A 57,671-nucleotide genomic window follows, 5' to 3' on the forward strand; every position below is an offset into this window, starting at 1 on the left:
GCACGCAGGGTCTCGATGGTCTGGCCCGTGTGCCGCGACAGTATGCGCTCGATGTCCGCCCGCACACGTACGACCTCGTCGGCCTGCAGGATGAGATCGGGGATCGTTCCGCGCCCCTGAGCTGCCGGTTGATGCAAGATCACCCGTGCGTGCGGGAGGGCGGCACGTTTTCCTTCGGCGCCCGCAGCGAGAAGGACGGCGCCCACCGCGATGGCCTGCCCAATGCATGTCGTCTCGACCCGCGGGCGGATATAGCGCATGGTGTCGTATATCGCGAGCATCGCGCTCGGATCCCCGCCCTCACAGTTGATATAGAACTGTATGGGGGCGTCAGGGTTGTCCGACTCCAGGAAAATGAGCTGCGCGATGAGCGCGTTCGCGACACCCGCGTCGATCGCGGTTCCCAGATAGACGATTCGCTCGGTGAGCAGGTGCGAGTAGACATCCATGATCCGCTCGCCGCGAGAATCCCGGGCGATGACGTTGGGGATCGTGTACGTGGTCACCGGGCGGCTCCTTCGGTGACGCCGAATCCGAGCCGCGGGCGATCGTGCGGCGCGATTTCCTCGAAGCTCTGGACGATCGTGTCTATGAAGCCGTAGTCCAGCGCTTCTTGCGCCGTGTACCAGCGATCATGCAGTGAGTCCTCGAATACGCGCTCCACAGGCTGGCCCGTGTCCTCGGCGATGAGACCGAGCACCGTGTCGCGGGTGTGCCGCAGGTCGCCTGCCTGCAGCTCGATGTCGACCGCGGTGCCGCCGATCCCGGCCGAACCCTGGTGCATCAGGACACGTGAGTGCGGCAGGGCGCGGCGTTTCCCTCGGGCGCCCGAGGACAGCAGGAACTGCCCGGCGCTGTAGGCGATGCCCAGCACGAGGGTCGACACGTCACAGGGGATGAGCCGGATGACGTCACGGATCGCGAGCATCGACGGAACCGAACCGCCCGGGGAGTGGATCCACAGTGCGATATCGGTCGACGCGTCCTGCGTGGCGAGTGCTATCAACTGCGTGGCGAGCAACGTGCCGTTGTCGTCGTCGAGAGGCCCATCGAGAACGAGAACACGCCGCTCGTAAAGCTGGCCTCTCACCCGCGCGTCGAACAGCGGGGGTTTCGATTGTTCACTCATGCGCCCATCATGTGGCGCCGCCAGGATCGGCGTCGACACGATCTGCCCGGAGCAGATCCGCTCTGAGCAGCGCGGACCCGCTTCCCCGACCGGCCGAGAGCACCACCACAGGAACAAGATCTTCAGCAGCCCTCCAAACGTTGTGCGGTGTCGTGATCGATCAGGACACGCGGCCTCGACCCCGGCCATGATGGTGAGGCCCGACCGGTATGCCGGACTCTCACGGGCTCTGGTGAAAGGACACCACGTGGCGCCTTCCTGTAACCGGGTCACCCCCATGGGGGACATCGTGGCGATCTCGCTGCGCGGCGCCTGGACGGGTAACCGCGGCATCGTCCATTCGGGCGAGCGCATCGTCCGCTTCCACGCGGGTGACCTGTGGATCACCTGTGCGCTCAGCTTCAAAGGGCGGCGGCAGGAGCAGTGGCGCCCCGATCACTACACCTTTCTGTATTTCCATGACGAGGCCGTCTCGTTGGCGGCCGGGCATCGCCCGTGCGCGGAATGCCGCAGGGACAGCTACAACGCCTACCGCTTCGCCTGGGCCGAGGGTGCGGGGGTCGACGTGCCGTCCGGCCGGGCGATGAATCGGCGGTTGCACGACGAGCGGCTCGTCCGGGGCACGCGCCAGAGGCGTGTCCACGAGGTGCCCTGGGCCTACCTGCCCGACGGCACCTTCGTCCGGTTCGGCACCACCCCCGCCGTTGTCGTCGGCCCCCGGTTGGTCGAATGGACGTTCGAGGGCTACCGGACCCGCCACCCACGGCCCGTACGGGGACCGGCCGACGTCATCACCCCGCCCTCGACCGTCGCCGCGTTGAACGCCGGATACCCGGTGCAGATCGACGACTCCGCACGTGAGTGACATCGCCCTCGTCTCACTGCGCCTGGGTGGAGACAACCGGCGTGGACCACCTGTTCGCGACGAGGGCGAACACGACCGAGATGTCTAAAACCGACGATCATCGTTGACACCTGGGTCTTCGATCAGGAACCGGATCTCGCTCAGCGTGACCACGTCACGATCTTTATGCCAGAGCCTCAAGGTGCCCGCAGTGGTCACCCGGTGATGACAGGCCCCGCAAGGCCGGTGACGGTCAGCCGGTGGCGACCGGCCGGGAGGGGTCGGTCACCCAGTCCGACCACGACCCGACGTAGAGCGCGGCCGGGACGCCGGCCACCTCCAGGGCCAGCACCTCGTGCGCCGCCGTCACGCCGGACCCGCAGTAGGCGCCGACCGCGACCCCGGGGACCGCGCCCAGGGTGTTGAAGCGTTCGCGCAGGAATTCCGGCAGGTGGAAGCGGCCGGAGGCGTCGACGTTCTCACCGGTGGGGGCGCTGACCGCGCCCGGGATGTGCCCGGCGACCGGGTCGATCGGCTCGACCTCGCCCCGGTAGCGCTCGGCGGCACGGGCGTCGAGCAGCACCCCGTCGGCGGCGAGTGCGCCGGCCTCCGTGGCGTCGAGCAGCGGCATCCCGCCCGGCCGCGCCTCGAAGTCGCCGGTTTCGGGACCGCTCTCCTCGGTGGAGACCGGCAGGCCCTCGGAGATCCAGGCGCGCAGGCCGCCGTCGAGGACCCGCACGTCGGGGTGGCCGAAGTAGCGCAGGAGCCACCAGGCGCGGGCGGCGGCCGCGGTGGAGTCGGCTCCGTCGTAGACGACGACGGTCCGGGAGCCGGACACGCCGAGCCGGCGCATCGCCTCCTGGAAGGCCTCGGCGGAGGGCAGCGGATGACGGCCTCCACGACCCTCCTGCCCGGGATGGGCCGTCAGGTCGGTCTCCAGGTCGCAGAAGACGGCGCCGGGGATGTGCCCCTCGCGGTAGGAGTCGATCCCGGCCGGCCCGGTGGGCGAGACGGCGAGCTTCCAGCGCACGTCGAGGACGCTCACCTCGGCCAGGTCCGCCAGCTCGGCGGTGGTGATCAACGGATTCATCGAAAATGCCTCCAGCGTGCGGACCCCGAATTCAGCCGCGGGGCGGATTCAGCGGGTGCTCGTCTCCAGAAGGGGAACGTACTGCTCGGCGGGGGTCAGCGAGCCGTGACAGCCGAGGAATTTCGCCTCGTGCGGCTCCGCGACCGAGGCGACGATGGCGCAGTCGGTGTAGGGAACAGCGAGGACGTCACCGATCCTGGGCAGCCATTCGCGGCGGACGTCGGGCCCGAACCAGCCGGACTCGACCGCCTCCTGCCGGGAGGCCACCCATGCCTTTCCCGCGAGGACCTCGCGCCAGGTGTCGAGGACCGCCGCCGAGGCGCCGGGGTCGGTGTAGAGATGACGGGCCCTGCTCTCCCCGCCGAGCATGGCGACGCCCTCGCGCAGCGCGGGAAGGGTGTCGACGTCGACGCGATCGGCGACGTTGATCATGCCGTGGTCGGCGGTGACGTACATCGCCGAGCCCGGTGGGAGCGTTTCCGCCAGCCGCTCGGCCATCCGGTCGACCCGGGCGAGCTGGTCGAGCCAGGCCGGGGAGCCCCAGCCGGCGACGTGGCCGGTGGAGTCGAGATCGCCGTAGTAGACCGAGACGTGGGCCCGGGGCTCGGCCAGCGCGTGGCGGACCCCGGCGATCCGGTCGTCGACCTCGTCGGCCCCGACGAAGCGTACGCCCCGATAGATGGCCCTGTTGAAACCGGTGGTCTCGAACCTGGCAGGCCCGACATAGCTGACCCGGACGCCGGCCGCCGCCGCGCGCTCGTAGACGGTGGGGGTCGGCTGCCATGCGCCGGGCTCGACCAGAGGGCCGGGGGCGGTCCAGCGCAGGCAGTTGAGCAGGTAACCGGCGCCGGGGACGGCGAGCTGGTAGCCGAGCATGCCGTGCCCGCCCGGCGGCAGGCCGGTGCCGAGGGTGCTCAGGCTGGTCACGGTGGTGGCGGGGAAGCCCGCGGTGAGCACCCCGCCGGACATGGACGACAGGAACGGCGCGACGCCGGGATGGGCGCGGAGCAGCTCGGCGCCCATCCCGTCGACGAGGAACAGCAGGACCCGCTCGGCGGGGGCGAGGTCCAGCGGGTTGTCGCCGCCCACCCCGACCGCGGCGAGCAGCGAGGCGGACAGGTCCGCGAGCGAGGCCGTCCCGTACGCGGGGACCAGGGGGTTCACGAGGCGGTGCGAGCGGTGGCCTCCGACAGTGCCTTGGCGAAGGCCAGCACGTGGGAGACGGCCTCCGGCCCGTCCGCCGCCTCGCTCACCCGCAGGGAGAGATCGTCGGCCGTGATGGCGCCGGTGTATCCGTGGTCGGACTCGCAGTTCTCGTCGCCGCAGGTGGCCGGCTCCAGATCGACGTGGGAGATGGCTCCCCAGCCGATGGTGAGCGTGACCTCCGTGGGCGGCACCCCCGGCACGTAGGAGGCGGGGTCGGGGACGACCCGGGTGACCGCGACCGACTGGATTCGGCTGAGGCGCACGGCCTCGGTGGTCGTGGAGGCGTGGGAGGCCGAGACCCCCTCCACCGCGGGATGCTCGTCGGTGTGGCAGACGAGCAGCCGGGTGGGCGAGAGCACCAGCACGGTGACGTGCCTGCGCACCTCCATGGCCGGGTCGAAGGTGGCCTCGTGGTGCACGACGTAGGCGCCCACCTGCTCCTTGCCGAGCGCGGACTCGACCGCGTCGGCGACCAGGTCGGGATAGTAGCCACTGCGGTCGATGGCGTCGCGCAGGCCGGCGGACGAGAGTCGGGTTTCCCTCATGGGTCCATCCTGCCCTGTCCGGGGCGGCGCTTTCACCGGGAGTACGTGAGCTTCGGCCCGCGGTGCAAATCGTGATGCGATTCGCCCTCACCTTTTTCCGGCCGTGAAAGCGTCATCGGGGGGTGATCCCGGAGCCGCCGGGTCTCCGTTGCCGGCCGCGACTTTCCCCTCCGCCCGGTTTGACGCGACCCTTTCCGGGTTACCGGGAGCGGTAGCGGGCGGGGGTGCGCGGCGTCCTGAGCAGCAACAATGGGCGATTCTGCACATTTCCCACTTTGTTCATATATCTGGAATTTTTTCATCACTCCGGAATGGGAAACGGTGAATCCCTACCGGAACAGGGGGCGAGAGAACATGGCCGGAGAAGGTCAGGACTCAGCAGGACGGTCCGTCCCGGCGCCGCCCGACCCGCCGAGCCGGACCCGGCCGTGCCGGCCGACCTCGCGGGGTCTGACCCGACCGGCATGGCGTAGCGGCCTCTCGCGCCTCGTCGCGGCCGTCCCGGTGACCGTCGTGACGGCCGTCATGACGACCGCGGCGGCGACCACCGTCGGCCCGTCCCTCTCCGGGGCGGACTTCCCCGGCGACCTGATCCTCACCACGGTCCACGACGGCCCGTTCGAGGCGGGTGACAGCGGCACCTTCTCCATCGACGTCACCGCGAGACCCGACTCCGCCGGGATCACCCGGCCGACCAGGGTCACCTACTACTTCCCCACGGGCCTGACCCCGGTGCGCGCCTCGGGTGCGGGCTGGAGATGCCGGATCACGGCGGGAATCGTCGACTGCGACACGCGCGACCTGGTGGCACCCGGATTCCAGCTCCCCCGGATCACGGTCGGCGTGGCCGTGTCGCGGAACGCCTCGGGAACGCTCACCGCGTCCGGCAGAGCCGCCCATGCCGCCAATGCCGCCCAGGACGGCATGGACATGGTCGATCCCGGCACGGGCAACCTCATGGAGACCGGTCCCGCGCCCGCCACCGTCGCCAGCACGGTCCAGATCATCCCCGCGACCCGGCGGACGGGTTAGCCCCGCGTTCCGTACGTGCCCCGGCCCTCGCGCCGGATCGGATGTGACCGCCGAGCGGCGACGAAGCGGCAGGTGCGCTAGCCGAGGCGCCGGGGACCGCCGTCCGGGCGCGGGCCCTCGTGACTGCGGAGCACGGCACGGGCACCCAGCACGATCACCTCCGACTCTCCCACCAGCACCGGGTCCAGGGTGAGCCGCGCCACCTCGGGAAGATCGTCCGCCAGCCGCCCGAGCCGGACCAGCAGGCCCTCCAGTGCCTCGACGGCGACCGGCGGGTAGCCGTACTCGCCCAGAAGAAGGGGCGCGGCGCGCGGCGACCTCACCAGCGCCGCGGCGTCCTCCCTGGTCAGCGGGGCCAGACGGTAGGCCTCGTCGCGCAGCAGCCGCGCGGTGATCTCGCCGAGCCCGAAGGAGACCACCGCGCCGAAGGCGGGGTCGTCCATCACGCCGGCCACGGTCGGCACCGCGGGCTGCGGGGCCATACGCTGCACCGCGAGCACGGCACCGGGTTCGAGCTGGCGCTTCAGGTCGGCGTAGGCGTCACGCACCCCGTCGGGACCGGACAGCCCGAGGCGTACGGTCCCGGCACGCTTGGCCGCCTCGGGACCCGCGGCCTTCAGCACGACCGGCCAGCCGAGCTTCGACGCCACCTTGACCGCCTCCCGCGGCGACCTCACTGTCTGCGACGGCCAGACCTCCACCCCGTAGCAGGCGAGCAGTTCCGACGCGTCGATCTCGGCACGGGCGTCCGCGAGCGTCGCGAGCACGAGGTCCCGCGCGGCGCCGGAGTCGATGCCCTCGATCTCCTCGGGCAGTCCCGCGGGCTGCTCCAGCCAGCGCGCGTGCCGCACGACGTGGGCGAGCGCTCGGACCGCCTCCTCCGGTGCGGCGTACGAGGGGATGGAGCCCCTGCCGGGTGCGGTGCCGACCCGCAGCTCGTCGAGCATGCCGATCCTGCCCTCGAAGGTGGCGAGCACCGGTTTGCCGCAGTCGCGGGAGGCGCGCAGCAACTCGGCGGCGACCTCCGCCCCGTCGCCGGGGATGGGCGGCATGTAGATCGCGACCACGGCGTCCACGTCCGGGATCACCGAGGTGAGCGCCGTGCCGAACTCCTCCGCGCAGGCCCGCGCGCCGAGGTTGACCGGCGGGCGGGGCTCCAGGCCCACCCGCACGCAGGCGTCGGCCGCGAGGAGCGCCATCGCGTCGGAGTTGCTGACCAGTCCCACCCTGGGCCCGGCGGGCAGCGGCTGGTAGGCGAGCAGCTGCGCCACGTCGAACTGCTGGATCAGGTCGTCGACCCTGATCACCCCCGCCTGCTCGAACAGCGCGCTGAGGGCGGTGTCCGGCAGGCCGAGCACGGGTGCCGCGTGGCCGGTGGGCACGTTCTGGGTGGTACCACCGCTTTTGACGACCACGATCGGCTTGCGGCGCGAGATGCGCCGCGCGAGGCGGGCGAACTTGCGAGGATTTCCCAGCGACTCCAGGTAGAGCAGGATCACGTCGGTCCGCGGGTCCTCCTCCCAGTACTGCAGCAGGTCGTTGCCCGACACGTCGGCGCGGTTGCCCGCCGAGACGAACGAGGAGATGCCCATGCCGCGCTGGGCCACCCGCTGCAGCAGCGCGGTGCCCAGGGCGCCCGACTGGCTGAAGAACCCGACCCGCCCGAGGCCGGGGAGGGTGGCGGCGAGCGTGGCGTTCAGCCGTATCGCGGGGTCGGTGTTGGCGATGCCGAGGCAGTTGGGACCGACGACCCGCAGGCCGTACGCGCGGGCGATGCGCGCCAGCTCGTCCTGCCTCGCCCGGCCTTCCCGACCGGTCTCCCCGAATCCGGAGGAGACCACGATCAGCCCGCGTACGCCCTTCTCCGCGCACTCCTTGACCACGTCGATCACCCCGTCGGCGGGCACCGCGAGCACGGCGAGGTCCACCTCGCCGTCGATGGCCGTCACGCTCGGATAGGCCCGCACCCCCGCGACGGCCCGCGCCTCGCGGTGCACGGGGTAGACCGGGCCGGTGAAGTCGGCGCCGAGCAGGTTGCGCAGCACGGTCTGGCCGACGCCGCCCGGTTCCCGGCCCGCTCCCACGACCGCCACCGAACCGGGTGAGAGCAACCGCTCGATGGAACGGGACTCGGCACGGTGCTCGCGGGAGGCGGTCACCTCCTGGGCGGTCTCGGTCGGGGTGAGGTCGAGGGTCATCCTCACCACGCCGTCTGCGAAGCGGCTCTGCGCGGTGTAGCCGACCTGCTTGAGCACGGCCATCATCTTCTGGTTGGCGGGCAGCACGTCGGCGACGAAGCGGGCGATCCCCTTCTCCCTCGCGGTGGCGGCCAGGTGTTCCAGGAGCACGGAGGCGACTCCTCGGCCCTGGTGGGCGTCCTCGACGAGGAAGGCGACCTCCGCCTCACCGGGCTCGATCCGGTCGTAGCGGATGACCGCCACCATCTCGGTGCCGATCGTGGCGATCAACGCCACCCGGCTGTCGTAGTCGACGTTGGTGAACCAGGTGATCTCCCGCTCCGACAGCCGCGGCCGGGGGCCGAAGAAGCGGAAGTAGATCGACTCGTCGGACAACCGACCGTAGAAGGAACGCAACCGGTCGGCGTCGGCGGGCCGAATCGGGCGTACGTGGGCGGTTCCACCGTCCGACAGAACGACGTCCGCCTCCCAGTGAGCGGGATACTGAGCAGCCTCCACAGTCCCGAGAGTAGACGTGAATCTCACATAACAGACCACTCGGGCGAATTCGCGCAACGCTTGTGCATCGACTGTGGTGCGGTGTCCGGTCAAGGCCCCATACGCTGGCCGGAAGCTGTTAAGTTTTTCGCGGTTACAGGCACAGCCAGAGGTATGGCTTGAAGCATGTCTAGAGGCAGGTCGGCATCGAAGGCAGCAAGGTGGTGACATCATGACGCGGGTGGTCGTGGTGGGCGATCTCATGACCGACGCGGTCGCGCGGGCTCGCTACCCGCTGGCCCGGGCCAGTGACACACCGGCGATCGTCACCATGCACGGCGGTGGTTCGGGTGCCAACATCGCCTCCTGGCTCGCCGTCGAGGGCACCGAGGTCGCCTTCATCGGGCGGCGCGGCGCCGACATCACGGGCCGTAACCGCGACATGGAGCTGATGGGGTACGGCGTCGACGCCCGTCTCGTCATGGATCCCGAGCGCCCGACCGGCACCTGCGTGGTGCTCGTCACCCACAAGGGCGAGCGCACCATGCTGTCCGACCCCGGCGCGAACGCGGCGCTGTCGCCCGAGGACCTGCCCCGCGACCTGTTCTCCCAGGGCGGGCACCTGCACCTGTCCGGATACACCCTGATCAACGAGGGCTCCCGCGACGCGGGCAGGGCCGCCCTGGAGATGGCCCGCCGTGCGGGGATGTCCGTCTCGGTCGACTGCTCCTCCTCCGCTCCCCTGGAGCGCACCGGCGCCGAGCCCTTCCTGGAGTGGACGCAGAGCGCCAAGCTGCTGTTCGCCAACGCCGACCAGGCGAAGGTCCTGACCGGCCGCGACGACCCCTCCGCGGCCGCCAAGGTCCTCACCGCCTGGTTCCCGCAGGTCGTCGTCAAGCTCCGCGACGAGGGCGCGCTCTGGTACGCCAACAACCGCCCCGAACCGATCCAGGTCCCAGCCGAGGCCATCGAGCGCGTGGTCGACGGCACCGGTGCCGGTGACGCCTTCACCGCGGGCTTCCTCCCGGCATGGCTGGGCGGCAAGCCCCCGGCCGAGGCCCTCGCCTCCGGCTGCCACCTCGCCTCCCGGGCCATCTCGCACCTCGGCGCCCGCCCTCGCCTCTGACCCGTCCCGCGCGGGTTCACCGATCTCGGACGTGCGGCGGCCCCGGTCCCGCGTTCCGCACGTGCCCCGGCCCACCCCGAGGCGCCCGTCCCACCCCGAGGCGACCGTCAGCCGCACCGATCGGACAGCGCCGCCGAAGCGCGACGACGCGGCAGGCGCTCACCATCACGGATCGGAACGTCGGATTCGAAGGATCCTTGACCGGGCTCACGACCACCCGCCGTTATTGGCTGTTCCATTGTTCTCCGAGGTCGGAGTGGCGACTGGCGCACGGGGCATGCCGTCTCGATGAGCGAGCCTTCGGAGTCCGGTCATCGCCATGACGACGGGCTGACGCAGCCTCCGGTGGAGCCGGAGCCCGAGCTTGAGGACGCCTTCGACCGTCTGGTCAACGAGGGTTCCGCGCGGCTGGCCCGGCCGTGGCCGACACTGGTGGTGACCGGCCTGCTGGGCGGGATCGACGTCGGTACCGGGGTGCTGGCATACCTGCTGGTCAAGGAGGCGACCGGGTCGGCGATTCTGGCCGGGCTGGCGTTCAGCATCGGTTTCGTCGCGCTGTTGCTGGCCCGTAGCGAGTTGTTCACCGAAAACTTCCTGGTACCGGTGGCCGCGGTCGCGGCCCGCCACGGATCTGTGGGGGCACTGGCCAGGTTGTGGGCGGTGTCACTGGTGGCCAACCTGGCCGGCGGGTGGGGAATCGCCTGGTTGATCATGCAGGCCTTTCCCGGGCTGCATCCGACCGCCGTGGAGGCCGGCGCCCACTTCGCGGATCTGGGGACGAACCTGCGTTCGTTCTCTCTCGCGGTGCTGGCCGGCATGGTGATCACGTTGATGACCCGGATGCAGCACGCCACCGACGATCTCGGGGTCCGGTTGGTGCCCGCCGTGTTGTTCGGCGCTCTGCTGGCCGGCGGTCAGCTGTTCCACAGCGTGCTGGACTCGATCCTGATGTTCACCGCCCTGATCACCGGCCAGGCTCCGTTCGGTTACCTGGACTGGCTGGCGGCGTTGGGCTGGGCCGTCATGGGCAACCTCGTCGGCGGTGTCGGGCTGGTGACCTTCCTGCGGCTGGCGCGGGTGCCGCACCGCCTCGCCGAGGAACGCGGTCACCACGGCTGACAGCGCGACACGGCCGTCCACCGGACCGGACTCACTCGTCTAGCTGGTGACCGCGAGGGCGAGGGGCAGCACGGCGGGGGCTCCGGCGTGACGGAGCATCGCGGCTCCCAGCGTCATCGTCCATCCGGTGTCGACCAGGTCGTCGACGAGCAGGATCGGGCCTCCGGCCCCGGCGACGGCCGCTCCCAGGGCGGCGGGCATGGCGAGGGTGCCCCGGATCGCCTGGACGCGCTGCGCGCTGTTGAACTGCCGTCCAGGCGAGCCCGACCGATAACCGAGGTCGCCCAGGTAGGACAGGCGCCCCACCTGGGCGAGCCGCTCGGCCAGGCTGCGGACGAGCTGGGGACGGCTTCCCGAGGGCACCGCGACGACGCCGACCGGTCGCTGTGCCCACTCCCAGGACGAGAGCACCTTGATCACGGCGGCGAAGACGTCGTCGGGGATCGGCCCGTCGGGGGCGCCGTCGGCGAGGAGACCGCGCAGGCGGTTGCCCCAGCCGATGTCGGTGAGCCTGCCCAGCCCCCTGCCCGGCTCGGCACCCAGCTCCGGCTTGATCCTGCCCTTGAGGTCGGCCAGCCCGGTCGGCCACTGCCTGCGGGCCTCGATGTCCACTCCGGGCCGCTGGAGCCGGTCGGCGGCCGACCGTACGGCCCGCTCGTCCACCTCTGGCGAGCGGTGGCCGCCGGTGCAGTTGTCGCAGCGTCCGCAGGCTGAGGCGGTGTCGTCGTCGAGACGGCGGCGCAGGAACTCCTCACGGCAGCCGGTGGTGTCGAGGTAGTCGAGCATGGCCCGCTGCTCGGCCTCCCGCTCGGCGGCGACCCTGGCGTAGCGGGGGGCGTCGTACGCCCAGGGCTCTCCGGTGGACTCCCAGCCGCCCTTGACCCGGCGCACCGCGCCGTCGACGTCGAGGACCTTCAGCATCGTCTCCAGGCGGCTCCTGCTGAGGTCCACCCGGTTCTCCAGGGCGGCCGTGGACATCACGCCGCCCTCCTCGAGCGCGGCCAGCACGGCGCGCACCACGGGCTCGGGAGGGAAGGCCAGCGAGGCGAAATACGCCCAGATGTCGCGGTCCTCCGCGCCGGGCAGCAGGATCACCTCGGCGCGCTCGACCCCTCGGCCCGCACGGCCGACCTGCTGGTAGTAGGCCACCGGGGACTGCGGTGCGCCGACGTGCACGACGAAGCCGAGGTCGGGCTTGTCGTAGCCCATGCCGAGCGCGGAGGTCGCGACCAGCGCCTTGATCTTGTTGTCCAGCAGCGCCTGCTCGGCGGCGAGCCGCTCGGCCTGCTCGGTCTGCCCCGAATAGGCGATCACCTCATGGCCCTGCTCACGCAGGTAGGCGGCGATCTCCTGGGCGGCGGCCACGGTGAGCGTGTAGACGATGCCGGAGCCCGGGAGCTCGTGCAGCGTCTGGGCGAGCCAGGCCAGACGCTGCTCGGCGCCGCGCAGGCGCACGACCCCCAGGTGGAGGCTGTCGCGCTCCAGCGCGCCGCGCAGCACGAGCGTCTCCTCGCCCATCTGCTCCGCGACGTCGCGGGTGACCCTGGCGTTGGCCGTGGCGGTGGTCGCGAGGATCGGCACGCCCTCGGTGAGCTCCTCGAACAGCGTGCGCAACCGCCGGTAGTCGGGACGGAAGTCGTGACCCCAGTCGGAGATGCAGTGGGCCTCGTCGACCACGATCAGGCCCGCGCTCTCGGCCAGCTCAGGCAGCACGTGGTCGCGGAAGTCGGGGTTGTTGAGCCGCTCGGGGCTGACGAGCAGCACGTCGACCGCCCCCTCGGCGACCTGGTTGTAGACCTGCTCCCACTCCTCGGGGTTGGCGGAGTTGACCGTGACCGCGGTGATCCCGGCACGCTCGGCGGCGGCGATCTGGTTGCGCATCAGGGCCAGCAGCGGTGAGACGATGACGGTCGGCCCCTCGCCCAGCTCGCGCAGGAGCGCGGTGGCGATGAAGTAGACCGCCGACTTGCCCCAGCCGGTGCGCTGCACCACGAGCACCCGGCGCCGGTCCATCACCAGCGCCTTGATCGCCGCCCACTGGTCCTCGCGCAGCCGGGCGTGCTCCCCGGCGAGCGCCCGCAGCCGCTCCTCGGCCTCTTCGCGCAGCATCAGCTCTTCGCTCACCCGGTCATTCGTACCAGGTCTCGCCGACTGTTTTCCCCCGGTACGGCACACGCGTGCCGTCGCGCGAGGTCGGGAGCTGGGGACCTGAGGGGCTCCGCGCCGTGATTTGATGCATCCACTATGGACGTCACCACCTGGTATCTCGAACAGACCTCCCGCTCGGACCTGCTGCCCGCCAAACCTCCGTCGGTCGAGGTCGACATCGTCCGCGCCGAGCTGCCCTCGCCCGAGTTCAGCCGGTTCCTCACCACGGCCGTCGGCGGAGACTGGCACTGGACCAACAAGCTTCCGTGGACCTGGGACGAGTGGGCCGACTGGCTCGCCGGGGGCGTGGAGACCTGGGTGGCCTACCATCGCGGCACCCCCGCGGGCTTCGTCGAACTCGCCCCCCAGGACGACGCGGCGGTCGAGATCACCTCCTTCGGCCTCCTGGCGTGGGCGATCGGCCAGGGCATCGGCGGTCACCTGCTGGAGGTCGGCACGGCCAGGGCCTGGGACCTGGCCGACCGGCAGCCGGAGCGGGAGCCGACCCGGCGGGTGTGGCTGCACACCTGCTCACTTGACAGCCCGGTGGCTCTCGCGAACTATCGGGCGCGCGGTTTCAGGGTCTACGACACCAGGGTGAACGTGCCCGGCGACGAACACGAGGGCGAGACCCCCGGTCCCTGGCCGGGAGCCGGTCCTCGGACCCGCGCTCTTCCCGCCGCCCTCGGCAACCCGCCGGGACGGCCCCAGCACCTACGGGCGGACCGGCCGGAACAACTCTGACACCCGCGGGCAGGCCGCAAGGCCCGGAAGTGTCGGATGGGCTGGGTATCGTATCGAGTCCCGGTACGATACCCGGTCGCCCCCGTCACCGGTCTCCCGCCGGACATCCCGGTCAAGGCTCCCCGGGGAGCCGGCGCCAACGGTTGGACCACGAAGACAGAAGGAGGATGCGCCTCCCCCCGCCTGACGGCCGGGGCGCGCGCGCAGGAAATCAGATGGCTCGACGGACGACCACACCCCCGACAGACGAGGGCTTCGAGGAGCGGATCGTCGACATCGACGTTTCCACCGAGATGCGCACCAGCTTCCTCGAATACGCATACTCGGTCATCTACCAGCGTGCGCTGCCGGACGCCAGAGACGGCCTCAAGCCGGTCCAGCGCCGCATCCTCTACTCGATGAGCGAGATGGGCCTGCGGCCCGACCGGGGCCACGTCAAGTCCTCGCGCGTCGTCGGCGACGTGATGGGCAAGCTGCACCCGCACGGCGACACCGCCATCTACGACGCGCTGGTCCGCATGGCCCAGCCGTTCTCGATGCGCCTGCCCCTCATCGACGGGCACGGCAACTTCGGCTCCCCCGACGACCTGCCCGCCGCGATGCGCTACACCGAGGCCCGGCTCGCCTCGGCGGCGATGGCCGTGGTCCAGTCGATCGACGAGGACACGGTCGATTTCAAGCCCAACTACGACGGCCAGGAGACCGAGCCCACGGTCATGCCGTCGGCCTTCCCCAACCTGCTGGTCAACGGTGCCACCGGCATCGCGGTCGGCATGGCCACCAACATGGCTCCGCACAACCTCGTGGAGGTCGTCGCCGCCGCCCGCCACCTGATCAAGAAGCCGGACGCGACGCTCGACGACCTGATGCGGTTCGTCCCCGGCCCCGACCTGCCCACCGGCGGCACGATCATCGGTCTCGACGGCATCCGCGACGCGTACGCCAAGGGCAGGGGCACCTTCCGGATGCGCGCCAAGTGCGCCATCGAGCAGGTCAGCCCCCGCCGCAAGGGCATCGTCGTCACCGAGTTGCCCTTCAACGTCGGTCCCGAGCGGGTGGTCACCAAGATCAGGGAGCTGGTCACCGCCAAGAAGCTCCAGGGCATCTCCGACCTCAAGGACCTCAGCGACCGGCACAAGGGCCTCAGCCTGGTCATCGAGATCAAGAACGGCTTCATTCCCGAGGCCGTGCTGGAGGAGCTCTACCGGCTCACGCCGATGGAGGAGACCTTCGGCATCAACAACGTCGCCCTCGTCGACGGCGAGCCGCGCACGCTGGGCCTGCGCGAGCTGCTCCAGGTCTACGTCGACCACCGCATCGACGTGGTCCGCCGGCGCTCGCTGCACCGCCGGCGCAAGCGCGAGGAGCGCCTGCACCTCGTCGAGGGCCTCATCGTCGCCCTGCTCAACATCGACGAGGTCATCCAGGTCATCCGCTCCTCCGACAACTCCGCCCAGGCCCGCGAGCGCCTGATGGAGATCTTCGAGCTGTCGGAGATCCAGGCCAACTACATCCTCGACACCCCGCTGCGCCGCCTGACCCGCTACGACAAGCTGGAGCTCGACCGCGAGAGCCAGACCCTGCGCGACGAGATCGCCGAGCTGACCGCGATCCTGTCCTCCGACGACAGGCTCCGCAAGGTCGTCTCCGACGAGCTCGCCCAGGTCTCCAAGACCTTCGGCACCCCGCGCCGCACGGTGCTGCTGGAGTCCTCGGGGATCGCGAGAAACGTCTCGGCCCCCCTGGAGGTGGCCGACGACCCCTGCCTGGTGCTGTTCTCCTCCACCGGCCTGCTGGCCCGCACGTCCGACGCCTCGCCGCTGGCCGGTGACGGCGACCGCTCGGCCCACGACGTGCTGGTCTCCGTCGTGCGGAGCACGGTCAGAGGCGAGGTGGGCGTGGTCACCAACCAGGGGCGGATGATCCGGGTCCAGGTGGTCGACCTGCCCACGCTGCCCCGTTCGAACAACCCGCCGTCGCTGTCGGGCGGCCACCCGGTCGCGGAGTACGTCACCTTCAATCCGGGCGAGACGGTCGTCGGCATCGGCTCGCTCGATCCCGAGGGGCCCGGCCTGGCGCTGGGCACGGCGCAGGGGGTGGTCAAGCGGGTCGTCCCCGACTACCCGGCCAACCGCGACGACTTCGAGGTGATCACCCTCAAGGAGGGTGACACCGTGGTGGGCGCGGTGGAGCTGGAGAGCGAGAACCACGATCTCGTCTTCATCACCTCCGAGGCCCAGCTGTTGCGCTACTCCGCCTCCGTCGTCCGCCCGCAGGGCCGCCCCGCGGGCGGCATGGCCGGTGTACGGCTGGACGGCGACGCCGTGGTGATCTGGTTCGGCGCGGTCGATCCCGCCCGCGAGTCACAGGTCGTGACGATCGCCGGTTCCTCCACGGCGCTTCCGGGCACCCAGATCGGCGGCGCCAAGATCTCCGACTTCGCCGAATACCCGCCGAAGGGCAGGGGCACCGGCGGGGTCCGCGTCCAGCGTTTCCTCAAGGGCGAAGACATCCTGCTGCTCGCCTGGGCCGGTCCCGGCCCGGCCCGCGCGGTCTCGGCCGTCGGCAAGCCCGTGCCGCTCCCCGAGGAGCTGGGCCGCCGTGACGGCTCCGGCGTACGGCTCACCCACACCGTGTCGGCCGTGGGCGGCGCTCTCGGCTCCGAAGGCGGCGAGGAGGGCTCCGGGGCGACTCCCCCGCAGGAGTGACCCCCGCCCGCGAAAAGGCCCCGGAGCCCCCGCCTGGCGGAGGGCTCCGGGGATTCCGCGTGATCCCACGAGGCGGCCGACGAGGTCTCCCCCGCGAAAAGCCCCCGCGTCACGCGAGAGCAGTGGCGCGGGGGCCTTCCGCAGGAGACACGATCGGCGCGGAGGCTCTGAGATCGCTCAGGACGGTCAGTCGACGCACAGGCAGAACGGGTGCCCGGCGGGGTCGAGAAAGACCCGGAAACCCTCGTCCTCGCCCGGCTGGTAGGGGTGTTTGGACGCGCCGAGCGCCAGCACCCCCTTTTCCGCCTCGTCGAAGTCCTCGACCGTCACATCGATGTGAAACTGCTGGGGCCGTTCGGCGGTGGGCCACTCCGGTGGCCGATAGTCGGGGACCCGCTGGAAGCAGAGCCGTCCCGGCCCGTCCCCGGTGACCACCACCCAGTCGTCCTCGACTCCGGTGACCTTCCAGCCCAGAAGGGCACTGTAGAAGTCGGCCAGCCGCCTGGGATCTGGACAGTCGAGAACGATCGACCTCAGCTGCGCGATTCCCATGATTCCTCCCGATCTTGACACCGGTGAAGACCTTATGGCGGTCTCATCGGAGGCTTCAAGTGCGTTTCGTGCCGACCTGGCCCGAGGTGCGGGACACCGGCCCGGTGTCCCGCACCTCGGGCCCGCTCCGTCTTTCCTCCACAGGCGGACCGAAACCCGGCACCTCAGATGAGCGCTCCCTGGAGCGCGAACCGGATCGCCATCAGCAACTGCCAGGGTTCACCCGATTCCCAGAAGCGGACGACCTTGGCCACCCGATCCGTCGGCTCGAACTCACCGGTCCCCTCCGGGCCGAAACACCCCGCCTCCACGAGGACGGCCACGAACGGGTCGTCGTCCTTCAGTGATCGGGTGTAAACCGCCGCGTCGAGCAGGGACAACGCCGAGCGCGCGTTGCGCCCCCCGTCCCTCACCTCGACCCGGTCCAGCTTTCGCCTGCCCTGGTCACGAAGATAGTCGGCCAGGGATTCGATCCTGCTCATTCGCCCTCCCCACACATCCGGACTTCGGGTGACGACATCATGACCGAGTGTGAGCGACAGTGGTGGGATCTTGGTGAAGTCCTCACCCGGTGCGGCCCCGGCAACGCTCAGGAAACGGGCATGAAGCATCATTAGTCCGTTGACTGCGCCAACCGAGGGGTGCGTACGTGAGTGCTTTTGACGACCTGCTGACCGCCAACGAGGAGTTCTCCGCCGCCTTCACCGACACCGAGCTGACCGGTAGGGCCGCCCGCGGTCTCGCCGTGGTCACCTGCATGGACTCGCGGATCGATCCGCTGGGGCTCTTCGGCCTGAAGCCGGGGGACGCCAAGATCCTCCGCAACGCCGGGGCGAGAGTGACCGACGACGTCCTGCGCACGCTCGTCCTGGCGGTCAACCTGCTGGGGGTGGAGCGGGTGCTGGTCATGCCGCACACCGACTGCGGCATGACCAAGGTCACCGACGACGAGGTGCATGCGATCGCCGCCCGGCGCGGCGTCGACACCCGCAGCCTGGACTTCCACACCGTCCCCGACCAGGACGCGGCGCTCCGCCATGATCTCGTACGGATCAGGACGAGCCCGTTCCTGCCCGTGGGGATGCCGGTCGGCGGAGCCGTCTACGACGTGCGCACCGGCAAGCTGATGCCGGTCGACATCTGAGGGCCGGGGTCAGGCCCTCCTGATCCGGCCCCGGCGCGGGAAGCCGTCGCCGGCCCGGATCGACACGTCGACATCAGGCCCCGGCCGGTTCCCGTGCCGGGGCCTGATGCCGGTTTCGCGATTCCGCCCCGTCCGCGGCCGCTCGAAGACCCGGGGCACGATCGGCCTACCGCCGGCGCGTCCTGCCGACGGGGGGACCGATCACCCGACCGGTGTGGATCCGGGCCCCCGCCCGGACGTTCACCCCGGGAATCACCCCTCGGCGATGATCACGCGTCGATGTGGTCGCGGTCGATCTCGGCCGCGCTGCTCACGATGAACTCCCGGCGCGGTGCCACGTCGCTGCCCATCAGGAGGGCGAAGATGCGCTCGGCCTCCTCGATGTCCTCGATGCGGACCCGGCGCAGGGTGCGGTGGCGGGGCTCCATCGTCGTCTCGGCCAGCTGGTCGGCGTCCATCTCGCCCAGGCCCTTGTAGCGCTGGACCGGGTCCTTCCAGCGCTTGCCCCGGCGCTCCAGGTCGCGCAGCACCCGGTGCAACTCGGCGTCGGAGTAGCAGTAGACGTACTTGCCGTGACCGCGTGTGGGGTTGATGACCTCGATGCGATGCAACGGCGGCACGGCGGCGAAGACGCGCCCGGCCTCGACCATCGGCTTCATGTAGCGGTGGAACAGCGTCAGCAGGAGGCAGCGGATGTGCGCCCCGTCGACGTCGGCGTCGGCCATCAGGATGACCTTGCCGTAGCGGGCGGCCTCGATGTCGAAGGATCGGCCGGAACCCGCGCCGATGACCTGGATGATCGCTGCGCACTCGGCGTTCTTGAGCATGTCGGCGACGGACGCCTTCTGCACGTTCAAGATCTTGCCCCGGATCGGCAGCAGCGCCTGGAACTCCGAGTTTCTGGCCGCGCGGGCGGTACCCAGCGCCGAGTCGCCCTCGACGATGAACAGCTCGCTGCGGTCGACCTCGTCACTGCGGCAGTCGACCAGCTTGGCGGGGAGCGCCGAGTTCTCCAGGGCGGTCTTGCGGCGCTGGTTGTCGCGGTGCTCCCGAGCGGCGATGCGGGCCTTGGCCGCCGCGACGATCTTCTCCAGGACCGCGCGGAGCTGCGCCTTGGCGTTGCGCGGCGGGTTGGCGAGCAGCTCCTTGAGCTCTCGTGAGACGACGTGGGCGACGATCCTGGAGGCCGCCGAGGTGCCCAGGACCTCCTTGGTCTGCCCCTCGAACTGCGGCTCGGGCACCCGGACGGTCACCACGGCGGTGAGCCCCTCCATGATGTCCTCGCGGGTCACGGGGGCGTCGCCGTTCTTGAGCAGGCGGGTCTCGCGCAGCTGCTCGTTCAGGGTGCGGACGAGAGCGCGCTCGAAGCCGTTGACGTGGGTGCCGCCCTTGGGGGTGGCGATCACGTTGACGAAGGAACGGACGGTGCTGTCGTAGCCCTTGCCCCAGCGCACCGCCACGTCGACGGTGAGCTCCCGCTGGACCTCGGTCGGGGTCATGTGCCCCAGGTCGTCGAGGACCGGGACGGTCTCGCGGAAGTGACCGGCGCCCTGCAGGCGCAGCACGTCGCAGACGGCCTCGTCGCGGGCGAGGAACTCGGTGAACTCCGAGATGCCGCCGTCGAAGTGGAACTCCTCCTCGGCGACCTCCTCTCCGCGGCTGTCGCGCACGGCCAGGGTCAGGCCGGGGACCAGGAACGCGGTCTGGCGGAGGCGGACGTGGATCTCGTCGAGGGAGACCTCGGCCTCGGGGAGGAAGATCTGGTGGTCGACCCAGAAGCGCACGCGGGTGCCGGTGACCTTCTTCGCCACGCTGCCGCCGTCGCGCAGCCCGGACTTCTTCTTGAACTTGGCCTTGGGGCCGTCGCCGTCGAAGACACCGGGGACGCCCCTGCGGAAGCTGATCTCGTGGATCCGGCCCTCACGGTCGACCTCCACGTCCAGCCGCGAGGACAGGGCGTTGACGACGGAGGCGCCGACGCCGTGCAGACCGCCCGAGGCGCCGTAGGAGCCGCCGCCGAACTTCCCGCCCGCGTGGAGCTTGGTGTAGACGAGCTCCACGCCCGCCAGGCCGCTCTTGGGCTCGACGTCGACCGGGATGCCCCGGCCGTTGTCGCGGACCTCGATGGAGCCGTCGGGGTGAAGCTCGACCTCGATGCGATCGCAGTAACCGGCCAGGGCCTCGTCGACCCCGTTGTCCACGATCTCCCAGAGGCAGTGCATGAGACCGCGGCTGTCGGTCGACCCGATATACATGCCTGGACGCTTGCGGACGGCTTCGAGACCCTCCAGCACCGACAGGTGGCGGGCCGTATAGCCCGTCTCCGCGCTAACTGCGGTCACGCCCACTCCCACTCTGTCGAACACGTGTGCGCAGCTTACCGTTCTTCCCACCGCGACGGGTACAAGCTTGCCATCCGGTGGGTTCGTACGTTACATCCGGTGTGATCATCGTTACTTTCGGACACTTTCCGCTCTGGGCGTAGCAGGGGGTCGGTTGGGAACGTTCGTATCGGGTTAGATGTTCTCTCAAGTGACTGACGCCAGATCCTCCACCTCAGGGGATGACCTGAAAGGCGATACGTGACTGGAACCCTCGCCCCCGCCAAGCAGCTCACAGCTGCTGACCGCTGTGACCGGTGCGGCGCCCAGGCTTACATCCGCGCGACCCTGCCCGTGGGCGGGGAGCTGCTGTTCTGCGCCCACCACGGGCGGCAGCACGTGGCCGTGCTGAGAGACAAGGGCGCCATCATCCAGGACGAGTCCGCTCGTCTCAGCGACACCCCGGCAACGGCAGGCAACGACGAACGATAACCAGACGAATGGAGCCATTATCGGACCCGATAGTGATATCGGGCCGCCACCGTGAAGCCCTGCCGCTCGTAGAGCGTCCTGGCAGCGGTGTTCGACTCCACGACGACTAAATATGCCCGCTGTGTGCCCTGCGCCCGCGCATGCGAGAGCAGGGCACGCAACACCTTCCGTCCATGGCCCCTGCGCCGCGCGTGCGGCATCACAGCCATGGAGTAGATCCCGAACCACTCCCCCTGGACCACACCCCGCCCGACGGCATCTCCGCCGAGCGAGGCGTATACCGCGGGCACGCCGGTGAGGATTCGCGCGGCCGTCGGCAGACCGTCGCCACCGAACCTCCCGTCCACGCTCCACCAGGCGTCCAACCACGCCTGTGAGGGCATCTCAGCGAGCTCGACCCCCTCTTCGGACCCTCCCCCGGGCCCGAGGCGCGCCGTCATGACCAGTGTGGGATCCACCACCCCGTAGCCGCGCGCCTCCAGCGACGCGTCCAGACCCGGCGTGGCCCCGCCTCCCACGGAGAAGACGCAGGGCAGCCCTCGGTCGGCATAGAACTTCTCGGCCCCCTCGATGGCCGCCTCCAGGTCCTCGGGCTCGCCCAGCGGCAGCACGGAGTTGGCCCGCTTGGTCACCCCGTTCGCGGCGCGCAGCGTCCAGCACCCGGCCTCCACCCGTTGGAGCGCCGGCCATGCCTGGTCGACCAGCCGGTCAAAGGCCTCATCGATCATGCTGAAGGATCCTAACTCCCCGATCGCCCCACTACGCTCGGCGACTGTGCTGATTCTGCTGCCTCCATCCGAGGGAAAGGCCGCGCGGGGCGACGGCCCCGCCCTCGACCTGTCCCGGTTGAGTTTTCCCGCCCTCGGCCCGCCCAGGGAACTCGTCCTGGAAGCGCTCATCGCGCTGTGCCGGGGACCGGCCGCGCGGGATGTGCTCGGCCTGTCGCCGGGACAGGCCGGTGAGGTCGGCGGAAACCTGCTTCTGCGGACCGCGCCGGCACTGGCCGCGGCCGACCTGTACACCGGCGTGCTCTACGACAACCTCGGCCTGGCCTCGCTCTCCCCTCAGGCGGCGGCGCGGGCCTCGGAGAGCCTGCTGATCTTCTCCGGCCTCTGGGGCCTGCTGCGGGTCGGCGACCGCGTACCGCCCTACCGGCTGTCGATGGGGGTGCGGCTGCCGCCGCTCGGCGGCCTGGGCGCCTTCTGGCGCCGATCGGTCGCCCCCCTGCTCGACGCCGAACCCGGCCTCGTCGTGGACCTGCGCTCCAGCACGTACGCGGCCGCGTGGCGGCCAGGCGGCCGGGCGGTGGCGGTACGGGTGCTCAGGGACGGGAAGGTGGTCAGCCACATGGCCAAGGCCACCCGCGGCCTGATCGCCCGCTCCCTGCTGGAAAGCGGAGCCGATCCGGAGAGCCCCGAGGAGCTCGTCAAGGTTCTGGATCACCTCGGCCACTCCGTCGTCCTCCACGCCCCGCCCACGGGGAACCGTTCGTGGACACTCGACATCGTGACATGACGCGCCGTGGGCTCCTTTCCCCGGGCCGTGACGAGGACGTGGCGGGCGGGAGCCCCGCGCGGGAGGGCACCGGGACGACCAGCCGGTGATCGAGCCGGTGGACGGGCGGGAGCCCCGCGCGGGGAGGGGCCCCGGGTTCACGCCGCGACGAGGTGCAGCCGCCCGCAGGCCCGCTGAAACTGCTGGGCGGGATCTCCGAGATAGGACCAGGGCAGTGTGCTCCCCCTGCCTTTCGTCCGCATCAGGTGCCCGCGCGCGGGCCGCCGAAGGTCTGCCAGATAGAAGGCGGCCCCGAACAGGTTGTGCGCCTCGATCGATCGGGGGTGGCTGTCATTTCCCAGCCAGCGCCCCGAATGCGAGACGACCTCCCGCAGCGCCCCGTCGGAGAACCAGCCGCCGCGCGACATCGGCGACCGCCCCGCGGCCACCTGCTCGAAGTGGGCCAGCGGCACCAGGGACGCCATCGGATCCCCGTCGGGTGCCCGCGAGACGGCCTGCCTGGCGAACTCCAGCATCTCCTGGGCACTACCGCCCCAGGCGGGGGACAACGTCATGAGCCGGGCCACGTGGGCCGGGAACAGCGTCGGATAACGCCGAACGGCCTCGTACCAGACCGCGTCCTTCTCCTGACGCGGCCGGTCGAGACCGAGATAGAGCCACATGATCGATTCCCAGGGCACCGGATCGGACGGCGCGAGCGAGACCGCGGCGAAAAGCGGCATCCTGGCCGACTCCATCGCTCCCTGGAACGCCTGTGTGCGCTGCGCCTGCACGGCCCGCGCCTTGACATCCGGCTTGATCGTCCAGGCTTCCTCGATGCGGGTGCGCCCGAGCCAGAGCCAGAGGTCGGGGTTGGCCCGGTCACGGGCCGCCAACGCCTCTATGGCACGGCTGTGACCGACGGCCGCCTTGGCCAGCGCCTCGATCCTCAGCGCACGGCCCTCCGGATCGCCGCGGGCCGCGCCGATCGCGACCGTACCGGCTTCGAAGATCTTCCGGCGCACCGCGACGACCGCCTCATCGAGCATCGCGTCCGCCCACGGACGATCGACGATCAACCGCAGTCCTCGTGCGCGAACTCTGTCGACTTCGGCCACACCCATGAGGCGGCAGCCTAGGAGGCTGCTTCACATGACGTGCTACCGATCTGTTACGCCCTCGTTAACGACAGGAGGGGCCGCACCATATGGCACGGCCCCCCTGTCAGGAAGTCTCAGTCGAGGTAGTCGCGCAGGACCTGGGACCGGGACGGGTGGCGGAGCTTGGACATCGTCTTGGACTCGATCTGCCGGATGCGCTCGCGCGTCACCCCGTAGACCTTGCCGATCTCGTCCAGCGTCTTCGGCTGACCGTCGGTCAGGCCGAAGCGCATCGAGACCACGCCCGCCTCGCGCTCGGACAGCGTGTCCAGAACGGAGTGGAGCTGCTCCTGCAGAAGCGTGAAACTGACCGCGTCCGCAGGAACGATGGCCTCGGAGTCCTCGATGAGGTCACCGAACTCGCTGTCTCCCTCCTCACCCAGCGGGGTGTGCAGGGAGATCGGCTCGCGACCGTACTTCTGGACCTCGACGACCTTCTCGGGGGTCATGTCGAGCTCGCGGGCCAGCTCCTCCGGGGTGGGCTCGCGCCCGAGGTCCTGGAGCATCTGCCGCTGGACACGGGCCAGCTTGTTGATCACTTCGACCATGTGGACCGGGATGCGGATGGTCCGCGCCTGGTCGGCCATGGCGCGGGTGATCGCCTGCCGGATCCACCACGTGGCGTAGGTGGAGAACTTGTAGCCCTTGGTGTAGTCGAACTTCTCGACCGCGCGGATCAGGCCCAGGTTGCCCTCCTGGATCAGGTCCAGGAAGAGCATTCCGCGTCCCGTGTAGCGCTTGGCCAGCGAGACCACGAGGCGGAGGTTCGCCTCCAGCAGGTGGTTCTTGGCCCGGCGGCCGTCCTCGGCGATCCACTCCAGCTCGGCGCGGACGTCGACCGGGAGCTTCTCGCCGTCGCTGCCGAGCTGCTCCTCGGCGAACAGACCGGCCTCGATGCGCTTGGCGAGCTCGACCTCCTGCTCGGCGTTGAGCAGGGGGACCTTACCGATCTGCTTGAGGTAGTCCTTGACCGGGTCGGCGGTGGCACCGGCGGCGGCGACCTGAGGCACCGGGGCGTCATCGTCGTCGTCGGTGAGGATGAGGACCTCGTCCTCGTTCACCTCGACGACCTCGACCTTGGGCTCCTCCTCGGTCTCGGCCTCGGCTTCCACCTCGACTTCGACCTCGACCTCGACCTCGGCCACGGCCTCCAGGTCGAAGTCCTCGATCTCGACGTCCTCGAGGTCGATGACCTCGTCGTCGTCACCGGTGACCGGCTTCGGCGCGGACGCGGGAGCCGGGACCGCGGCTGCGGGACCGGCCTTCTTCGGCGGCGGGGCGGGAACCGGCTTCTTGGCGGCCGGGGCGACCTTCTTGCCCGGAGCCGTCTTGGCCGAAGCCGCCTTCACCGGGGCCGCCGGCTTCTTGGCCGCGGCCGCGGCGGGCTCGGAGCCGCTGACGACCGCGGTGACGGTCTCCGGCTGCTCCTTGGCCGCCGCCGCGGTCTTGGTCTTCTTGACGGCGGCGGGCGTGGCCGGGGCGGTGCGGCGTTTGGCGGGAGTGCGGGGCTTCTTGGGAGCCGCGGAGTCCTCGGCGGTCAGCCGTACTGTGATGCCCTCTTTGCTAAGGCTTCGCAGGATTCCAGCGACCTGCGCCATCGGAATGTCCGCTTCCTCGACGGCCTTGCGGACATCCTCGGACTCGAGGAACCCCTGCGAGCGCCCCCGCTCCATCAGCTGCTGAATGACGGGCTCGTTCAGCTCGGATGGCTTCGAGCGAGTCGAACTTGCAGGCGACACGAACACCTCTCGAAGGAAAGCGTGACGAGAATGGACCCAGATGCCCAACCAGGGGCAGTTATGCCTCTAGTTGTGATTAGCGAGGCCGCGCTAACCGCGACGCACCTGTCCAGCATTGTGGCATGACACCGTGATCCATACGGCCGCCTCCTGGCGGTTGCCCTCCACCCTAGGCCGACCAAGAGAGTAGTGCGTACGGAAGCGAGGCACCGATACCCGAAAGCAACCGTTATGACTGTTTCATTCAGTCACTCTTCGTGGCGAGGGGAACGTGGATCGCGAGCACCGTGACGTCGTCATCCTGCTCATATCCGGACAGCATGCGATCGACAAGAAAATCTAGCAACATGTGCGGGCTTCCCACCACTTCGGCGGGCGCTTCGTTCACAACAGAACAAAGATCGGCAAGCCCGGCATCGAGGCCACGCTTGCGATTCTCCACCAGACCATCCGAATACAGGACAGCGGTGTGGCCCGGCGGGACACAGAACCTGAACTGCCGACGGCTCGTGGGCCAGCCCAGCGGGGTGCCTGGCTCGCCGTCGCACAGCAGCGGCACGCCCTGCGGGGAGACCAGCAGCGGAGGCGGGTGACCGGCGAGCGCGAGCGTGCCCTCCCCGGTGCCCGGCTCGACGACCATGTAGGCGAGGGTCGTGACCTGCTCCTCCTCCTCGGTGGCCTCGAAGACCCTGTCGAGCCCTGTGAGCACCGCGGCGGGCGGCGGGTTGGTCAGCGCCAGGGCCCGCATGGCGTTGCGGATGCGCCCCATTCCCGCCGCGGCCTTGACGCCCTTGCCCATGACGTCGCCGACCACCGCCGCGACCCGGCCGTCCTGGAGGACGAACGCGTCGTACCAGTCGCCGCCGACCTGCACGTGGCGGCTTCCCGAGCGGAACCGCTGGGCGAGGACCAGGCCCCGGACCACCGGCAGACGGTCGGGCAGCAGGCTGCGCTGGAGCGTCTCGGCGGTGCGGTGCTCGCGCTCGAACAGGGTGGCTCGCTCGACGGCGAGGGCGCACTGACCCGCGAGCGCCTCCAGGAACACCCCGTCCTCCTGGGAGATCTTCTGCGGGCGGGTGAAGGAGAACCTCAGCGCGCCGAGCGCCCGCCCCGCGGCCAGCAGCGGCAGCCCCACCCAGGCCCGCTCGTCGCTGTGGTCGATGAACCCGGTGATCTCCTCGCTGTCGCCACCCGCGTCGACCAGCTGGGCCCTCAGGCTCTCCGGCGACTCGGCGAAGACCGGGCGCCGGCTGTTGACCGCCATCGTCATCACGCTGGAGTGCGAAAGCGGGATCTCCTCGCCGGGCGCGCCGGGGACGTCGGGGATGCCTCCGCTGTTGACCAGCTTCAGCGCGGCCCGGTCGACATCGAGCAGCGCCACGGCCGAGCGGTCGGCCGCCAGGGCCGTACGACCCACGTCGATGATCACCTGGACCACCTGCTCGACGGTGAGCGCCTCGGCGAGTATCGCCGTGGCGCCCTGCAGGCGCGCGGTCCGCAGAGCCGCGGCGCCGAGCTGGTCGGTCAGGCGGCCGCGCATCTCCTCGGCCTCGCGCTGCGGGGTGACGTCGGTGTTGGCGCCCACCCACTCGACGACCCGATTGTGCCGAATGATCGGCACGGCGCGCACCTCGAAGTGCCGGTAGCCGCTGGCCCGGGTGCGGACCCGGTAACTCCACTCGAACATGGTCCGGCCGCGCAGCGCCTCACGCCACGCCTCCTCGGTGTGCGGGCGGTCGTCGGGATGGACGGCCTCCAGCCAGCCGTGGGCGAGGTATTCATCGATCCTCTGACCGGTGATGGCCCGCCACTGCGGCGCGTCCTCCTCCACGACGCCGGTGGGCGCGGTGATCCACACGAGCTGGGACTGGGCCTCGACCAGCGAGCGATAGCGCTCCTCGCTGCGCCTGAGCTTCTCCTCGACCTGCCTGCTGTCGGTGATGTCGACGCCGACCAGGCAGATCGCCTGGAGCGTGCCCTTGTCGTCGTGGATCGGGGAGAAGGTCAGCGACCAGTGGTGGGTCGCGCCGTCGGCGGTGCGCACCCGGATCCGCTGGTCGCCCTCGACCTCGGCCCCCGCCACGATGCCGCGGACCGAGCCCTGGATCAGGGCGGTCAGGTCGGCGGAGAGCAGATCACCGGGGAGGCGGCCGACCAGGCGCTCGGCGGGCAGGCCGACCACGTCGGCGAAGACCTCGTCGACGCGCTCGAAACGGCCGTCGGGGTCGAAGAACGCGAAGGCGAACGGCGACTGCGACAGCAGGCCCTGCAGCAGGCCGGAGTCTGAGATGTCCACACCCGACTCCCGGGGACGGGGCACGGAGGTTTCGGCGCTCATGGTCGGCACCTCCGTCGCGTGCCAGGGTCTCCCACGAGGCACATCTCCAAACTTGCGAATTGGCGTAGCGCGGCTCCGGGGGACCGGATCCTGGAGTACATCATCGGCGATGGGCAGGTGTGGACGGAAGCCCCGCCCAGGATGCGGTCAGCGCACCCTGGGAACGCCGCCGCTCCGACGACCGGAACCCTCGCGCCGATGCGAGGGGGCTTCCACACGGGCGCCGACCGGGCGGCACCGCGTCTCCGAACGTTTGCGGCCAGGACCATAGCAGGATCGGGCCGGACCGTCCCGGCAACTGCCCACCTCATCTCCGTAGGGCTTGCAGGCGAGATCAGGCTACTGACTCGCCGTCAATTCGGCTCCCTGTTCGGTAACACTCGCTTACTCGACTGTTGCAGGATTCAGTCAAGACACGGGGTCAGCTTCCCATATCACGGCGCCAAGGGTTGACAGTCCCGAGATAAGTTGTGAAATGAAAACGCACGTCCTCGCCGACACATCCGGGGGATGCCCCCGGGAAACTCCGGAGGAATGCGACTTCCATGCCCGTTCTTGCCACCCGCCTCGGCGGGCCTTCCGTGACGACCCTCGCCGCGCCCTCGGCGCCCTCGGCGTCCCCGGCGTCCTCGGCGTCCTCTGTGCCCGAGGCGACCCTCCACGAGCCGGTCACCTCTCACCTGGCCGCCGAGTTCCCGACGATCTCCCTCGACACCGTCGACAGGTGCGTGGCCGAGGTCCGCGCCTGCGCCGAGCATCTCGGCATCGAGCCGACGGCCGAGATCGTCGAGCGCGTCGCCCGCGAGCATCTGCTCGCCCTTGTCAACTCCGCGCCGCCATCCCGCGGTCCCCGGTAACATCGGGAGCACCCGGCCGTCTTCTACGCACCGTTTGGCCCGGGAATGCGAGAAGGTTGGGACGTGAGCGAGGGAAGCGAGCGGGCCGATCGACGCGGCGGCGGCGCCTGTGATGGGCTGAATCGCCCGACGGGGGAGGCTGCTTGAGCCGGCGACATCGTCGAGACCTCAGGGAGAGCCAGTCCCCCGAGGCGGTCTTCGCCGAGATGTTGCTCGCCGCTCGCGAGCTACTGGCCGTACGCAGCCCGCTGGACGCCGAGCTCATGGTCTCCGACATGATCGGAGCCTGGTGGGGGCGCCGGCTGCGCCGAGGAGACGCCGAGCAGGTCCTCGGCGAGGGCCTGGTCGACTACGCGGCCAAGGCGGGCTCGCCCGCCGCGCTCACCCTGCTGATCGCGCTCGCCTACCTCGGCACGGCCCGCCAGGCCGCCAAGGCCGAGGGCGCCGCGCTGGCGCTCATGGAGCGCGACGTGGCCAGGCCGCGCTGGGCCGACCGGCTGGGCGTGGTCAAGACGACCGGCTGCTTCGTCTCCCGCGACGCGTACGGCGACCAGGACACCGTGGTGTGCACCTTCGGCTACCGGGGCGCCGACAGCGTCGAGGAGCGGCACGCGCTGGTGGTGATCGTCGACTACAACATGCGCGGCATCGCCCGTGACGCCTGGGTCTCCTCGCACGTCGACAAGCTGCTGGAGCAGGCCAGGGCCGAGGCCGAGGGCAACCCGATGCTCAGGTTCGGGGAGATCGAACCTCAGCAGGCCAGGGCGCTGCTCGAATCGGCCATGAAGGCCACCGCCGAGTACGGCCAGCGCAGGACGACCGTGCCGGTCAGCGACAGCTACAGCGCCTACCACGCCTTCGCCAGGTCCCGGATCAAGGCTCTGCCGCCAGGCAGGAAGCGGCCGGCCCCGCTGCACAGCGAGGCCCCCTACAGCCGCGACCGCCGGGCGATGCTGGCGGCCGAGTTCCTCTCCTCGGACGCGGCCGAGCACCTGTCCGACCCCTCGGCGGCCTCCCGGTGCGCCGACCACATCATCGACTACGGCTGCGACCAGGATTTCGGCCGCCCGCTCCGGGTGAGCCCGACCAAGTGCGAGACGTTCCTCCTCGACTGGCTGCCACGCAAGGTGATGCTCAGCACCGCCGAGCAGGAGGCGGTGCCGCACGTGCTGGGCGCGTGGGCGCGGTTCGCCGCGGGCAGGACCGGACTGCCCGACGAGGGGCTGCGGGCCACGCTCGACGCGATCTGGGAGGCGACGGGCAAGTTCGCGGAGTCCTACCGCGACCCGACGACCTTCGGGCTCGACCGCGACCTGCTCGACCGGCTGTTGCCGGACGGCGACCTGTCGGCGCTGGCCAGGCGGGTGTTCGCGTTCCCCTTCCTGCAGGGTACGCACGGTGAGATCAAGCTCAGCCTGCTCAACCCCGCCGACGACACCGACCGGCGGATCCTGCTGGGCATCGACCACGCGGGAGAGCTCGACCGGCGCGACTACGACGAGCACCTCGCCTGGCACGAGGAGATCGCCGCCAGGCTCTGGGAGGGCGATCCTCCGCAGCTGTGGGAGGCGGCGCAGCGGCTGCTCGACCTGGGTCACGACCGGCACGACGTGCTGCACGTGCTGATCGAGATCGCCGAGCGCATCGGGGACGACCCCGAGGAACTGGCCATCGCCCTCGATGACATCGCGGACATTCCCGACGAACCTCCGGTGTAGGTGAGCCATGGTGATCGATCTCAACGCCGATCTGGGTGAGAGCTTCGGGATCTGGAGGCTGGGCGACGACGAGGCCCTCCTCGACGTCGTGACCAGCGCCAACATCGCCTGCGGGTTTCACGCGGGCGACCCGTTGAACATCCGGCGCACGTGCGCGGCGGCGGTCGACCGCGGAGTGACGATCGGTGCCCAGGTCTCCTACCGGGACCTGGCCGGGTTCGGCCGCCGCGAGATGGACGTCGATCCCGAGGAGCTCTGCGCCGAGGTGCTCTACCAGCTGGGAGCGGTGGACGGCATCGCGAGGGCGATGGGCGGCCGGGTCTCCTACGTCAAACCGCACGGCGCGCTGTACAACCGGATCTGCCGCGATCCCGAGCAGGCCGGGGCCGTCGTGGCGGCGGTCGCCGACTACGACCGGGATCTGCCCCTGCTCACCCTGCCCGGCTCCGTGGTTCACGAGATCGCCGCCGGGGAGGGGGTCACCACCGTCGTCGAGGCCTTCGCCGACCGCGCGTACACCGGCACGGGAGCGCTGGTCTCCCGCCGCTCCCCCGGCGCGGTGCTGCACGACCCGGGCACGGTCGCGGACCGGGCCGTGCGGATGGCGACCGAGTGGGTGGTCGAGGCGGTGGACGGTTCGCGGGTGCCCGTCGAGGCGCGCTCGATCTGCGTGCACGGCGACACCCCCGGCGCCGTGCTGATGGCCCGTGCCGTGCGCGACGGCCTGGTGGAGGCGGGAGTGACGCTGAGGTCCTTCGCGTGAGCGTCCGGCGGGCCGGGGAGCACGCGCTGCTGGTGGAGACCGGCTCGCTGGAGATCTCCCACCGGCTGGACGCGCTGCTGCGGGCCGACCGGCCCCGAGGGGTGGTCGAGATCGTGCCCGGCCCCGTCACGGTCCTCGTCACCGCGCCGGGGGCCGATCCCGCTCGTCTGCGGGACGAGCTCCTCCGCCTGCTCGCCGCGGTGGCCGCCGCGGACGCCGCGGTGACCGCGGGCACGCAGGAGGTGACCCTCCCCGTCGTGTACGACGGCGCCGACCTCCACGAGGTCGCCGCGCTGAGCGGCCTCTCCCCGCAGGAGGTGGTCGAGCGGCACACCGGGCGGGAACTGGTGGTGGGCTGGCTGGGCTTCGCCCCCGGTTTCGCCTACCTCACGGGGCTGGACCCGGCTCTGCACGTCCCCCGGCTGGACACCCCGCGGACCTCGGTGCCCGCCGGGGCGGTGGCCGTCGCCGGCCCCTACTCGGCGGTCTATCCCTCGGCCTCACCCGGTGGCTGGCGGCTGCTCGGCCGCTCGGCGACCGCGGTGTGGGATGTGGCCGCCGACCCGCCCGCCCTGCTCACGCCGGGGACGCGGGTGCGCTTCCTCGCGGTCGGCGAGTCATGATCGAGGTGGTCGCGCCCGGCCCTTACGCCACCGTGCAGGACCTCGGCCGGCCGGGGTACGCCCACCTCGGGGTGCCCCGCTCGGGTGCGGCGGACGAGCCGAGCCTGCGACTGGCCAACCGTCTGGTCGGCAACCCGCAGAACGCCGCGGGGATCGAGCTGACCTTCGGCGGGGCCCGGCTTCGCTTCACCACCGGGGCCTGGACCGCCGTCGCCGGCGCCGCCTGCCCACTGGACCTCGTGCGACCGTACGAGACGGCGCCCGGCGGGACGGGCCCGGTCTCTCCGGGCGGAGCTCCGGCGTCCACGAGCCGATCCTCCCCCGCGGGGACGCCCACGAGCGGGATCTCCGCCGGCGAGGCCTCTCCACGAGGGAGGATCCGGCGAGTGACGGTGCCGCAGGCGATGTGCGCGCCCTTCTGGGTTCCCCCGGGGGGCGAACTGCGCCTGGGGACGCCCAGGGCCGGTCTGCGCACCTACGTCGCCGTCCGGGGCGGCGTCGACGTTCCCATCACGATGGGAAGCCGGTCCGCCGACTCCCTGTCCGGGCTGGGGCCTCCCCCGCTGCGCACCGGGACGGTACTGCCCGTGGGGCCGACCGGAGACCTGCCGCCGATCACCGTGGACGCGGCGCCCTCGCCGGAGCTCGGGAGGGGCGTCCTGTGGGTTCTTCCCGGTCCTCGCGACGACTGGTTCGTCCCCGGAGCCCTCGCCACCCTGTGCGCGGGGCCGTACGAGGTCAGCCAGGACAGCAACCGGGTGGGCGTGCGAATGCGCGGCGCCCATCTGGAACGGGCCAGGAGCGGGGAACTGCCGAGTGAGGGCATGGTGGCGGGGGCCGTCCAGGTGCCGCCCAGCGGCCAGCCGATCGTGTTCCTCGCCGACCACCCGCCGACCGGCGGCTACCCGGTCATCGCCGTCCTGACCTCGGCGAGCCTCGCCCGGGCCGCCCAGCTCCGCCCCGGCGACCGGGTACGATTCCGCCGCGACTGACCCGCCCACGGCGATCCGGCCGTCACAGGCCGCGGCGAGCGTACGTGTCACCGGAGCGGGGCTGGGAGTTCGCGAAACCCCTGTAGGGCTCACCCCGGGGCGGTCAGACGATGAGCCTGACCTCGCCGGGAGGAGTTCGTCCACCTCCCCGTGGTCAGCGAAGGAGAGCGGAGACCCGTTCGATCTCGGCGGCGAGGGCGGCGGCGGGGACCTCCTCCAGGAGGTCGACGGTGATCTTCCCGTCCTTCGCCTCCCAGACCCCGGCCACCCGGCCCTGGTGGACGACGACCGGGGAGATCCAGCCGGCGGCCCGGCTCACCTTCGACTTCGCCTCGGCGGGCAGGAGGGGCTCCAGGTCGCGGGGCGCTCCCAAGATGTACTGGTCGAAGCCGGGCAGGAGGTGAACCCCGGTCGCGGGCCGGGTCGTGGCCAGGTCGCCGAGGTGCTCGGCGAGCACGACCATCGGCCGGCCCTCCACCTCGATCTCGGCCAGCTCGGGCGTGAGGTCGCGGAACCAGCCGCGCAGCGTCGCCTTGCGGGCGGCTCCCCGGTAGAGCCAGCCGTCGAACGTCTCGGGGGCGCCGGGGCCGTGGGCACCGAGGAAGGAACGGAGCAGGCGCACCCCGGCCTCCTCCGCGGAGGGGAGCACGTCGGGCCAGCCGGGCACCTGGTCGCGAGGGCGGGCGAAGGTCACCCGGCCCCCGCGCGGCGGACCGTGGCAGAGCTCGCCGAGGAAGCTCAGCGGCTTGAGCAGGGCGCCCCAGCCGGAGGTGAGAGCCTCCCTCAGGTGTGCGTCGCCGGTGACCTCGATCACGCCGTCGACCAGCTCCTCGCGGGTGAGGACGCGCCCCGCGAGCGCCTTGGGGACGGCGTCGAGGATGGCGGCGACCTCGGCGGCGGTGACGCCGTGACCGCGCTGCCAGGAGCCTTTGTCCCAGTTGCGGAACGAGCCGAGGACCGCGGCGTAGGAGGCGAGCTCGTCGCCGGGGACGAGGTGGAGGGTGCCGCGCGCCGTCCAGGTCTTGACCAGGGTGCGATCTCGCCACAGGGCGCGGTCGATCTCACCGCGATCGGGCCGCGCGCTGCGCACGGCCACCGCCAGCTCGGCCGAGGAGGCCACCTGCGCCTGCACCCCGGTGAGCCTGCGCACGACGGACACCGCGTCGGGTCCGTCCGCCGGATCGACGAACTGCCGCTTCAGCCGCCAGGCGAGCACCTGTGGCCAGGTCACCGAGATAGCCATGACCGACTTCTACACGTCCTCCCCGACAGAACGCGACCCGCCCGTGGTCACGGGAACGGGCGCCGACGCTCCGGCCTTCGTGACTCCGTCGTCCGATCGCCGTACCCGGGCGTCTCCGTCCTGCGGGGCGAGACGGGCGTCGACCGGCCTTCGGGGTGGAACGAGCGTCAACGAACAAAGCCGATGTCCTGATATTTCAGGTCATAGAAGCCTCGGGCCCCGAAGTTGGCGAGATCGCTCTTGACCGCGACGATCTGCGGTCGCTGGTAGAGCGTCACCACGTTGACCGCCTGCCAGATGAGCTTGTCCGCGGTGTTGGTGTCGGCAACGGCCCTCGCGTGGTCGAGGTCGGCGGTCGCCTTGTTCATGGCGGCGTCGATCCGCCGGGATCCGATGCGGCCGAGGTTGGCGTTCCACTGCCTGGTGCCGTCGGGGAGCCTGACGGCGTCGGCGTACTGGCCGTAGGAGCTGGAGACGGGAAAGGGCGTGCCCACGTACGCGAACGCGGTGATGTCGTAATTGCCGGGAATTATGTATTTGGTGAAGTAGTCGTCCGTCGGTACCGACTGGAGGGTGACCCCGACCCCGATGCGGCCGAGCATGTCCTGGACGAGCTCGGCCTCGGATTTGGTGAGCTGCAGGCCCGACGGCAGGACGAACCGCAGGTTCAGCTCCCTCCCCGCCTTCCTGCGGGTCCGGCCCTCCAGTTTCCAGCCCGCGGCGTCCAGCTCCCTCCCCGCCCTGACCGGGTCGTACGTGCCGATCTCACCGGCGTTGTCCTGGTATCCCTCCTGGGTGTTCATGAAGAAGTGGTTGTTGAGCAGCACGATCGGCCAGTCGAGGCCCTGGAGGTCCGACTGGGCGATGACCTGACGGTCGATGCCCATCGCGACGGCCCTGCGGACCTTCTGGTCGGACAGCAGGGCGCTCTCGCCGTTCATCGTGATGTGCCGGAAGTCGGGGCCCGCCGCCTGCCGCACGATCGCGTCCGGGGTGCTCCTGGCCCGCGCGTAGTCGGGCGCGGACGGGCCGACGTCGAAGGTGTCGAGCTCGCCGTTGCTGAAGGCCCCGACCAGCGCGTCGCTCTCCAGGGATCGGTAGATGATCCGGTCGAGCTTGGCCCGATCACCCCACCAGCGCTCGTCCCGCGCGATCGTGACGGTCTTGGCGGTCGGGTCGAACGCCACGAATTCGAACGGGCCCGCGGTCACCGGGACGCGGTTCAGCCATGCGGTGTTGAACGCCTCGGGGGTGGCGTTCGTGCTCCGGGGATACAGCGGCGCGAACAGCGACTGCCAGTCGCCGAAGGGTTTGGCGAAGGTCACCACGACCTGGTGGTCGTCCCTGCCCCTGTCGACCTTCTCGATATTTCGGTAACCGGTGGTGCTCGCCACCCGGTAGCCGGCGTCGCGGCCGCTCAGAGCCTGCCACTGGGCGCGGTAGTCCTCCCAGGTGATCGGGGTGCCGTCGGACCACCTGGCACGCGGGTTGAGGGTCAGCGTGACGACCTGCTCCGGCTCGTGCGCGGTGACCCTGCCCTCGGACAGGTAGTCGGTGTTCGGGGAGATCGTCCCCTTGGCGTCGGAGCGGAAGGGGGCGGGCATGAGGGCGTCCATGACCCTCTTGACCGTCGCCAGGTTGCCGTCGATGTGGTTGAGGTTCCAGTTGGACGGATACTCGTTGATCCCCCACCGGAGCACGCCCCCGTCCGCGACCCGCTCGCGAGGCACCGGGTTGACGTCGTAGGCCTTGATCACGGAGACCGGCCCGCCCGGCCTCCCCCCTCCCCCGCATCCGGCGAGACCCGGTGCGACGGCCAAGGCCACGGCCAGCGCGGCGGCGAGCGCGCCCACGCGCCGGATTGGTATCACGGTGTTCCTCCCGGTGCATACGGCTGGGTCATCCGGCGTCGGACCTCTCGGCGAAGTGGCATGAGACGCCGTGGTCGTCCCCGACCTGCCGTATCAAGGGCTCCTCGTCCACGCAGCGTCGCCGGTCGGTCTCGCCGAGGGTTTTGAACAGGGGGCAGCGGGTCCGGAAACGGCACCCGGAGGGAGGGTCGGCGGGACTCGGCAGGTCCCCCTCCAGCAGGACGCGCTTCCTGGAGCGTTCCAGCAGCGGGTCGGGAAGCGGGACCGCCGACAGCAGGGCCCGCGTGTAGGGATGCAGCGGGGTGTCGTAGACGGCGCCGACCCGGCCGATCTCCGCGATCCTCCCCAGATACATGACCGCGACCCGGTCGGCGATGTGCCGGACCACGGCCAGGTCGTGCGCGACGATGAGGTACGACAGGCCCAGGCGGCTCCTCAGCCCCTCCAGCAGGTTGAGCACCCCCGCCTGGATGGACACGTCGAGCGCCGAGACCGGCTCGTCCAGCACGACCAGCCGGGGCCGCGGGGCGAGGGCACGGGCGATGCCGATGCGCTGACGCTGGCCCCCGGAGAAGTCCTGCGGGTAGCGGGCGGCGTGGCCGGGTTCCAGGCCGACGAGGTCGAGCAACTCGCCGATCCTCGGCCCCGGGTCCCGTTCGCCGTGCGCGCGCAGCGGTTCGGCGAGAATGTCGTAGACGGTCATCCTCGGATCCAGCGAGGCGAGCGGATCCTGGAAGACGACCTGCATGTCGCGCCGCACGGCCATCCGGTCGCGGGCGCTCATCCTTGAGGTGTCGTGGCCCAGCACCGTGATCCTGCCGCGCTGCGGTGCGGCCAGTTCGAGGATCTCCATCAGGGTGGTGGTCTTACCGCAGCCCGACTCGCCGACCAGGCCGAGCGTCTCGCCCTCGCGGACGTCGAAGCCGACGCCGTCCACCGCGCGGACCGTGCCGACCCTCCGCCGCAGGAGCGTCCCGGCGACCAGGGGGTAGTGCTTGACCAGGCCCTCGACCCGCAGGACCACGGCGCGCTCCTCGCGCGGGCGCGGCGGCTCCTCGACGCCGGGAGCGGCGAGGCCGGTGGAGTCGATGGAGGCAGTGGAGTCGGTGGGGCTCACAGGGCTCGCGGGACGCCGGGCGGGAGCGGCGGCGGCACGTGTGGCGGTGCCCGTGGCCGGTCCGCGCATACCGTAGACCTGGTCCGGCGACCATCCCGCCGCCTCGATCTCGCCGGAGCGCACGCACGCCGCGAGGTGGCCCGGCGAGTCCACGGGCTCCGGCTCCGGCTCGGTCTCGGAGCACGCCGGGACGGCGATCGGGCAGCGCGGCTCGAAGGGGCAGCCCGGCGGCAGCGCCGCCGGTGACGGCGGGCCGCCCTCGATGGGCACCAGCGGGCGTCCCCTGCCGCGGTCGAGGCGCGGGACCGAGCCGAGCAGTCCCATGGTGTACGGCATGCGACTGCGGTAGTAGACCTCGTCCACCGAGCCGACCTCGACGGGGCGCCCGGCGTACATGACGAGGACCCGGTCGGCGAACCCCGCCACCACCCCCAGGTCGTGGGTGATGACGACGATCGCCGCGCCGGTCTCACGCTGCGCCGTCTTCAGCACCTCCAGCACCTGCGCCTGGATGGTCACGTCGAGCGCGGTGGTGGGCTCGTCGCAGAGGATCACGTCGGGGTCGTTCGCGATCGCCATCGCGATCACCGCGCGCTGGCGCATGCCACCGGAGAACTCGTGCGGGAACGCCCTGGCCCGCCGCGCGGCGTCGGGGATGCCGACCAGGTCGAGCAGTTCGACCGCACGCCTGGCCGCCTGGGCGGCGCCCACCCGCTGGTGGACGCGGATCGCCTCGGCGACCTGGTCGCCGACCCGGTACACGGGGGTGAGCGCGGAGAGCGGATCCTGGAAGACCATGGAGACGGTCTTGCCGCGGAACGCGGTGAGCGTCCTCTCCGGGGCGCCCAGGATCTCCTGCCCGAGCAGCCGGACCGAGCCGGTGACGCGGGCGTGCGCCGGGAGCAGGCCCATCACGGCGAGCGAGGTGACCGACTTGCCGGAGCCGGACTCCCCGACGACACCGAGCACCTCGCCGGGACGGACCGCGTAACCCATGCCCCTGACCGCGCGGACCGCCCCCGGCCCCGAGCCGAAGGTGACGTCGAGGTCACGCACCTCGAGCACGGGGGCGATCGGGTCGGGCACCGGCTCGCGCTCGCCGGCCCTGGACGTCGTACCCGGGAATCGCTCGCCCGTCATCGGTCACCCGCCCCGTGGGACGTGGGGTCGAAGGCGTCGCGCAGGGCGTCGCCGACCAGGTTCACCGCGAGCACGGTGACGATCAGCAGACCCGCGCAGAACCAGAACGTCCAGGGGGCGTACAGGGCCGTCCGCGCGCCGTCGGCGATGAGGCTGCCCAGCGAGACGTCGGGCGGCTGGATGCCGAAACCGAAGTAGGACAGGGACGTCTCGGTGAGGATCGCGGCGCTGACGTTGAGCGTGGCGTCGACGACCAGCAGCGAGGACATGTTGGGGATCACGTGCCGGAAGACGATCCTCGTCGGGGGCACGCCCATGAACCTGGCCGCGTGGATGAACTCCCGCTCCCTGAGGGAGATGGTCATGCTCCGGACGATCTTCGAGGTGACCATCCAGAGGAAGAGCGCCAGCACCAGCACGAACACCGGCCACTGCCTCCCGGCGAAGAGCGGGGACATGATCGCCAGGATGAGGAAGGCCGGGAGCACGAGCAGCAGGTCGGTCAGCCAGGTCAGCGCCCGGTCGGTCCAGCCTCCGAAGTATCCGGCGAAGGCGCCCACCACGGCCGCGAGCGCGGTGCCGACCACCGCGGCGAGCAGGCCCACGATCAGGGACCTGCGCAGGCCGCGCAACGTGACCGCGTACACGTCGGCGCCGGTCTGCAGGGTCCCCCACCAGTGCTCGGCGGAGGGAGGCGCGAGAAAGGCCGTGTAGTCCTTCGAAACGTACGTCCAGCGGGTGAGGTGCGGCCCGGCGAAGGCGAGCAGGAAGATCAGCACGAGCAGGGCGAGGCCGATCCTGCCCCGCCCCGAGCGCAGGAGGCGGCCCGCGACCACCCGCAGCCGCGAGGGTGCCTTGATCCTGTCGACGGACGACTGCTGCTCGGCGAGCTCCTCGTCGGCGATGGCCATCTCCGGCTCACCCCACCCGGACACGGGGGTCGAGGACGGCGTGGAGCATGTCGGAGGCGAGCGCGGCCAGCAACACGGCCAGCGCGGCGAAGCAGCTGATCGCCGCGACGGTGTTGACGTCGTTGGTGGAGATCGAGTCGACCAGCTGCTCCCCCAGGCCGTGCCAGCCGAAGATCTTCTCGGTGAAGGTGGTGCCGACCAGCAGCGCCCCGAAGGTGAAGGCGAAGTAGGTGACCGCCGGGATGAGCGCGGTGCGCAGCGCGTGCCGGGTCAGCGCGGCCCTGCGGCTCAGCCCCTTGGCCATGGCCGTACGGACGAAGTCGGCGCCGAGCACGTCGAGCATCATGTTGCGCTGGTAACGGCTGTAGACGGCGACCAGTCCGAGCGAGAGCGACAGCGTGGGCAGGACCAGGTGCCTGATCCTGTCGAACACGGCGGCGGCGAGCCCTCCCTCAAGGCCGGGGGTCGCCTCTCCGCTGACGAGGACGATCTGGGTGCCGGCCGCCTCGTTGAGCCGGATGGCGGCGATGATCAGCATGTTGGCCAGCACCACCGTGGGGATCGCGAGCACGACGAAGGACAGGACGGTCGCCGATCGGTCGAAGAGGCCGTACTGCCTGACCGCGGCGTAGGCTCCGATGAGCACACCTCCGACGCTGCCGAGGACGAGTCCGATCGTGATCAGGCGCAGGGTGACGCCGACGCGGCGCCCGAGGTCGTCGTTGACCGACCCTCCGCCCACCGTCTTGCCGAAGTCTCCGCGCACGACGCCTCCCGCCCAGGTCAGGTAGCGCTCGAAGAGCGGGGTGCGGTCGTTCAGGTTGAGGTCGGTGAGGTGCGCGTCGACGACGGCCGACGGGAGCGGGGGGTTGCGGCCCTCGTAGTTGGATCGCGGGTTGAGCGCGGAGGCGGCGAGCATGTAGGCCAGGCTGGTGGCCACGACGATCAGCACCAGATAGTTGAGCAGCCTGCGGGTAAGGAATCCCGCCATCTTTCCTCCTCCGGAGCCCCGCCGCTGTCGGTGACCATCTTGCTACACTCGGCGACCGACGGACTGCACAGCGTACCGAGTCGGAGGGATCTCGATGGGAGATGGCGGAGCCGAGGTCACTTCCCCGCGAGCTCGTCGACGGCCGCGCGCAGGTCGGCACCGGTGATGGTGGTCAGGTCGGCGGCGCTCGCGGTGGTTCCGCCGAGGGCGGCGAGGCGGACGTCCCTGCGCATCGCGGCGCGCTCGAAGAGCGAGCGCGCGAACCTGCCGTTGCCGAGCCCGTCGATCAGGCCCTCGTCGCAGACCCAGGTGAAGACCTCGGCCAGGTCGCGGCGGGCGTCGTCGTCGAACCGGTCTCCCGACTCGTCGGCGAGCAGCACCGCGATCTCGGTGAGCTCCCCCGGCGAGTACGAGGGAAACTGCACCCGCTGGTTGAACCTGCTGCCCAGGCCCGGGTTGGAGGCCAGGAAGGCGTTCATCTCCCGCTCGTATCCGGCCAGGATGATCACCAGCCGGTCGCGGTCGTCCTCGGCCCGCTTGAGCAGCGTCTGCACGGCCTCGGTGCCGAAGGCGTCGCCCCCGCTGTAGCCGGAGTTGACCAGGCTGTACGCCTCGTCGACGAACAGCACCCCGCCGAGCGCCCGGTCGACCAGCTCGTTCGTCTTGATCGCGGTGGCGCCGAGGTGCTGGCCGACCAGGTCGGCCCGCTGCGCCTCCACCACGTCGGGCTGGGTGAGCAGGCCGAGCGCGGCGAAGATGCGGCCCAGGATGCGGGCCACGCTGGTCTTACCGGTTCCCGGCGGTCCGGCGAAGACGAAGTGCCGCATCTGCGGCGGGGTCGGCAGCCCGCGCTCCTCGCGCATCTTGGCCACCCTGAGCTGCGCGGCGATCGCGTGCACCTGCCGCTTGACCGGCTCCAGCCCCGCCATGCGGTCGAGGTCGGCGAGCGCCTCCTCAAGGGAGGGGGCGGCCTGGTAGCCCCGGTAGCGGGCGGTGAGCTCGTCGAAGGCCTTGACGACGTCGGCCTCGATCGTGGTGACCAGGTCCTCGGTGGTGGGCGCGCCGCCCGCTCCCACCACGCGCACGTCCCTGGCCTGCGCGACGGCCTCCACGAGGCTGCGGACGAACCGGGCGTTGCCCAGGTCGTCGACGATCGCGCGCCGGTGGATGTCCTCGAAGCGGGCGAGCAGGGCGGACGCGGCCTCGGGCGCCATCCGGTCGCCCCTGCGCCGCTGCAGCAGCTCGGTGATCCGGAGCAGCTCGTCGGGGGCGTAGCTGGGAAAGCGGACCCTGCTGGAGAACCGGCTGGACAGGCCGGGGTTGGACGACAGGAAGGTGCCCATCTCCTTCTCGTATCCGGCCAGGATGACGATCAGCCGGTCGCGGTCGTCCTCGGCCCGCTTGAGCAGCGTCTGCACGGCCTCGGTGCCGAACCTGTCGGGCTGGCCGTCACCGGAGTTGATCAGGCTGTACGCCTCGTCGACGAACAGCACCCCGCCGAGCGCCCGGTCGACCAGCTCGTTCGTCTTGATCGCGGTGGCGCCGAGAAACTCCCCCACCAGGTCGGCCCGCTGGGCCTCCACCACGTAGGGGGTCTCCAGCAGGCCGAAGGAGTAGAAGATCTTCGCGACGGTCCTGGCCACGCTGGTCTTGCCGGTGCCGGGAGGGCCGACGAACACGAAGTGCCGCATCGGCGGCTCGGTGGAGTATCCGGCCTCCCTGCGCAGCCTGGCCGCCTCGATCGAGGCGGCGATCGAGCGGACCTGCTCCTTCACCGGGGCGAGGCCGATCATGGCGTCCAGCTCGCCGAGCGCCTCCTCCACCGAGATGGGCGGGGGGTCGTCGCGCTCGCCGGCGCTCTGGGCGGGGGCGGGGTGGCCGCCCTCGCGGACCCGGAGCCCGCTCGGGAGCCGCTCCCCCGCCTCCAGCGCGGCCCGCACCCGGCGGGCCTGCAGGAACCGGTGGACCAGCACCCCGGCCGCCACGGCGTACGCGGCCCAGACGGCGACGGCGGGCACGAACCCCGTGATGACCACGTCGAGCAGGACGGCCGTCAGTCCCGCGGGCACCAGTGCCATGACCGTGGTCATCCACGGTGGGACCCAGCGGATGAGGTGGGCGGCCCCCGCGACCAGGAGTCCGAGGAGCATCAGCGCCGACGGGACCGGCGAGTGCAGGCCGAAGAGGACGGCCCGGAAGATCAGGACTACCCCCAGCCAGCCGAGCACCACGAGCAGGGTCGCCGCGGCGCGGGGGAAGCTCAGGGTCAACGCCGCGAAGCCGAGCAGCACCAGGGTGGAGAAGAACGTGTTGAGGACCGACCAGCCGAGTCCGAACGCCAGCGCGACCGCTCCGACCAGCACCGCGACGTAGATCAGCCTGCGCAGGGGCGGCGAGAGCCGAAAGTAGCCCAGTCGAACCTGCTCGAACAGATCCCGTGCCGCCGCGCGCCCCGCCGGACGGGCCCTGCTGGATTCCCGCATCACGCCTCCCCGGTCCGCCCCTGGTTATACCGCAACAAGGGGGCGTTTGCGCGTGCCTGAGGGTCGCGCCACGCCGTCGTGTGGGCAGGATCAGATATCCGGATGAGAGCGGATGAAACCAACGTTCGAGGTAGCAAGCTCTTTCCGCGCGGTCCCTCCGGCCACGCCTCTCCCTGTGCCGCCCCCGCGCCCCGCGCGCGGCGACCCTCGCCCGCGTTCCCCCGAGGCGGTACGGCCCGGTCCCGGCCGCCCCCGCCGTTCGCCCGCCCGGGGAGCCATGCCGGGTCGCGGGCGTCGCGGGCAGGGAAATGTCACCGCCCGGCAAGACGGTCCACGGCTCCGCGCCCCGCGGGTCACGCGGCCCTTGGACGCCCCGGTCCCGGCATGGCTCCCCGGGCGGGTCGCGTTCCGGGCGAGGGCGTCCCGCGCTCCGGGGAGAACCGGATCCCGGCACGTACCGCGTCACGCACCGCAGGACGGTCCCGCGCTCCGGGGAGGACCCCTCAGCCGCGGCGGGCGCGGCCCTGGTGGCGGCCGGGATACTCGCCGACCACGACCTCCTTGGGGGTGATTCTCAGCAGGTCGGCCTCGGTGTCGCCGACGGCGACGCCCCGTACCTCGGCCCAGAACCGGCGGTCGAGCGGGTCGGCGACGAAGACCGCCACCCTGGGGTCGCGTTCGGCGGCCTCCCAGGCGTCGGAGGCGGCGATCAGGCGCAGCTCGCCGCTCGGGCCGACCGAGCTGACCGCGCCGACGGCGAGCGCGCGCGGACCGCTGGGATCGGCGTACGCGAGCACCACCCCCCGCGCGTAGGTGAAGGCCGCGCGCACCTCCCCGCTGAGACCCACCGGCGCTCCCGCGTCGCCGGGGAGGCGGCTTCCGCAGCCGTCGCACATGACCAGCGAGGCCCGCCACGGCCCCGGCGCGCCGTGCCACCACGCCCGCACCGACCTCGTGGCGAATACCGCCACCGGTACGGCGAGCAGCGCGATTCCCGCCCACCAGGCCCACTCTCCCGGCGGGTCGAGCCCGAGAGCCGGTGCCGCCCCGGCCACGCCGAGCAGGATCGACGCCGAGGCGGACAGCGCCAGGACCGCCACCAGCGCGCGGTCGGAGGCCGACGCGCGGGCGAGCCCGAGGGGCGGACCCACCCGGACTCGCAGCCGGCCGAGCGCGAGCGGTACGGCGAGGGCGGCCAGTGCCCAGCTCCGCTCGTCCAGGACGACCACCGCCACCGTGACCGCCGCCGGTACCGACCAGACCCTGACCGCGACGAGCCAGAGCGTCACGTTCACGTCGCGCCTGGCCGTGCGATCGTCGCCCGCGGCGGCGAACTCGGCCAGCGCGCTGACCGGCCGCCCGCGCCATGCCTCGACGAGGACGCGCAGGACGAGCAGGACCATCCCGTTGAGGAGCACCAGTCCGGCGAGACTCGCCCAGAGCGCACCCGGCACCGGGCCGGAGGGGGGTGGTGGGATCTCCGCGGGGAGGATGGCGACGACCGCGACGTACGCGGCCACGGCGACCAGGGTGATCGAGACCGACGTGCTGAGCCACAGGTCGCGGGCGAGCATGCCCGGCACGTACGACCAGAGCCTGACCCGCTGCGCCCGCCTGAGGGTGATCGCCAGGACGGCGAGCAACACCAGGCCGCCGCCGATCCTCGCCACGGAGGCCAGGCCGAACCCGAACTCGGCCGCGCAGACCGCGACGAGGGCGACGGCGAGCAGGATCCGGATCTGCCGCGACCATGTCGCCAGGGCACGTCTGGCCCGGCCGGTCTCGCGGGGGTCGACCGGCCAGGCGGGGTCGTGGTGGGCGCGCGGGCGCTCCCAGCGCAGCCGGGCCAGGCCGAGGTTCACCCTCGCGCCCGGGTGGCCGGGCAGCAGGCGCAGCGCCTCGCGGTAGGCGGCCTCCGCGGCGGCGTACTCACCCCGCAGCAGCGCGAGGTCACCGGCGAGAACGTGCGGGTCCGGCTCCTCCGGCGCGTAGCGTACGGCCCTCGCCGCCTGCGCCCGCGACTCGCGCCAGCGTCCCGGCACCCTGCGCAGCGCGGCCCCCAGCCGCATTCGCGCGGCCCAGGAACCCGGTGCGAGGCGTACGGCCTCCTCGGCCGCGGCCACGGCCTCCGCGTCGCGGCCGAGCCGCTCGAACGCGAGGCTCGCGAGACGGTATCCCCAGTCGGCGCCGGACTCGGACCGGGGGTCGAGGTCCAGCGCCTTGCGTGCGGCCTCCAGCGCGGCCTCGGGCCGGTCACGGGCCAGCCACGCGGCGGCCACCGCGCACCACTGCCGGGGGTCGGCGGGGTCCCGCGGCGGCGGCACGGGCCCCGAGGCGAGGTCGTTCCCTGACCGGGAACCAGGGAGGTCCCGCGGCGACGCGGTGACCCGGCCGAGGGCGTTCCCGGACCGGGAATCGACAGGGTCCCGCGGTGGCGGGATCGAGGCGGGGTCATCCCCGCCGGACCCGCTCACCACGGCGGCTCACGGGCCTCGCGCTGGCTCCCCACGATCGCCATGGTCGGTGCGAGATCACCTTTTGCCTAGATGTCGGTATATGCCTGTATCTCTCTAGAGAGGTCGCTCGCGGCGGCCCGAGAACCGCCGAACACCGCCCTGCTCGGGGCATAAAACGGACATTCCCCTGTGAATCAATCACCCAATGCAGCCCCGGGCACTGCCCGGCTTCGCCTAAGCTGCGACGCATGTTCGTCCAGGCCGACAGATCCTGAGCGGCTCATGACCACCGTCATGGCCAGACGCGCGGCCGGCGACCCACGGGCATCCGGGGCCGGCCGGTGGTCGGTCCTCGCCGTCCTCTGCTTCAGTCTGCTGCTGATCACGGTGGACGCCACGGTGCTGCACATCGCGGTACCGGCGCTGACGGCCGCCCTTGAGCCGTCCTCCGTGGAGCTGTTGTGGATCATCGACGTCTACTCGCTGATGGTCGCGCCGCTGCTGCTCACCTTCGGCACGCTCGGTGACCGCTACGGGCGCAAGCGCCTGGTGCTCGCCGGATACCTGGTCTTCGGCGTCGCCTCGGCCGCGGCGGCGTTCGCGCCGACCCCGCTCGCGCTGATCTCCGCACGCGCACTGCTCGGTCTCGGCGGAGCGATGATCATGCCCGCCACGCTCTCCATCATCCGGCAGGTCTTCACCGACCGGCACGAGCGGGCGATCGCGCTGGGTGTGTGGAGCGCGGTGGCCGCGGCCGGGGCCGCGGTCGGCCCGATCATCGGCGGGGTGCTCGTCGAACACTTCTGGTGGGGCGCCGTCTTCCTGATCAACGTCCCCATCCTGCTGGTCCTGATGCCCGCCGCGGCCAGGATCCTGCCCGAGTCCCGCAGGCGCACCGGTCAGCCGTGGGACGCGCTCAGCGCGGCGCTGTCGGTGCTGGGCATCCTCGGGGTGGCCTTCGGCCTGAAGGAGGCGGGGGCCGGGCATCCGGGCGGGGTGGTGGCGTTCCTGGGCGGGGTCTGGCTGCTGGTGTGGTTCGTCCGCAGGCAGCGCTCACTCGCCGTCCCCTTGCTGGACCTGAGCCTGTTCCGGAGGCGGGCCTTCTGCGCGGGGGTGGGCGGCGTGCTGCTCACGGTCTTCGCCCTGGTCGGGCTGCAGCTCATGCTCGCCCAGTATCTCCAACTGGTCCTGGGTCACAGCCCGATCCAGGCGGCCGTACGGATGCTCCCCCTCATGATCGCCGCGATCGTGGGCGGTCTGGCCGGGGCGCGGCTGCTGCGCTGGTTCGGGCTGCGCGCCACGATGGGCGGCGGGCTGGCGTTGACCGCCCTCTCCCTCGCGCCCACCCTGACCTGGCACACCGAGGGACATCCGGTGGCCCTCGCGCTCTGTTTCATCGGCATCGGCTTCGGCATCCAGGTCACTCTGCTCGCCGCCTCCGACACGATCATGTCCTCCGCCCCCGAGTCCCACGCGGGCGGCGCCGCCGCGATCGAGGAGACCGCCTACGAACTGGGCGCCGGACTCGGCGTCGCGGTGCTCGGCACGATCACCACGGCCGTGTACGCCCCCTCGCTGCCCCCGGTCCACGGTGTCGCGCCCGCGATGATGGAGCAGGCCCGCCAGTCGCTCGCCTCCGCCGCCCACGTGGCGCGGGAGATCGGCGGCGGCGTGGGAGACGCCCTGCTCGACGCGGCCCGCGTCGCGTTCGTCTCCGGTCTGCACACGACGGTGGCGGTGAGCGTGTTCCTGCTCGCCGCCACCGCTCTGGCCGTGACACTCCTGGTGCCCCGCCGCCCCGTCGGCGAAGAGAGGGACGCCCCTCGTGGAGGTTCGTGACGGGTCGCGAGGGTCACCAAGGGTCGCCGAGGGTCGCCGAGGGTTTGGACGGCCCCCGCTCGGTCATCTATCGGTCAAGCATGGGCAGGAACGGGGAATCTAACCAGAATGAGGAACCGTGCGACAAACCCTTCATGATCTTGCTTCCCTGGCCGCCAGACTTGGCGTGGGCGGGATCTTCTTCGCCAACGGCTGGCACAAGCTCGAAGCGGGCCTGAACGCCACAGCCGAGCAGTTCACGAGCCTGGGCGCCTCCGGGCCCTACGTGTGGGCCGCGACCACCATGCTCACGGAACTCATCGGCGGCGCGCTGCTGGTCGCGGGGCTCGCCGTGTCCGCCTGCGGGCTGCTGCTGTTCGCCGAGGCTCTCGCCGTGTTCATCCTGGCCAGCGGCGAGGTGGGCCTGCCGCTCACCGGTGGCGACGCCAAGCTGATCGTGGCCCTTGGCGCGGCCTCCATCCTGCTCGCGGTCGGCGGCGCGGGCCGCCTCTCGGTCGACCACATGGTGGTGATCAAGCGCCGTGAGGCCGAGGCCGCCGAGGACTTCGCCGCCGAGAACGAGGCCCACGACGTCATCGCCTCGCTGCGCGAGCCCGAGACCCACGCGGCGCCCGCCCTCGCCCGTCCCACCTCGGGGAAGAAGCCCGACGAGGCGTCCCCGCCCACCTCAGAGCCGGAGGGATCCGCCTCGGAGAGCGCCACGGACACCGCGGAGTTCCCCGCCGCCCCCCGTCCTCGTACGCGCACCCGCAAGCCTCCGTCCGGCGCCGCGACGTCCACACCCCCGGCGACCCCCGCGACCGCGCCCACACCGGTCGGGCCTCCCGCGCCCGGCAAGACCTCCGACACCCTCGTGGCCGGGAAGAAGGAGCGCCCCTCCTCGGGGAGCTGAACAACCCCGGCGCCCGGTCATCCGGCCGGGCCGCCGAGACCGGGGGTCCTCGATCGGCCACGGGCGCTCCCCGCGGTCATGCCCGGCCCCGCGTCGGCCCCCGCGCGGACCGCCACGACCTCACCCGGTGAGCCCCTCGGCACGGTCCTGGGCGTCGAGGACCTCGTCACCGTGGTCGAAGGCCCACTCGCCGAACGCCCCGATCAGCGGCACCAGCGTCCGGCCCAGGTCGGTGAGCCCGTACTCGACCCTGGGCGGCGCCTCGGCGTAGGCCCGGCGGGAGACGAGGCCGTTGTACTCCAGCCTGCGCAGGGTCTCGGTGAGCACCTTCGCACTGATCCCGCCGATCTCCTCGCGCAGCTCGCCGGGACGCCGGGGACCGGCGCGCAGTGCCCAGACGACGACGGCGTTCCAGGTGTTGCCGATCAGGTCGAACGCGAGCCGGGCGCGGCAGTCGGCGAGGAACACGCCGGGTCCTCCAGTCTCTCCGAGACGTCACGCACCGAACGGTGCCCGATGAATTCTCTACCTTCGTCCCACAGCAGCAGTCGAGCAGGGGAGGACGGATGCGCATCGGCATCCTCGGCGCGGGCCGCATGGCGGACGCGCTCGGAACGCACTGGGCCCGCGCGGGCCACGAACTGACGGTGAGCGGCCGAAACCCGGTCAAGGTCGCCGCCCTGGCGGCCAGGCTCGGGCCCGCCGCGCGGCCGGGCACCTGGGAGGAGGCGGCGGTCTTCGGCGAGGTGACGCTGCTCGCCGTCCGCGACCACGCCGTGACCGAGGTCCTGGAGGCCGCGGGAGGCGGCCGGGGGACGCTGGACGGCCGGGTGCTCGCCGACTGCGTCAATCCGGTCGTCCAGGGACGCTTCACCCTCGCCACCGAGGGCGGCCCCTCGATGGCGCGGCGCGTCGCGGAGAGCACCGGCGCACACGTCGTCAAGGCGTTCAACCTCTGCCATGAGGATGTGTGGCGGATGACGCCGCCCGCCTTCGACGGCGTCCCGCTGGCGGTGCCCCTCTGCGGCGACGACCCCGCCGCGCTGGCCGCCGTACGCTCCCTCGTCACCGATCTCGGGTGCGAGCCCGTCGACGGCGGCGGCCTGGAACGCGCGGGCCTGCTCGAGGCGACCGCGGCGTTCATGATCGGTCTGTGGGTCGGCGGCGCGGACGCCCGTGCGGTGCTGCCACCGCTGAGGTACGCCTTCGGCGATCGGGGCTGACCACCCAGGGCGGATCCACAGGTCGTGACCCGGGTGACCGCGGCGAGGCCGCCGTTCGCGGACCGTGGTTCCCGGCCCGCGAGAACGGCACCGTGGAGAAGCCGCGGGACATCGCGACCCTCCCGTACCGGCCGCGATGTCCCGCGGTCAGAGTTCGAAGCGGGCCACGCGGCGGAGTTTGTTCATGGCGTCCAGTGCGGCGACCTTGTAGGACTCGGCGAGGGTGGGGTAGTTGAAGACGGCGTCGACCAGGTAGTCGATGGTGCCACCGCAGCCCATGACGGCCTGGCCGATGTGGATGAGCTCGGTGGCGCCGGTGCCGAAGACGTGCACCCCGAGCAGGGCGCGGGTCTCCGGGGAGACCAGGAGCTTCAGCATGCCGTACGTGTCGCCGATGATCTGGCCCCTGGCCAGCTCGCGGTAACGGGCGATGCCGACCTCGAAGGGGACGTGGGAGGCGGTCAGCTCGTCCTCGGTGGGGCCGATGAAGCTGATCTCGGGGATGGTGTAGATGCCGATCGGCTGCAGGTGGTGGATGCCGCCCAGCGGCTCGCCGCAGGCGTGGTGGGCGGCGATGCGGCCCTGCTCCATGGAGGTGGCCGCGAGAGAGGGAAACCCGATGACGTCGCCGACCGCGTAGATGTGCGGCACGACGGTGCGGTAGTGCTCGTCGACCTGGATGCGTCCCCGGGCGTCGGCGGCCAGTTCCGCGGCCTCCAGGGCGAGCTCGTCGGTCATGCCGTGGCGTCCGGCCGAGTACATCACCGTCTCGGCGGGGATCCGCTTGCCGCTCTCCAGCACGGTCAGCGCGCCCCGGGAGCGGCGCTCGACGGCGGCGACGGTCTCGCCGAAGCGGAAGGTCACCGCCAGATCGCGCAGGTGGTACTTGAGTGCCTCGACGATCTCCAGGTCGCAGAAGTCGAGCATCCGGTCGCGGCGCTCGACCACGGTCACCTTGGTGCCCAGGGCGGCGAACATGGAGGCGTACTCGATGCCGATCACCCCGGCTCCCACGACCACCATCGAGTCCGGGATGTCCTGCAGTTGAAGGATGCCGTCCGAGTCGATGATGGTGTGGCCGTCGAACTCCACGGTGTCGGGCCGGGCGGGCCTGGTGCCCGTGGCGATGACGATCTTGTCTGCGGTGACCTTGGTCTCGTGGCCGTGCTCGTCGACGACGCCGACCGTGTGCGGATCCACGAAGTGGCCGTGCCCGTTGAGCGTCGTCACGTGGTTGCGCGACAGCTGGCTGCGGATCACGTCGATCTCCCGGCCGATCACGTGCTGGGTGCGGATCCCCAGGTCCGCCGCGGTGATCTCGTCCTTCACCCGGTAGCTCTGGCCGTACATACCCCGCTGGTTGAGACCGGTCAGGTGCAGCACGGCCTCGCGCAGCGTCTTGGAGGGGATGGTGCCGGTGTTGATGCACACCCCGCCGAGCATGTTGCGCCGCTCGACGAGCGCGACACGCCGTTCGAGTTTCGCCGCGGCGATCGCGGCTTTCTGTCCACCCGGTCCGGAACCAAGAACAAGGACATCAAAATCCCTCATAGGCCCCAGTGTGCAGGCAGGAGACGGTCTCAGCCAGACTCACGGAATACCAGATCATGGCAGTCTCGTTAATACCGCCTCACACCGCCACACAGCCGTAATATCCCCAGCGTCCGCGGAGCGGTACGCGCCGTCACCGCGCGCGCCGGGCCGGGACCGCGGCGCGGCGCCGCCCGCCGTCACCGCGCGTCGAACCCGAGCCGCGACGGCACCGGCACCGCGTGGCGCCACGCGCCGTCACACATCGTCGCCGCGTCGGCCGGGGGCGTGACGCGCCGCCGACCTCTCGCGACTCACACCTGCGCGCCGACCCTGTCGACGATCCTGTCCGCCCCCTCCTTCCGCGCGCAGTGGGCGCAGCAGAACCAGCGCCGGTCGGCCTCGACGCCGTGCCCGACGATGCGGACCCCGCAGTGCTCGCAGATCGGCGCCATCCGCTGGATCGCGCACTCGAAGCTGTCGAAGACGTGCACCGTGCCCTGGGCGTGCACCTCGAAGCTCATGTCATAGTCGTTTCCGCACATTTCACAGGTCGCCATGTTTCCCCCCGAAAACTCGTGGCTTTTCCGGTGAGGGTCCTACCCAGGTATCCGCAGGTCAGACAACCCGTGTCGTCGCGACCGCCCTCGCGGGTGAGGTGGACACCACGGGCGTGACAGGCATGGCCGAAACCTCCGCACCGACCGCCCCGGGCCCACGACCGGCTCCCTACCGATCTCGTACGGTCCGCGACGCACCCTGAGAAGACCCTCTTCAGGCTTCAGGCGGGGCAGACGTCCCGGTAGGCCAGATCCCCCAGGTAGGTGCGCCACTCCTCGCGCGACAGGGTGCGGCCCGCACGCTCGCAGACCGCCCGCGCCACCGCCTCGGGCGCGACCGGATACTCGCTCAGGGTGCCGGCCTCGTCGACGGCGACCAGCCGGGCACCGTCGGGGCTGAACGTCAGCGCCCGCAGGTCGCCGGTCTGGGCGACGATCGGCTGGCCGAGGCGGCGCCCGGTCTCGACGTCCCACATCCCCACCGACCGCGCGGTCACCGCCGCGGCGATGAGGTCACCGCGGGGGGAGTATGTCAGGTTGGCCCCCGTTCCCGCTCCGCCCCGGATCACGGCGCCCACCCGCTTCCTGCCCCGGGTCTCCAGCACCGAGATCCGCCCCACCTGGTCGGCGACGGCGAAGCGGTCACCCTTCCGGTCGAAGGCGAGCGCGATCGCCGGGATGCTCGCGGTGGGCGAGCCGTAGGTGTCTCCGAACGGCTCGCCGGTGCCCGCGTCCAGCAACCGGTGCTCACCGCCCACGACCGCGAGCGCCCTGCCGTCCGGGGTGAACACCAACCCGTCGGCGATGCCCTGGGGCCGCGACCAGCGGAGCCGGCCGCTGGGCACGTCCCAGACGTGGATCTCCCCTTCAGGCTCCACCCCGGAGTCGTAGTAAAGGGTGTACGAGGCCACGGCGGTGCCGTCGGCGCTGATCGCCACGGCGGGCACCTGGCCGGCGCGGGCGGGGGTGACGGTGGTGATCCGCTTGAAGGTGGAGGTGTCCCAGACGGTCAGCCGGGAGCTCTCCGCGCCGTTGTTGACCACCAGCCGCCCGCCGTCGGCGCTGAAGACCATCGCGAAGTACCTGTCCGCGCCGCCGGGCCCGATCTTCAGCGAGCCCACGCGTGCGCGACGGCGGACGTCTCGGATCACGACCTCGCCCGCCTCGCCCTCCCTGGAGGCGAGGAGCCGCCCGCCTGGGCTGAATGCCGCCCAGCGGGTCCCCGGGCCCTTCAGCGTGACGGGCCTGGTCAGCGCGGAGACGTCGAGGCTCGTCACCGAGTCCTCCGCGAGGTAGCGCAGGGTGCGCCCGTCCGGGTCGAAGGCCACGACGGGGTCGTAGGCGTCGATCTTCTGGGTGAGCAGCAGCCTGCCGTCCTCGACCCGCCATAGCCGCAGGGCCGTGTCGACCGCCGTGGCCAGGAAGCGCCCGTCGGGACTGAAGACGATTTCGCCGGTCGCCCCCTCCTCGAAGAGCCTGTCCAGCTTCACCCCGGTGGACGCGTCGCGTAGCTCGACGATCCGGCCCCTGGCGACGGCGATGGTCGTGCCGTCGGGGCTGTAGGCCACACTCCTCCGCTCGCAGACGTTGCAGCGGCTCCCCAGCGGAACCTTGCGCAGACCGTCCAGTGCGAAGGCCGCCACATCACCGTTGAGGTCCCAGGACGCGAACCCGCGCCCGTCCGCCGAGATGTCGCTGCCGATGGCTCCCACGACCGGGGAGTGCCTCTGGCCGGTCACGACGTTCCAGACGATGAACCCCTCCCCCTGCCCGACCGTGAGCCAGTCCTCCGACTGCCCGAAGGACGCGGTGGTGTCGCCACCCGCGTTCGGCCCCTGGACCGTGAGGACGGCACCCGTCGGCCTGCCGGTCCGCATGTCCCAGATCCTCAGCCTCAGGCCGCTGATCACGGCGAGCCGGCCGCCTCGCGGGCTCAACGCGATCCCGCGCAGGTCTCCGCCGATCCCGGTGAAGCCCCCGGTGCGCCTGCCGGTCCGCACGTCCCAGACACGCACCTCGCCGTCGCTCACGCTGACGAGCATGCGCCCGTCGGCGCTCAGCGCCCTCAGGGTCTGTATCCCCGTGGCCGGGTCGTGGAAGGCGGCGGACTCCCGCTGGGCCAGCGAACCGGTCAGGCTCGCCCTCGCCTCGGTCACCGGCGCCAGCCGCCAGGCGGCCACGCTGAGCAGCATCGCCGTGACCGGCTCCGAACTGCGGAGCGTCTCCGCCGTCGCGGCGAGCCTGGCGGCCGTCGCCTGGTCGCGCTGGGAGGCGATGACGGCGCTGCGCGCGTCGGCCACCCTGCCCTGCCACACGGCGAACGCCCCGGCGGCCAGCGCGACGACGAGCAGCACGGCCAGCGTGCCGGAGAGCACCCTGCCCCTGCGCGCCCGGCGCCGGGTGAGAGCGGCACCGGCCTCCAGGAAGTCACGCTCGACCGGGCTGAGCGTGATGTTGCGGCGCCCGGTGGCCGCCCAGCGCATCGCGTTCTCCAGGCTGCCGCCCTGGAACAGGTCTCCGTCCCTGCGCCCCTGGACCTGCCAGCGCCGCGCGGCGGTGAGGATGCCCCGGTGCACGGCCAGGCCGTCCAGGTTGGCCTGGACCCACCCGCGCAGCCTGGGCCAGGCCCGCGGCAGCGCGGGCCGCGACAGCCACACCTCCCGGTCGTCGTGAGCCAGCAGGTACGCGAAGACCTCCATCAGGCGCCGTACGGCGGCGGCCTCCCCCTCCCCTCGCCCGTCGAGGAGCTCGCCCCACTGCGCACGGCGTACGACGAGCTGGTCGTCGTCGGTCACGGTGACCAGCCGCAGGAAGATCTCGGGGGCGAGCTCCCGCTCGGCGGGGCCGAGCGCGGCGTAGGCGTCCTCGGCGAGGGTGCCGAGCGCGGGGTCCGTCGAGGTCGCGCGGACCTGGGACCCGGCGTCGCTGCCCACCGCGAGCAGCCTCGGGGTGTCGAAGGTCCTGCCGCCGCTGACCAGGGCGAGCAGCAGGTCCCTCGCGGTCGGCCTGGACTCGGGGTCCTTGGCGAGCGAGGCAGCGACCAACGGCCGCAGGTGCTCGGGAAGCATGTCCAGCTGGGGCTGCACCGACAGCACACGGTGCATGACCCCGCCCAGGCTCTCCGCCCGGAACGGGTCGGCGCCCGTCGCGGCGAAGACCATGATCCCGCCCCAGGCGAAGACGTCGACGGCCGCGGTCGCGCGCAGGCCCATGAAGATCTCGGGGGCCATGTAGGTCGGGGTACCCGCCACCATGCCGGTCGCGGTCAGTGACATGTCCTCGGTGCGGGCGACACCGAAGTCGATCACCCGCGGGCCGTCGGGGCCGAGCAGCACGTTGTCGGGTTTCAGGTCGCGGTGGACGACCCCCGCCTCGTGGACGGCGGTGAGCGCGGTGGCGATCGCGGCCGCGAGACGGTGCAGGTCACCCCCGGTGAAGCGGCGCCCCTCGGCGACGGCCCTGCGCAGGCTGGGCCCCTCCACGTACTCGCTGACGATGTACGGCCTGGGCCCGTCGAGATCGGCGTCCAGCACGCCCGCCGTGCAGAAGGAGGCCACCCGGCGGGCGGCGGCGGCCTCGCGGCCGAACCGGTCGCGCAGCTCGGGGTCGGTCCCCGCGTCACCGTGCAGGACCTTCACCGCGACGCGCGTGCCCTCGGCGTCGTACGCCTCGTAGACCACGCCCTGGCCGCCCGCGCCCAGCCGCCCGGCCAGCCAGTAGCCGCCCAGCCGCTGCGGATCACCATCGATAAGTGCCGTACTCAACTCACGCTCCGTTCTCCGGTGGATTGGACGCCCCGGAGGACGGTGAGGTTCGGGCGATGTCACAGACTCGGGACATGTCTCGTCCTCCTTACGTGAACGGTGACGAAGCTCTCGCGGCAGAGTTCGATGCCATCCGGCCACGGCTGGTCGGCGTGGCCTACGGCCTGCTCGGCAGCGTCGACGAGGCCGAGGACGTGGTCCAGGACGCCTGGTTCCGGCTGGGCAGGGCGGAGCGTTCGGAGATCGGCGACGTGACGGGCTGGCTGGTGGTCACAGTATCGAGACTCGCGCTGGACGTACTGCGTTCGGCGCGCGTGCGGCGCGAGGAGTATGTCGGGCCGTGGCTGCCGGAGCCGGTGGTCGGCGAGGGCGACCCCGCCGACAGGGTGACCCTGGACGAGTCGATGAGCATGGCGATGCTGGTGGTGCTGGAGTCGCTCAGCCCCGCCGAACGCACCGCCTTCGTCCTGCACGACGTGTTCGGGCTGCCGTTCGGGGAGGTCGCGCGCGCGGTCGGGCGCTCGGCCGCCGCGTGCCGGCAGCTCGCCGCCCGTGCCCGCGGGCACGTCGCGGCGCGGGCGCCCCGCTTCGAGGTCGACGAGGCCGAGCACCGCAGGGTGGTCGAGGCGTTCGCGCGGGTCATCCGAGGCGGGGACGGCGACGGCGACATCGACGCGCTGATGGCGCTGCTCGATCCCGACGTGGTGCTGCGCAGCGACGGCGGCGGGGTGGTGGGGGCGGCAAGGCGTCCTGTCCACGGCTCCGAGCGGGTCGCCCGCTTCCTGCTCGGCATCGCCAGGAGGATCGGCCGCGCCGACCGGCTGGCCGTGACCACGGTCAACGGCCGGGCCGGGCTGTTGCGAACGTCGGGAGACGGGCTCTCCGTCTACGGGCTGACCGTCTCCGAGGGCCGGATCACCGGGATCGACATCGTGAGAAACCCGGAGAAACTAAGGAGTGTCCGATGAAGCAGCGGATGAACATCGGCGAACTCGCCCCCGAGGCCTACCGGGCCATGCAGGGGCTGGAGAAATACCTGGCCGGCAGCGGGCTGCCCCACACCACGAGGGAACTGGTCAAGATACGGGTCAGCCAGATCAACGGCTGTGCCTTCTGCGTCGACATGCACGCCCATGACGCGAAGGCGGCCGGGGAGAGTGACGAGCGGCTGTTCTCCGTGGTGGCCTGGCGGGAGGCGCCCTTCTTCAGTGACGCCGAGCGGGCGGCCCTCGCCCTGGCCGAGGAGGCCACCCTGCTCGCCGTCCACGGTGAGAGGGTGCCGGACGCGGTGTGGGAGGAGGCCGCCAGGCACTACGAGCCCGAGGTGCTGGCCGCGCTGGTCGTGACGATCTCGACGATCAACGCGTGGAACCGGATCGTCGTCACCACACGTGTGGTTCCAGGGACCCTGCGTAGCCAAAACGGTTGATCGGGAGGGGTGGGGCGCACTAGGTTTGGCTCGCACGGTTGCCCGTGCGAGCCGGACGCGCGAGCGTCCGGCGGATCGGTGTCACAGGACGCGGAGCACGGCGAGCCGGGGAAGGGGGCGGATCATGCGTCGACCCACTCGGATCATCCGGTGCCGCCCCGCCCGCACCCCGGGCCCGGATCCGCGGCCTCCCTCAGGGCACCCCTGTTGACCTGGTCTTTACGGCAGCCTTATGCGGCGATCTGTAGATACTTCTCATAACGGAACCATCACGCCGGGGGGCTCAATGAAGAGACTTGTGGTCGTGCCACCATATGTCGCGCGGCTGAAGATCAGGGACATTCGTTCCGTGACACGCCGTGGCGCGACCGGTGATGCCAAGGTCGTCGACCTCAGCGCCTACACGGGCCGCAACGTCCTGCGTTTTCCACGGACGAGCGGTCCCACGTCCGCCGCCTGACCCCCGTCACCGTCGGACGACCCCACGTCCGGCCTCCTCGCGAAAGACCCGCCACGGCGGGTCTTTCTTCGTTTCCCCCGTTCGGACCGGTCGGTACCTCCGCCCCGGACGAGGGCTTTCCCCGCGTGTCCACCCGCTCGGTGACTCAACCGGCGGCGGTGTCGCGGACCCGGCCGTGGGCGTCGTGCGGGAGGTCGGCGTAGTGCCACTGGTGGTCGCGGGCGTGCTTGCAGGCCGTCTCCAGGTCGCCGCGCTCGATCACCGCGAGCAGTTCGGCGTGGTCGCGGGCGATCTCGTCGAGGTTCACGCCGGTCGCGAGCATCGTGACCGAGGTGCGCGCCTCGATCTGCAGCCCTTCCCAGGAGAGCCTGAGCAGCTCGTTGCGGGCGGCCTCGACGATGCGCCGGTGGAAGGACACGCTCGCTCGCGTGGACGCCTCGCCGTCGCCTTCCGCGGCGGCGACGCGCATCGCCTCCACGTCCGATGCGAGCGCCTCCAGCGGGACGGTCCCGGCGAGCAGGGCCAGGCGGATCGCCGTCTCCTCCAGCGCGGCCCGCACGACGTAGCTCTCCCTGAGCGTCTCGTGGACGAAGGGGCGCACGAAGGTGCCCCTTCGTGGCTGGGTCTCCACCAGCCGCATGACCTCCAGCTCGCGCAGCGCCTCGCGGACGGGGGCCTGGCTCGTGCCGTACGTCGCCGCGAGACGCGTCTCCACCAGGCGCTCACCGGGTCCGAGCCGGCCGGAGATGATCCGGCTGACCAGTGAGTCGCGGATCTGCCGCGACAACGTCAGCCTCGGCAGCTTGGAGGGCTCCTCGGTCATGGAGCGCATCCTACCGAGCATCGATTCTCGCTCATCGATCTCCTCTTGACTCCGGGGTGACACCCAGCTTACGGTGCCGATAATCAATTATCGATAATTAACCCATTCGTAACGCAGGGGGCCGGACATGATGATCCAGGCAGTCCACGTGCCCGAGTCCGCGGAGGCCGTGGCGGTCCACTCGGCGAGGGGCGGCCAGATCATGGGCGGCGGCACCGTGGTGATGCCGCTGGTCACCGGCGGAGCCGCGCCCGGAGGCGAGCTGATCAGCCTGCGCCGGGCCGGACTCTCGGGGATCGAGGTCCGCGACGGCCAGGCCAGGATCGGCGCGGCGGCCCCCCTGTCCTCCGTCGAGGAGCATCCCGGCCTCGGTTTCCTGC

The 57,671-nt window shown here is 71.3% G+C and carries 46 protein-coding genes (2 of these 46 running past the window's edge); 20 read left to right on the forward strand and 26 right to left on the reverse strand.

Annotation, left to right across the window (positions count from 1 at the left end; translation table 11 throughout):
- Positions 1-506: the 5' portion of an ATP-dependent Clp protease proteolytic subunit gene (locus tag AB0B96_RS25230; protein WP_362902348.1), read on the reverse strand. The gene continues 97 nt to the left of window position 1, outside the view; the window shows 506 of its 603 coding nt (coding positions 1-506); it begins with the start codon at positions 504-506; its stop codon lies off the left edge, out of view.
- On the reverse strand, positions 503-1,168 hold the full coding sequence (locus tag AB0B96_RS25235) for an ATP-dependent Clp protease proteolytic subunit (RefSeq protein WP_350945969.1): 666 nt from the start codon (positions 1,166-1,168) through the stop codon (positions 503-505). Before AB0B96_RS25235 ends, AB0B96_RS25230 begins: the two co-directional genes overlap by 4 nt.
- A gap of 208 nt (positions 1,169-1,376) precedes the next feature.
- Here AB0B96_RS25235 and AB0B96_RS25240 point away from each other — a divergent pair, with 208 nt between their 5' ends.
- Complete coding sequence (locus tag AB0B96_RS25240) at positions 1,377-1,994, forward strand: hypothetical protein (protein ID WP_362902351.1); 618 nt, start codon at positions 1,377-1,379, stop codon at positions 1,992-1,994.
- Positions 1,995-2,226: 232 nt separating this feature from the next.
- Here AB0B96_RS25240 and AB0B96_RS25245 read toward each other — a convergent pair whose 3' ends face one another.
- Genes AB0B96_RS25245 through AB0B96_RS25255 form a run of 3 tightly spaced genes read right to left on the reverse strand, consistent with a single transcriptional unit; the run spans position 2,227 to position 4,814 of the window.
- Positions 2,227-3,063, reverse strand: a complete 837-nt coding sequence (locus tag AB0B96_RS25245; RefSeq protein WP_362902353.1) for a sulfurtransferase — start codon at positions 3,061-3,063, stop codon at positions 2,227-2,229.
- A gap of 48 nt (positions 3,064-3,111) precedes the next feature.
- Positions 3,112-4,227: a nucleotide pyrophosphatase/phosphodiesterase family protein gene (locus AB0B96_RS25250; RefSeq protein WP_362902355.1), complete on the reverse strand. Its 1,116-nt coding sequence runs from the start codon at positions 4,225-4,227 to the stop codon at positions 3,112-3,114.
- Positions 4,224-4,814, reverse strand: coding sequence for a DUF5998 family protein (locus AB0B96_RS25255; protein ID WP_350945965.1), 591 nt, complete (start codon positions 4,812-4,814; stop codon positions 4,224-4,226). The genes AB0B96_RS25250 and AB0B96_RS25255 overlap by 4 nt, the downstream gene beginning before the upstream one ends.
- A 513-nt stretch (positions 4,815-5,327) precedes the next feature.
- Here AB0B96_RS25255 and AB0B96_RS25260 point away from each other — a divergent pair.
- Positions 5,328-5,846, forward strand: coding sequence for a hypothetical protein (locus tag AB0B96_RS25260; RefSeq protein WP_362902357.1), 519 nt, complete (start codon positions 5,328-5,330; stop codon positions 5,844-5,846).
- Between the two features lie 77 nt (positions 5,847-5,923).
- On the opposite strand, the gene AB0B96_RS25265 is transcribed toward AB0B96_RS25260, so the two are convergent.
- Positions 5,924-8,542, reverse strand: coding sequence for a bifunctional GNAT family N-acetyltransferase/acetate--CoA ligase family protein (locus AB0B96_RS25265; RefSeq protein WP_362902359.1), 2,619 nt, complete (start codon positions 8,540-8,542; stop codon positions 5,924-5,926).
- A 211-nt stretch (positions 8,543-8,753) separates the two neighbouring features.
- Between AB0B96_RS25265 and AB0B96_RS25270 the strand changes: the two genes are divergently transcribed.
- Both AB0B96_RS25270 and AB0B96_RS25275 read left to right on the forward strand, forming a co-directional pair.
- Positions 8,754-9,647: a sugar kinase gene (locus AB0B96_RS25270; RefSeq protein ID WP_350945962.1), complete on the forward strand. Its 894-nt coding sequence runs from the start codon at positions 8,754-8,756 to the stop codon at positions 9,645-9,647.
- Between the two features lie 288 nt (positions 9,648-9,935).
- Positions 9,936-10,766 (forward strand): formate/nitrite transporter family protein, encoded by an 831-nt coding sequence (locus AB0B96_RS25275; RefSeq protein WP_362902361.1) that lies wholly within the window; start codon positions 9,936-9,938, stop codon positions 10,764-10,766.
- Positions 10,767-10,805: 39 nt separating this feature from the next.
- Here the strand turns inward: AB0B96_RS25275 and AB0B96_RS25280 are convergent, their stop codons facing one another.
- Positions 10,806-12,875: a RecQ family ATP-dependent DNA helicase gene (locus tag AB0B96_RS25280; protein ID WP_362902453.1), complete on the reverse strand. Its 2,070-nt coding sequence runs from the start codon at positions 12,873-12,875 to the stop codon at positions 10,806-10,808.
- A gap of 135 nt (positions 12,876-13,010) precedes the next feature.
- Between AB0B96_RS25280 and AB0B96_RS25285 the strand changes: the two genes are divergently transcribed.
- Together AB0B96_RS25285 and AB0B96_RS25290 are read left to right on the forward strand one after the other, a co-directional pair.
- Positions 13,011-13,658, forward strand: coding sequence for a GNAT family N-acetyltransferase (locus tag AB0B96_RS25285; RefSeq protein ID WP_362902363.1), 648 nt, complete (start codon positions 13,011-13,013; stop codon positions 13,656-13,658).
- 215 nt (positions 13,659-13,873) lie between these two features.
- The gene (locus AB0B96_RS25290; RefSeq protein WP_362902365.1) at positions 13,874-16,366 is read left to right on the forward strand and encodes a DNA topoisomerase IV subunit A; all 2,493 of its coding nucleotides are present in this window, start codon (positions 13,874-13,876) and stop codon (positions 16,364-16,366) included.
- Positions 16,367-16,552: 186 nt separating this feature from the next.
- Here the strand turns inward: AB0B96_RS25290 and AB0B96_RS25295 are convergent, their stop codons facing one another.
- Complete coding sequence (locus AB0B96_RS25295) at positions 16,553-16,918, reverse strand: VOC family protein (protein WP_362902367.1); 366 nt, start codon at positions 16,916-16,918, stop codon at positions 16,553-16,555.
- 164 nt (positions 16,919-17,082) lie between these two features.
- A complete protein-coding gene (locus AB0B96_RS25300) occupies positions 17,083-17,400 on the reverse strand; it encodes a hypothetical protein (RefSeq protein ID WP_362902369.1) in 318 nt (105 codons plus the stop codon).
- 167 nt (positions 17,401-17,567) lie between these two features.
- Between AB0B96_RS25300 and AB0B96_RS25305 the strand changes: the two genes are divergently transcribed.
- Positions 17,568-18,062 carry a carbonic anhydrase gene (locus AB0B96_RS25305; protein ID WP_350945956.1) on the forward strand — a complete coding sequence of 165 codons (495 nt, stop codon included), beginning with the start codon at positions 17,568-17,570 and terminating at the stop codon, positions 18,060-18,062.
- Positions 18,063-18,331: 269 nt separating this feature from the next.
- Here the strand turns inward: AB0B96_RS25305 and AB0B96_RS25310 are convergent, their stop codons facing one another.
- Complete coding sequence (locus tag AB0B96_RS25310; RefSeq protein ID WP_362902371.1) at positions 18,332-20,404, reverse strand: DNA topoisomerase IV subunit B; 2,073 nt, start codon at positions 20,402-20,404, stop codon at positions 18,332-18,334.
- A 240-nt stretch (positions 20,405-20,644) separates the two neighbouring features.
- Between AB0B96_RS25310 and AB0B96_RS25315 the strand changes: the two genes are divergently transcribed.
- Positions 20,645-20,875 (forward strand): hypothetical protein, encoded by a 231-nt coding sequence (locus tag AB0B96_RS25315; RefSeq protein WP_350945954.1) that lies wholly within the window; start codon positions 20,645-20,647, stop codon positions 20,873-20,875.
- A 17-nt stretch (positions 20,876-20,892) separates the two neighbouring features.
- Here AB0B96_RS25315 and AB0B96_RS25320 read toward each other — a convergent pair whose 3' ends face one another.
- A complete protein-coding gene (locus tag AB0B96_RS25320; RefSeq protein WP_362902373.1) occupies positions 20,893-21,603 on the reverse strand; it encodes a GNAT family N-acetyltransferase in 711 nt (236 codons plus the stop codon).
- A 46-nt stretch (positions 21,604-21,649) separates the two neighbouring features.
- On the opposite strand from AB0B96_RS25320, the gene AB0B96_RS25325 reads away from it, so the two are divergent.
- A complete protein-coding gene (locus AB0B96_RS25325; RefSeq protein WP_362902375.1) occupies positions 21,650-22,390 on the forward strand; it encodes a peroxide stress protein YaaA in 741 nt (246 codons plus the stop codon).
- Between the two features lie 137 nt (positions 22,391-22,527).
- Here AB0B96_RS25325 and AB0B96_RS25330 read toward each other — a convergent pair whose 3' ends face one another.
- The 3 genes from AB0B96_RS25330 to AB0B96_RS25340 all read right to left on the reverse strand — a co-directional run bounded on the left by AB0B96_RS25330 (position 22,528) and on the right by AB0B96_RS25340 (position 27,606).
- Positions 22,528-23,493 carry a hypothetical protein gene (locus AB0B96_RS25330; protein ID WP_362902377.1) on the reverse strand — a complete coding sequence of 322 codons (966 nt, stop codon included), beginning with the start codon at positions 23,491-23,493 and terminating at the stop codon, positions 22,528-22,530.
- Between the two features lie 110 nt (positions 23,494-23,603).
- Complete coding sequence (locus AB0B96_RS25335; protein WP_362902379.1) at positions 23,604-25,268, reverse strand: RNA polymerase sigma factor; 1,665 nt, start codon at positions 25,266-25,268, stop codon at positions 23,604-23,606.
- 244 nt (positions 25,269-25,512) lie between these two features.
- Positions 25,513-27,606: a SpoIIE family protein phosphatase gene (locus tag AB0B96_RS25340; RefSeq protein ID WP_362902381.1), complete on the reverse strand. Its 2,094-nt coding sequence runs from the start codon at positions 27,604-27,606 to the stop codon at positions 25,513-25,515.
- 545 nt (positions 27,607-28,151) lie between these two features.
- Between AB0B96_RS25340 and AB0B96_RS25345 the strand changes: the two genes are divergently transcribed.
- The 5 genes from AB0B96_RS25345 (at position 28,152) to AB0B96_RS25365 (ending at position 32,559) form a co-directional block, all read left to right on the forward strand.
- Positions 28,152-28,463 (forward strand): hypothetical protein, encoded by a 312-nt coding sequence (locus AB0B96_RS25345; protein WP_362902383.1) that lies wholly within the window; start codon positions 28,152-28,154, stop codon positions 28,461-28,463.
- 206 nt (positions 28,464-28,669) lie between these two features.
- Positions 28,670-30,181, forward strand: a complete 1,512-nt coding sequence (locus AB0B96_RS25350) for a hypothetical protein (protein WP_362902455.1) — start codon at positions 28,670-28,672, stop codon at positions 30,179-30,181.
- Between the two features lie 7 nt (positions 30,182-30,188).
- Positions 30,189-30,944 (forward strand): 5-oxoprolinase subunit PxpA, encoded by a 756-nt coding sequence (locus tag AB0B96_RS25355; protein ID WP_350945948.1) that lies wholly within the window; start codon positions 30,189-30,191, stop codon positions 30,942-30,944.
- The gene (locus AB0B96_RS25360) at positions 30,941-31,567 is read left to right on the forward strand and encodes an allophanate hydrolase subunit 1 (RefSeq protein WP_362902385.1); all 627 of its coding nucleotides are present in this window, start codon (positions 30,941-30,943) and stop codon (positions 31,565-31,567) included. The genes AB0B96_RS25355 and AB0B96_RS25360 overlap by 4 nt, the downstream gene beginning before the upstream one ends.
- Positions 31,564-32,559 (forward strand): biotin-dependent carboxyltransferase family protein, encoded by a 996-nt coding sequence (locus AB0B96_RS25365; protein WP_362902387.1) that lies wholly within the window; start codon positions 31,564-31,566, stop codon positions 32,557-32,559. Before AB0B96_RS25360 ends, AB0B96_RS25365 begins: the two co-directional genes overlap by 4 nt.
- Before the next feature lie 154 nt (positions 32,560-32,713).
- On the opposite strand, the gene AB0B96_RS25370 is transcribed toward AB0B96_RS25365, so the two are convergent.
- The 7 genes from AB0B96_RS25370 to AB0B96_RS25400 form a co-directional block, all read right to left on the reverse strand.
- A complete protein-coding gene (locus AB0B96_RS25370) occupies positions 32,714-33,802 on the reverse strand; it encodes a winged helix DNA-binding domain-containing protein (RefSeq protein ID WP_350945943.1) in 1,089 nt (362 codons plus the stop codon).
- 167 nt (positions 33,803-33,969) lie between these two features.
- Entirely contained in the window at positions 33,970-35,673 is a 1,704-nt protein-coding gene (locus tag AB0B96_RS25375; protein WP_362902389.1) for an ABC transporter family substrate-binding protein, read from the reverse strand.
- 28 nt (positions 35,674-35,701) lie between these two features.
- Positions 35,702-37,930, reverse strand: coding sequence for an ABC transporter ATP-binding protein (locus AB0B96_RS25380; protein WP_362902391.1), 2,229 nt, complete (start codon positions 37,928-37,930; stop codon positions 35,702-35,704).
- Positions 37,927-38,841, reverse strand: coding sequence for an ABC transporter permease (locus tag AB0B96_RS25385; RefSeq protein WP_350945940.1), 915 nt, complete (start codon positions 38,839-38,841; stop codon positions 37,927-37,929). The genes AB0B96_RS25380 and AB0B96_RS25385 overlap by 4 nt, the downstream gene beginning before the upstream one ends.
- 7 nt (positions 38,842-38,848) lie before the next feature.
- Positions 38,849-39,832, reverse strand: a complete 984-nt coding sequence (locus AB0B96_RS25390) for an ABC transporter permease (protein WP_362902394.1) — start codon at positions 39,830-39,832, stop codon at positions 38,849-38,851.
- Between the two features lie 116 nt (positions 39,833-39,948).
- A complete protein-coding gene (locus tag AB0B96_RS25395) occupies positions 39,949-42,315 on the reverse strand; it encodes an AAA family ATPase (protein WP_362902396.1) in 2,367 nt (788 codons plus the stop codon).
- A 503-nt stretch (positions 42,316-42,818) separates the two neighbouring features.
- Positions 42,819-44,639 carry a tetratricopeptide repeat protein gene (locus AB0B96_RS25400; RefSeq protein ID WP_362902398.1) on the reverse strand — a complete coding sequence of 607 codons (1,821 nt, stop codon included), beginning with the start codon at positions 44,637-44,639 and terminating at the stop codon, positions 42,819-42,821.
- A gap of 414 nt (positions 44,640-45,053) precedes the next feature.
- On the opposite strand from AB0B96_RS25400, the gene AB0B96_RS25405 reads away from it, so the two are divergent.
- Positions 45,054-46,610 (forward strand): MFS transporter, encoded by a 1,557-nt coding sequence (locus AB0B96_RS25405; RefSeq protein WP_362902400.1) that lies wholly within the window; start codon positions 45,054-45,056, stop codon positions 46,608-46,610.
- A 118-nt stretch (positions 46,611-46,728) separates the two neighbouring features.
- Positions 46,729-47,502, forward strand: coding sequence for a DoxX family membrane protein (locus tag AB0B96_RS25410; RefSeq protein ID WP_362902402.1), 774 nt, complete (start codon positions 46,729-46,731; stop codon positions 47,500-47,502).
- Between the two features lie 120 nt (positions 47,503-47,622).
- Here AB0B96_RS25410 and AB0B96_RS25415 read toward each other — a convergent pair whose 3' ends face one another.
- Positions 47,623-47,970 (reverse strand): helix-turn-helix domain-containing protein, encoded by a 348-nt coding sequence (locus tag AB0B96_RS25415; RefSeq protein WP_350945934.1) that lies wholly within the window; start codon positions 47,968-47,970, stop codon positions 47,623-47,625.
- A gap of 41 nt (positions 47,971-48,011) precedes the next feature.
- Here AB0B96_RS25415 and AB0B96_RS25420 point away from each other — a divergent pair, with 41 nt between their 5' ends.
- On the forward strand, positions 48,012-48,725 hold the full coding sequence (locus AB0B96_RS25420; RefSeq protein ID WP_362902404.1) for an NAD(P)-binding domain-containing protein: 714 nt from the start codon (positions 48,012-48,014) through the stop codon (positions 48,723-48,725).
- Positions 48,726-48,872: 147 nt separating this feature from the next.
- On the opposite strand, the gene sthA is transcribed toward AB0B96_RS25420, so the two are convergent.
- The 3 genes from sthA to AB0B96_RS25435 all read right to left on the reverse strand — a co-directional run bounded on the left by sthA (position 48,873) and on the right by AB0B96_RS25435 (position 54,579).
- A complete protein-coding gene (gene sthA / locus AB0B96_RS25425; RefSeq protein ID WP_350945932.1) occupies positions 48,873-50,276 on the reverse strand; it encodes a Si-specific NAD(P)(+) transhydrogenase in 1,404 nt (467 codons plus the stop codon).
- Positions 50,277-50,569: 293 nt separating this feature from the next.
- Positions 50,570-50,815, reverse strand: a complete 246-nt coding sequence (locus AB0B96_RS25430) for a hypothetical protein (RefSeq protein WP_362518789.1) — start codon at positions 50,813-50,815, stop codon at positions 50,570-50,572.
- A 221-nt stretch (positions 50,816-51,036) separates the two neighbouring features.
- Positions 51,037-54,579 (reverse strand): WD40 repeat domain-containing serine/threonine protein kinase, encoded by a 3,543-nt coding sequence (locus tag AB0B96_RS25435; RefSeq protein WP_362902406.1) that lies wholly within the window; start codon positions 54,577-54,579, stop codon positions 51,037-51,039.
- A 74-nt stretch (positions 54,580-54,653) separates the two neighbouring features.
- Here AB0B96_RS25435 and sigJ point away from each other — a divergent pair, with 74 nt between their 5' ends.
- A complete protein-coding gene (sigJ, locus tag AB0B96_RS25440) occupies positions 54,654-55,547 on the forward strand; it encodes an RNA polymerase sigma factor SigJ (RefSeq protein ID WP_362902408.1) in 894 nt (297 codons plus the stop codon).
- Complete coding sequence (locus AB0B96_RS25445; RefSeq protein WP_350945928.1) at positions 55,544-56,008, forward strand: carboxymuconolactone decarboxylase family protein; 465 nt, start codon at positions 55,544-55,546, stop codon at positions 56,006-56,008. Before sigJ ends, AB0B96_RS25445 begins: the two co-directional genes overlap by 4 nt.
- A 605-nt stretch (positions 56,009-56,613) precedes the next feature.
- Here AB0B96_RS25445 and AB0B96_RS25450 read toward each other — a convergent pair.
- Positions 56,614-57,291, reverse strand: coding sequence for a GntR family transcriptional regulator (locus AB0B96_RS25450; RefSeq protein ID WP_362902411.1), 678 nt, complete (start codon positions 57,289-57,291; stop codon positions 56,614-56,616).
- A gap of 127 nt (positions 57,292-57,418) precedes the next feature.
- Between AB0B96_RS25450 and AB0B96_RS25455 the strand changes: the two genes are divergently transcribed.
- Positions 57,419-57,671, forward strand: partial view of an FAD binding domain-containing protein gene (locus AB0B96_RS25455; RefSeq protein WP_350945925.1) — the 5' end (the start) only. It continues 551 nt past the right edge of the window; only the first 253 of its 804 coding nucleotides appear in the window; its start codon is at positions 57,419-57,421; its stop codon lies off the right edge, out of view.

The organism is Streptosporangium sp. NPDC049046 (assembly GCF_040649155.1).
GTDB lineage: Bacteria > Actinomycetota > Actinomycetes > Streptosporangiales > Streptosporangiaceae > Streptosporangium.

Coding starts and splice junctions, on each gene's coding strand:
- AB0B96_RS25245 (WP_362902353.1), bottom strand. CDS start 3,063: ATGAATCCGTTGATCACCACCGCCGAGCTGGCGGACCTGGCCGAGGTG.
- AB0B96_RS25255 (WP_350945965.1), bottom strand. CDS start 4,814: ATGAGGGAAACCCGACTCTCGTCCGCCGGCCTGCGCGACGCCATCGAC.
- AB0B96_RS25270 (WP_350945962.1), top strand. CDS start 8,754: ATGACGCGGGTGGTCGTGGTGGGCGATCTCATGACCGACGCGGTCGCG.
- AB0B96_RS25275 (WP_362902361.1), top strand. CDS start 9,936: ATGAGCGAGCCTTCGGAGTCCGGTCATCGCCATGACGACGGGCTGACG.
- AB0B96_RS25280 (WP_362902453.1), bottom strand. CDS start 12,875: ATGCTGCGCGAAGAGGCCGAGGAGCGGCTGCGGGCGCTCGCCGGGGAG.
- AB0B96_RS25285 (WP_362902363.1), top strand. CDS start 13,011: ATGGACGTCACCACCTGGTATCTCGAACAGACCTCCCGCTCGGACCTG.
- AB0B96_RS25290 (WP_362902365.1), top strand. CDS start 13,874: ATGGCTCGACGGACGACCACACCCCCGACAGACGAGGGCTTCGAGGAG.
- AB0B96_RS25295 (WP_362902367.1), bottom strand. CDS start 16,918: ATGGGAATCGCGCAGCTGAGGTCGATCGTTCTCGACTGTCCAGATCCC.
- AB0B96_RS25300 (WP_362902369.1), bottom strand. CDS start 17,400: ATGAGCAGGATCGAATCCCTGGCCGACTATCTTCGTGACCAGGGCAGG.
- AB0B96_RS25320 (WP_362902373.1), bottom strand. CDS start 21,603: ATGATCGATGAGGCCTTTGACCGGCTGGTCGACCAGGCATGGCCGGCG.
- AB0B96_RS25330 (WP_362902377.1), bottom strand. CDS start 23,493: ATGGGTGTGGCCGAAGTCGACAGAGTTCGCGCACGAGGACTGCGGTTG.
- AB0B96_RS25340 (WP_362902381.1), bottom strand. CDS start 27,606: ATGAGCGCCGAAACCTCCGTGCCCCGTCCCCGGGAGTCGGGTGTGGAC.
- AB0B96_RS25345 (WP_362902383.1), top strand. CDS start 28,152: ATGCCCGTTCTTGCCACCCGCCTCGGCGGGCCTTCCGTGACGACCCTC.
- AB0B96_RS25350 (WP_362902455.1), top strand. CDS start 28,670: ATGTTGCTCGCCGCTCGCGAGCTACTGGCCGTACGCAGCCCGCTGGAC.
- AB0B96_RS25355 (WP_350945948.1), top strand. CDS start 30,189: ATGGTGATCGATCTCAACGCCGATCTGGGTGAGAGCTTCGGGATCTGG.
- AB0B96_RS25365 (WP_362902387.1), top strand. CDS start 31,564: ATGATCGAGGTGGTCGCGCCCGGCCCTTACGCCACCGTGCAGGACCTC.
- AB0B96_RS25370 (WP_350945943.1), bottom strand. CDS start 33,802: ATGGCTATCTCGGTGACCTGGCCACAGGTGCTCGCCTGGCGGCTGAAG.
- AB0B96_RS25380 (WP_362902391.1), bottom strand. CDS start 37,930: ATGACGGGCGAGCGATTCCCGGGTACGACGTCCAGGGCCGGCGAGCGC.
- AB0B96_RS25385 (WP_350945940.1), bottom strand. CDS start 38,841: ATGGCCATCGCCGACGAGGAGCTCGCCGAGCAGCAGTCGTCCGTCGAC.
- AB0B96_RS25390 (WP_362902394.1), bottom strand. CDS start 39,832: ATGGCGGGATTCCTTACCCGCAGGCTGCTCAACTATCTGGTGCTGATC.
- AB0B96_RS25395 (WP_362902396.1), bottom strand. CDS start 42,315: ATGCGGGAATCCAGCAGGGCCCGTCCGGCGGGGCGCGCGGCGGCACGG.
- AB0B96_RS25405 (WP_362902400.1), top strand. CDS start 45,054: ATGACCACCGTCATGGCCAGACGCGCGGCCGGCGACCCACGGGCATCC.
- sthA (WP_350945932.1), bottom strand. CDS start 50,276: ATGAGGGATTTTGATGTCCTTGTTCTTGGTTCCGGACCGGGTGGACAG.
- AB0B96_RS25430 (WP_362518789.1), bottom strand. CDS start 50,815: ATGGCGACCTGTGAAATGTGCGGAAACGACTATGACATGAGCTTCGAG.
- sigJ (WP_362902408.1), top strand. CDS start 54,654: ATGTCTCGTCCTCCTTACGTGAACGGTGACGAAGCTCTCGCGGCAGAG.
- AB0B96_RS25445 (WP_350945928.1), top strand. CDS start 55,544: ATGAAGCAGCGGATGAACATCGGCGAACTCGCCCCCGAGGCCTACCGG.
- AB0B96_RS25450 (WP_362902411.1), bottom strand. CDS start 57,291: ATGACCGAGGAGCCCTCCAAGCTGCCGAGGCTGACGTTGTCGCGGCAG.